Below are 57,671 nucleotides of genomic sequence, written 5' to 3' on the forward strand. Positions count from 1 at the left end.
CGATTAGAGCATACAATTACACTAGCATATCGTATCTGCCTTTTTATTTGTGGATCAACATTGTACCTACTATCAATGCTATCAAATGGTGATGTACTTGGTACCGAATAATCTCTCACATTATATTTGGTTCTATCTAATAAAGCACTTATCTCCTCATAATCATTATAATTCCATCTGTGTGGTATAAATACATTAATTCTCATAATAATCTCCTTTATTTATATAGTGTTTTTCTTTACAAGGTTCCAATAATGCTGTCCCTGTGTAGTCAGCTTACATGCCTTATGATGTATTGCAGCATAATACATATGTTCCTCTCCAACAGGTACAACTAAATTTAATTTTACATACTTCTGCAATGTTGAAAAAATCGCCTCATGATCCTTATTTACCTCTTTTATATCTGCCTCATGTTTATCCGGTTCATATGTAGGATCAAGATGATACTCATCATATTTTGATTTAAATATTTCTGTTATCTTCTGCAATTCAAATATTGAAATCGGAGGTGTATTCTTTCTTAATGATACAAAACCATTGATATTTGCTTTAAATACTGGTCGTGGTTCCCATCCTCCCAAGGATCTATCTATATACGAATAAATACTTCCCGGAGAGACTTCTCCCAACAAATTCATTGCACCTCCATATAACGCCTCAACTAATAATGATGTATATACTCCATGACCATCTTTCTCCGTAGAATACTCTGTCGTTCCACAGGCAGCCAATAATGTCGTTCCATTATGTATGACTGAAAAATTTGGCATTTCGGTCTTATTAGCAATATCTCCACTAAAGCAACTATCAAGAATTACTACCTTATTGTGAGCCCGCGAAGTTGCAACAAACCCCATAATGTCATTTAACGAAAGTCCATCATCTGGTCTATTGACCTCACTGGTACATAAATACCCTCCAAGACTATCAATAGATCCATGTCCTGAAAAATAAAAAACTGCTATTTCCGAATCGCTCTTAAATAATTCCTCCACCGCATCACGTAATTCTCCCCTATTAATATATGAATTTTCACTTGTTGAACACATAATCTTTACATCAAAGTTTAATGTTCCATCACCATTACGCTCTAGAGCTGCTTTGACCGCATTAGCATCATTCACACATCCATGCAAATCATCTATATTTTGATAGCTATCAATTCCTACACATAATGCTTTTCTCATTTATTCTTCCTTTACTTCTTATCATTTTCTTTTTTAGGTTCCTTAACTGGTGGCATTGGTGGTTTTACAGATGTTGTTGGTAATGAAAATCCTCTCTTTTGTGTTTCTGGTGACTGATTTGTTTTATCTGCCATTCTATCTACCTCCTAAAAATTATTTTTAAAATATTCTTCTGTTTTTATGTCAGCTTTATTTTTATATTTAACATTTTCAACTAAGATTTCTTCTTTTAAATATTTACTTTCAATGCCTGAGTATTCCTTTTTATATGAATATAACAATCCATTAATTTCAGTTTCTGATAATTCACCTGCTGCAACCTTATACCAATCATACTCCATTTTTAAATAAAGCAACTTCATATCTTCAATAAATGGTTGCAGATATTTTAACCTTCTTCCAAATGGCAAATATTGTTTTATTGCAGTAAGCACTTGCGATATTGCTATAATTGCTGCCCATATAAATGACCAACTTCGCCATATTGTCCATGCCGCTATGCTCGATGATGACGCAATTGCTCCATATATATTAATTCTTCTATCCCATTTATACGAATCCTCTGCATATATATCCAAATAAAAAGTCCACGCTTTTATTTGAACCATATAATTCCAATATTTTTCTTGCATTTTATTTTTTATCACCTCGCACTTTTAACATCTTCTGATAATATGCAATCATTCTTTTTGTTTCTTCTTCGCATGTAATACCATTTGCACTAGCTTGACTAAGCAATTCGTTATACAAATGCATATCTTTATCATTAAAAATCACATTAACTCTTTTCTCTAATTTTCCAGCAATATGACTGTAATTTTCCGGATATGCATAATAACACTTCTTACACATACTTATATCTTTCTTAATCCAGTTCTCACAATGCTCACATGCCCAAGATTTATCTCTATTTGCTGAAGGCGATAACAACATAAATCGATCTAAATCCATCATATTCTCTGGATCTCCACCTATTTCATATGGAATGCGATGATCTGGTTGAAGTAACCTTGCAGGATATTCTTCACCATATAAATTACACTTAGCACCATAATATTCCAATAATGCATTTTTTAATTTTTCTGTAAGCTGCGTTCTTCCGGATGTTTTAGATAACTGATTTTTTCTCTTTGCTTCTTCCCAATCACCAAATCTATAAGCTGCAATACTTTTCCCTGTAGAATCTTTTATTTTGTAAGTTTCCAATGGAATACCCAATTCTCTTACATCTCGTGCAGCTCTTGGAGCATGTTCATATCCACCATTTTTTAAATCCTCCGTACTACAATATCCCTTTTCCAGAATCGTATCTATTACAAACCTTGCCCTCTTATTTGTTACTGCATTTAAAACACTTATAAAATCCTGTGATAAATCCATATTTTTTCTCCTTATGCAAAACACAATTTCATTTGTTCATATTTTTCTTGCCTTTTTATTAAATTTTTGCTAGCGTATAATGACTCATATGTAATTTCATTTTTGCCATTAAGTGTTGCCTGTGTTGATAACCCAGCATTTATATAAACATGTGTTAATTCTAATGATTTAGGTAAAGTTTTTCCAATAAATTTATCACCTGTTTTACCATCATAACTAACTATATAATCTATATCTCTATCATTCAATTCTCTTAGCTGTTCTACAAACTCATCAAATTCTACGCCCTGAATATATCTATTATCTCTAGTATTGTCTCTTTTTGAAGTTCCCTGATAAGGAGGATCCATATAAACCAAGTCTCCTTTTTGTGCTCTAGATAATACATCTTTATAATCTAAATTCGAAAATGATGCCTTATCTTTTAACAATCCAGATATTGCTAATGCATTATTGGCAATAACATTCGGTTTTGTTCCATAGCGTCTTTTATCACATGACTGATTTAATTCTCCATTTGAATTATATCTCACCGCACCCTTTACTACCCTTGCTAATAAAAAAAGCATCCTAGCTGAATCTTTTTTACCCTTATTAAATTCTTCTCTAATTTTATAGAAATAATCTATATTATTTTCTCCTTCAGCAAATTGTCCATTCCATATATTTTCATATTCATCAATTAATTTTAAAGGATTGTTTATACATTCTTCCATAAGATTTACAAGAGGTTGATTAATATCATTAATCCAAAATTCATCGCATAGTCCTTGTGCAGCGGATAAAATTGTAATGGCACATGTACCTGCGAATGGCTCAATGAGTCTATCAAATGTTGTTGGAAAAAATTTAACTATTTCTGGGGCTATAATTCTCTTACTTCCCTGATATTGTACTAAATGAGGTGTTTTCATGACCATTCTCCTTTATTCATCAACAACAATTTCTAATATATCACTTATTTCACATTTTAAAGCAACACAAATGCGAAGCAAAATATCTGTATTCACATTTTCATTTCTTCCTAATTTAGCAATTGAGGCTGTGCTTATCCCAGCCTCCTTTGCTAAATCTTTTTTCATCATATCTCGATCAATTAATAACTTCCATAATTTCTTATAGCTTATTTTCATTTTCGTTTCTTCCTCGAACATATTTTCGCATTTCATAATAATATTATCACACTTTTCTTTTTCTATCAAGCTCTTTTCTTAATTAATTATGAGTTCTCTTAATTTATATCATATTATATCAAAGATTATCTTATCTTTCCAATCACCTTCCCCACACTCTCCAGGAACCTCTCCAACAGATTAACCCCATCGATCACAAACTGCTTCATAAACTCATACGCCTTTCCCAGCAGTTCCTTTAATGTCGTATTTTCCTCTCTAATCTTCTGATTCTCATACATCACATCAATAAGCTTATCCCTGACATCATCATTTCCACCCTGTCGGAACAGATCATATACACTCTCTGCAATTTTCGTTTTCTCTATCAGTTCACGTTCCTTAGAAGAAAGAAGTTCCAGATTATTCTTTTTATCCGTAATCATATCTTCATATTTTGCATATTCCGTTTCTGCTGCATTAATACTACTCCTGACTGTCTCCAGCCTGTCCTCATCAGCAGCTATAACATCCAGATTTCTGCTATGGCGTTGTTCCTGTGTAGCAATCTGATATGATATGCTTGCATTATTGCTTCTCAGTTTAGTGTTTTTCTCCTGTTCTTCATTGTTCTGCTGCTTTATATCAGCAAGCTTCCTACTCTCCTGTGCTACCTTATATTCCGTCACAGACAAGTCATGGTTGCGACCTTTTTTCTTTTCTGCCAGCTGTTCCTTGAAATAACATTCAAATCCATAACTTGCCTCCGCTCTCAATTTATCTTGAAGAATCACAGATAATGTTTGTGGTGTAAATACATTTCTTTTTGATACTTTCTTAGATAAGCCACGCTTTGCTCCTTCCCATACTGGAACGCCTACCACATGCATATGCGGGCTGGCTTCATCAAAGTGTATGACCGCATTTGCAATCTTGAACTCCGGCAGTAGCTTTTGCAAGCATTCAAGAATATAATCAAATACCTCAGACATATAATTTTTGTTTTTCCAATGCTCGTCCCAATATTTCTTGTCCCCGCATTGAAAAATAATCTCTACCGCCATATCCTGATTAAGACCTGCAACATGTTCAAAATAATCCTTTATCTTTCGGTCTTCTCTTTTCTGTCTACTGTTATATTCTTTTACCACATCATCAAATTCTCTGTGATATACCCTCTTAACATCTTGAAACAAATCTGTTGTTCCATAAATCAGCCTAATATTATCTGAGCTGTAATCTGCGGATTTATATTTACGCAGGTTATGCTTTGCAACTCCTGCAAGTGCTTTTTTACTTGTTATCGCACTCTTGCCATTGCTTATATGAGCAGAGTATGATACATTTCCCATAGGCATTTTGTCCTTTCTTATTCGTATTTTTCTGTCGGAGAGATACAATTATCATCTTGGCTCTGCCATAGATGATAACCCCCTAGCAGTTTCGTCATACTGACAAAACTGCGGGGGCTCTCCGAGGGTTTTGGCATCAGCCTTTTAAAGCCTATCTGCACTTAAACACAATCTCATTTATCACTATTTCCTCTGCCATCGCTCTCGCCTGATTCAGCAAATGCAGCTGCTCCATAAATGTTTTCTTTTTACCTGTCATGTGCTTTTTCAACCACGCCGCTTCAATATTATCCAATCGTTCATAAGCTTCTTCATTTACTGCTTCTGCCTGCTTTCTAAGCTGTCCTGTTCTTGCCATATGACGATACTCAGAAGGTTCATTTTCTTCCATATACCTAAGCCACATCCAACCATATTTTCCAATATCCGCAAGCTTGTATTCTGCTTCATCAACAGATAAAATAGGATATAAAATGCCATCCACTTCTTTATACTCAACACCAAGTTCTTCAAATAATGTCATAGTAATTGTCCTTTCTTTTCAAGACCGCAACATCGCAAGGTCTATATATTTTGCAACCTTGCAAGCTTCAAGATTGCAAAACCTGACACTTTGCAATGTTGCGATGTTAGATTTTTATGCTCGCAAATTCCAGTACCAGTTATTATTGCAACGCTCAGCCTTTATCTTAAGTTCCTTCTTTGCTGTCTCAAGTGTTCTTTTCGATATTCCTTCCTGTGCTGCAAGTTCTATAATCTCTGTACTTAAAATTTTCTGTGTTCTTTCTGCCTGTTCTCTTAAAAATTGCTTTGCCATCTCAAGTTTACTTGCCTTTGGCACCATACCGCCCAGTACTTCATCAGCAGTAATTTCATAATCACCTAACCAATGAAATCCGTCCTCTGCCAATTCAAACGCTTTTGGATGACCAAATGCTGCAAGATTATTCTTTATCTGTATCATTGCCCTGAGATTACTCTGCCCTTCTATTCTGCCGACAAGCATTACACTCCTTGCCACAGCAAAGAAATCAATGGAACCCATTCCCCTGTAAGCAGCCTTTCCTCCTGAGCCTTTATTCATATGACCGATAAGAACAATGGCACAGCCAGTTCTTTCAGCAATACTTCCCAGCTTCTTCGTCATTTCTCTGGCTTCATTTGCCCGGTTCATATCAGTATCACCGCCAAGATAAGCCTGTATCGGATCAAAGATGCACAACTTCGCATTTTCTCTTTTTATAGCTTCCTCTATCCTGTCATCCGTCATACTAACACTCTTATCAGACTCATCTATGATTGATATTCTGCTACAGTCTGCATTTGCTGCTTCAAGTCTTGGCTTGACTGTATCTGCAAGTCCGTCTTCTGCCGTTTGATATATTACATTTACAGGCTCAGTAATATTCATATTTTCATCTATACATTCTCCCATTGACAGCTTTGCTGCAATATTAAGTATCAGCGTAGATTTCCCATCACCGGGGTCTCCCTGCACTATTGACAGCTTTCCATAAGGGATAAATGGATACCACAGCCATTTAATCTGTTGTGATTCAACCTCAGAGAGGTGTATCATTTTTAATTCTGTATTTGTTTCCACTGTCTGCCTCACTTTCGTAAATAATCATTGTCTCAAAAGTGGGCTGCTGTTATACTTTAATTGGTGTTTTGGTAACAGAAGCCCGCTTTTGTTATCTGCCGTGGCTTTCCCGATTGCCGTCAGGAAAGCCACTATTTCTGCCAGAGGTATTTTGCTCCATCCAGCATATCCACAACTGTTTTTATCATAGCAAGATAGTCATGCTGCAATTCTTCAATATCTGTATAAGCTTCACCATCAACCGGTGATTCTTTTTCTTTTATCTGTCCTGTTTCTATGATTTCATCATACATTTTGTGAATATCTGCCTGCATCTTCTCAAGCGTCTGCACAAGCATATATACAGTTTCTTTCTTACCTACAACACAGATTCGACCATAGATACAGCATCTTGTAAAAAATGTTTTCTTCATCATTCCACTTGCCTTGATTCTTGCTTCAATTTCACGCCTTTCATAGTCTGATATGCGAAAACTGATTGTCGGATTTTTATGAACTCCACTCACTGAACATCACCTCCATTCCCTGTACCCGGCACAAATTCTTCATTAAGCTTATCAGCCATCTCAATCTGCTCTGTCGGAAACATATGTGCATAATGAAATGTTATTGTCTGGCTCTCATGTCCAACCCTGTTTCCAATGGCTACCGCTGAAAAACCCAGGCGAATAAGTAAAGAAATGTGCGAATGCCTGAGATCATGAATTCTTATTCTCTTTACTCCAGCCGCTTTAGCTCCTCTGCTCATCTCGTGATGCAAATAAGATTTTGTAATCTGAAATATTCTGTCATCTCTGCCATATCCATACAACATTCCGATAAACTGTCTTAACTCTTCTACCAGAAAATCAGGTATTACAACATCCCTTCTGCTCTTTTCCGTCTTAGGATCTGTGATGATATCTTCACCATTGATATACTGATAAGACTTTGTGATATGAAGTTTCTTATTCTCAAAATCAATATCTGCTGGTGTCAGGGCAAGCAGTTCACCTTCCCTTATTCCGCACCAGTAAAGAATCTGGAATGCATAATAAGATATTGGCTTGTCTTTTACACATTCTATGAACTTGAGATATTCTTCTTTTGTCCAGAAATCCATCTCATCAGCTTTGCCTTTACCTATCGTCCCAGCCTTCTTTACAGGATTTTCTCTTAGATTGTAAAAGCGTACCGCATGATTAAATATGGCTGACAGCTCTGACTGCATTGTTTTCAGATAAGTCGGCTTATAGGGCTTACCGTCTGCCTGTCTCTTCTTGATCATCTCATTCTGCCATTTGATAATATCCGCAGGACTGATTTCATTCATCTTCTTGTCCTTGAAATATGGAATCAGCTTCTTCTGAAAAATGACATCCTTTGTACGCCACGTGTTAAGCTTCAGCTTAGGCTTTAAATCTTCCTCATACAGCTTGTAGAAACCTTCAAACCTCATATCCAGATTTGTTGCCTGCTGCAGCAGAAACTTCTGCTCGTATTCCAATGCCTCCTTTCTCGTCCGAAAGCCACGCTTTAGCTTTCTTTTGTTTTTACCTGTCCAATCGTTGTAGTGGAAGGAGACATACCATGTCCCCCTCGCCTCATCCTTGTATGCTGCCATACAACTGCTCCTTTCCCTTATGCTGTCTTATCACATAAGTCATATACTTTACTGTCAAGATACTTACGGCTGACTCTGCCGGCTCTGACATAGAAGCCTTTAGAAGATAATTCCCTGTTAGCTTCTCTTATTACTTTGTATGCATGAGATACCGATACATCAAGCATCTCAGCAACCTCTTTTGCTGTGTAATATAACTTTTCCATGGTGCATTCACCTCCTCTCCCCGGCAATTACCGGTATGTATCAAGCACTTGTATTGGCAGCTACTTATATATAACTCGTTGCAACTATTGTATTTTCTTGTCTTAAATTTTAAAAGGGACAAACCCGCCCCTTTTTCTCTGATAAGGGTACAATAGCGGTTTTTTTTACAAACATAGCAGCATCCCTGTCTCTTGATTACATCACTTATTCTAATTCAAAGCATGAATTTGCTAAATATTCTCTCATGGACTTTTTTCGTCAAAACATATTCTCTGACGGACTTTTTTATCTTTAAGTACAATTAATCCATACTTAAACCTATAAAGATGTCTCTACAAACATTGTCGGAGTCATCAGGTAACATTGTGGCAATACTGGCACATTGTGTGTTAAAAACTTTCTGTGAGATAAATTCTATAACCAACCCACAAATTACGGAAGTGACACCACTGGTGTATTTTCACTAATTTGCACCAGTTTTTGGTGCTTCATATAATTGGGATAATTTTTGAAAATAAAAAGAAATGTGATAATAGATAATACCTATGACACTTCTGTTTAGTACTCATTAATATCTGTGGTACTATCAAAACAGGTATCATATAGGTATCACGATAAAAGAAAAAGCCCCATAAATGGCTTGTTTTCGCCATTTATGAAGCTCTGTTTACTATTCAAACTCAATCGTTCCAGGTGGCTTACTCGTCAAATCATAGAATACACGGTTTACCCCGCGTACCTCGTTGATGATTCGGCTCATTACTGTTTGCAGTACTGCAAATGGAATCTCTGCGCTTTCGGCGGTCATGAAATCGACGGTATTTACGGCACGCAGTGCAACTGCGTAGTCGTAGGTTCTCTCGTCGCCCATTACTCCAACGGAACGCATATTGGTCAGGGCTGCGAAATACTGGTTCGGCATCCAGGATGGAGCTTTGCCATTTTCTTTCTTGTAAGCGGCTACTGCCTTGTCCACTTCTTCACGGTAGATGGCATCGGCATCCTGTACGATGCGGACTTTCTCAGCATTGACTTCACCGATGATTCGGATACCAAGACCCGGGCCCGGGAATGGCTGACGGAATACCAGATGCTCCGGAATTCCAAGTTCAAGACCGGCTTTACGAACCTCATCTTTGAAGAGGTTACGCAATGGCTCGATGATTTCCTTGAAATCAACATATTCCGGAAGACCACCTACGTTATGGTGGGATTTGATGACAGCGGATTCTCCGCCAAGACCACTTTCTACCACATCTGGATAAATGGTTCCCTGTGCCAGGAAATCAACGGCTCCGATTTTCTTTGCTTCTTCTTCAAAGACACGGATAAATTCTTCACCGATAATTTTACGTTTTGCTTCCGGCTCTGTTACTCCGGCAAGCTTGTTATAGTAACGCTCCTGGGCATTTACACGGATGAAGTTTAAGTCAAACTGACCGTTCGGTCCGAATACATTTTCCACTTCATCTCCCTCGTCTTTACGAAGAAGGCCATGATCAACAAATACGCAGGTAAGCTGCTTTCCGATTGCTCTGGATAAAAGACCTGCTGCCACAGAAGAATCCACTCCACCGGACAATGCCAGAAGCACTCTTCCGTTACCGACTTTTTCACGGATTTCCTTGATGGTATTTTCCACAAAGGAATCCATTCTCCATGTTCCGGCACAGCCACAGACACCACGCACGAAGTTGTGGAGCATCTTGGTTCCCTCTTTGGTATGGAGTACCTCCGGGTGAAACTGGATGGCATAGAGATTTTTTTCACGGTTTTCTGCGGCTGCCACCGGGCAGTCTGCAGTATGTGCTACGATTTCAAAACCAGGTGCTGTCTTTGAAATATAATCAAAATGGCTCATCCAGCAAATGGTCTTTTCTTCTACATTCTGGAATAATGGTGAATTCTTATCTACCATTACTTCTGTCTTACCATATTCACGAACCGGTGCTTTTTCTACCTTGCCGCCCAACACATGCATCATGAGCTGTGCGCCGTAGCAAAGTCCCAGAACCGGAATACCAAGTTCAAAAAGCTCTTTGCTGTAAGTCGGTGAATCTGCCTCATAACAACTGTTTGGACCTCCGGTCAGGATAATTCCCTTCGGGTTCATCGCTTTGATTGTCTCGATATCCGTGCGGTAAGAATATATTTCACAATATACATTGCATTCACGGACACGTCTTGCAACCAGCTGGTTGTACTGTCCGCCAAAATCAATGACAATAACTTTTTCCTTATCCATGGACGTTTTTCCTCCTAATTTTTGCTGAGACTCGCCCAGCGTCTAAATTTTATTATAGTTGAGCCACCCTGGAAAGACAAGCCCTATTTTGTTTTCGCAAGATATTCTGAGTTGTTATTTGGGGCAGCACATAATTCTTTATTATATGGAAATACTCCCTGTATGCGTAAAGATTATCTGATTAAATCCATCACACAATATATTTTCTTTTTCTTTCTGGGATCATTTCTTGGATACCTGTGGGAAGTGCTGCTTTTTTATGTGCAGGATGGGGTTTTCTGTAACCGTGGCTTTCTCTATGGTCCATGGCTTCCGGTCTATGGTGTGGGGGCTGTCCTGATGCTGCTTATTTTAAGACGCTTTCAGAAGCATCCGGTCAAAGTCTTTTTTCTTGCAGCGCTTCTCGGCTCTTTCGTAGAACTTTTTATCGGATGGTTCCTCGCCCAAGTTTTCCACCTGCGTTACTGGGATTATCACGATTATCCACTGCAGCTTGGCGGTTATATCTGTCTTTATTCTGCATTGGGATTTGGCATTGCCGGTGTGCTCTGGGTCTGTGTGTTTGCGCGGATTGCCTCCCATTTATGGAAAAAAATGCCAGTACCACTGCAACGCATTTTTCTTACGCTGCTGATACTGGCATTTCTTTTTGATTGCGCCGCCGCACTGATTTTTCCCAACGCCGGGCACAATATTACGTTTTCTTTGTTTCAAACATATCAACCCGTCACATGTTGATGAAGATATTTTTCTCTCGTTGCCAGTCCCCCACGGATATGACGCTCCGACTTATTGACATCCAGCACTTTCCTTGCTTCCCGCGCCAGGGTCGGATTCACCTGGGATAAACGTTCTGTTACGTCCTTATGTACCGTGCTCTTACTGATTCCAAACTGCTTTGCGGTCTGACGCACTGTCGCATTGTTATCTATAATGTATTTGGCTATTTCTACGGCTCTTTCTTCTATATAGCTTTTCAAAGAAAATCCCCTGCAATACTTGTTTTTACATTGTATGCAGAGGATTTGCTTTTATGAAAAACTCTCTTCTTTTTTTGTTATATCTGCATCATTTTTCCGGCAAATACTTCAACAATTCTTCCACCAGCCCATATGCTTTTTTCCTGGTACTATTTTTGTTGGTGTTTTACCTATAATCCCTTTACTATATCTTATGTACACTATTTTTCCAGATACACTGTAAAAATACACATTTTTTATCTAATTACAATTTCAATGTTGCCAATATAATTTTTCTAATTTTCCAAACATTATCTTTAGTTATTGCAATACTGTATCACCCAAATAATTCTCACTTAATTCCTTTATTAATAATAGAAATATTTGTTTTTTATATCCTATACACTATTCTTTAGCAAATCATACAAATTCAATATTGTGCCTTCTTAATTATATATATTTTGATATACTCTAACCTTTATGATACAATTATCTCAAAATATATGTAGGGGGATTCAAATGATATATACTATTAATACTCGCAGTTCCATATTATATCCACTAATCAAATCATATTTTAAACTATCTGAAACTAAAATCTATAATATATTAAATCAAGAATTTGAAGCTATGAAAAAACATCTAAAAAATAAAGGAATAAATTACGAAGATTTAAAGCGAGCATTAATTCCTAATCAAGATAAAGATAATAATGAAGTTTGCTTTGTTTTTGACTCTACTTTAATAGAAAATTCTATGTATGGATATGAAATTTTTAACAAAATTATCCAATTACAAGATCAACAAAGTACCTATAGTATTTTAGCCGGCGATTACACAGATATTCTTAACGAAATTCCAAATTCTCAATTAATTCTTCGCGAAACTTTATTAAATTCATTAACAAAATGTAATAATTCATTTTATCAGAATAGTAGTCAATACTATCTAGTATATATTAATAGTATTACTGCCTCTCAAATGGATACTATAATCAATGGATTACAAAAATATAATTGGTTTTATGGATACGCCATTATAAACTATCATTCAAAATTCAAATCCTATTTATCTCATATCCTTATGAATATTTGTATAAAGGCAAAAAACACCATAATTTTAAGTCATCCCACTGATTATGAAGATTCAGAAAATATTAATATACTTGGATATCCTTTTGAACAGAATTTATTTAATATAATCAGTATCAATGAAGAAAGTTTTTCCACCTTTCTAAGTTATAAAATAGAATCCCTCATTCCTGATAAGGATGATATAGGCTTTTCTTTTAATGCTTTATTTCCAAAATTTGATTCATTAGAGAAACTCTCTTTAAATATTTCAGATGGCAAATGGGGCTACTTAAGCAACAATACCACTGGCAAAGGCGGCATCCTAAACTCATTATCTTTTGATACCATCAGCAAATGTGATTTTACAAAAGAAATTTATAAATTAATATGTAGCAATTATATTTATAAAATAAATAAAAATGAATACAATGATTATATGTTCAATGTATGTATTGAACTCCCAACAAAGAAAAATAACCTCAGAAAAACAACCGTTAGTTTAAAGTATCATCCTGATTCCGGAATAATTGATATTATAACTATAACCTAATGGTCAAAAACTATCATTCTTTCTGGTTTAGAATTTATTTTTATAACATCTGTCCCTCTACCCTTGAAAATCTTTTTTACAGATATCAGATGCTAAAAAGATGCATATAAAAGATCCCAGATTATATCTGTCATCCCTTATATGCATCGTAATTTTCATCTATATTCTATTTCATATAACCCTTTTTCCCTGTGAATACTACTGCCGCTCCGCATAATGCCAAGAGTGCAAGCAGATATCCAACCGGTGATTCATCGCCCGTTTTCAATGCTTTTGTTTTCTGTGCTGTGGTCTGCTCAGTATTTGGAGTGCTATTTCCACTTGTTGCATCAGCTTTCTTCGCAACGGTAAATTCGGCGGTTGCTTTCTTTTCTTCTCCACTGATAGAAGACACAATCGCAACCGTATGCTTTCCGGTAGCAAGGCTTTCTAAGTATTCTGCAGTAAAGGTGACAATGGTAGAGCCTTCTGTTACCGTATAATTTTTCGCATCTACTACGGTGCCATCCACTTCTACACGAACAAAACTGCTGATACCGGCGTCACTGCGGAAGCGAAGCGTTGCACCGCTGTCCTTTGTCCATTCTCCACCGGCGCCTTCAATAATGACCGGTGCTGCCGGTTTATAATCTGGATTCTTCTCGTTACAGCCTTCTCTTCTGCAGGTTTCTGCGTTGTTACTAAAATCATGTCCTAACGGATTTCCGCTGGTAAATGTCTCCGTTCCCTTTGCCCCACACAGCTTGCAGGATTTGTAGTAAACTGCCGGTGCCGTACAGGTTGCTGCTGTTTTCAGATAGGAATCTGATACTGTTTCCACCCATTCACCATGCTTGCATGTAATTGTAAATTCTTTTGTTGCTTTCGTATCTGTTCCAACTGTAATCTGTGCCTTATAACTGCCCGGTAACTTTGGTGCACCTCCAACGGCTTCTGCTCCGCTGTTGTCACTGTTGGTCTTTGTGTCTGTTCCACTCAGATAATATACGATTTCCGGAACCGGAAGATTAAGTCTCTTCCAGTCTTCGGATGTTGTTATATTGGCAGCTTTTGCTGTTCCATCATAGTCTGTATTCTCAGCTGATAAGGATAACCATAAAGATGCATCTTTCTCATTGCAATCTCCCAATCCACTACAGGTGGCAAGAATACGGCTTCCATCTTTGCCTTCATCCACTGCATAACTCCATGTGTGACTGTGTTTCCACTCACCAATCAGGAGTGTTTTGGCAGATTTTTGACCTACTCCAATATAACCTCTCCAAACTTGTGGCGTATCTGTCAATTCCGAAATATCTGCCATCATAGCTGTAGAACCTTTCATTGACATAGCATCTCCAACTGTAATGCATGCATCACTTTTTCCATATCCATCTGATGTAAAAATGGCACCCCAGCCAAGTCCATCTGCAGTCGCATAAAGGGAACCATTTGGACTATTCTCAATACTTACACTTCCACATCCAAAAATTGCAAAATCACCATAGGTTCTAGATTCTTCTTTTATGCTGACCAGCTCATTGTTTCCAACCAGTGTAATATGAATGTTATCTACATAGCTTAATACATTATAAGAATAAGATTTTAATTTTAAATTAGAAAATGTCACCTTTGAAAAACTGTCAAGTGGGGGTTCATTATATTCTCCCAGCTCAATAATATCTGATGTGGGCTCCGCATTTTCATCCATTGCAATCGTAATGTCATCCGTCAGAATGATAAGCGAATTTCTATTTCCAAATCCATATTTTCCATAGGTATAATCGACTCCTTCTACAATCGTCCCCGAATCCCTTGACAACGTAAATGGTCCTGCCTGTACTGAATTTGTAGCTGCCTTTGTCTCAATTGTCATTCCCTGCATAAGACCTGCCATCATCATCAACGCAAGTAACAAGGAAAATAAACTTTTCTTCTTTTGTTTCATGTACATCCTTCCCTTCTTAAAATCACCTTTTTTTCTTTCTTTTTTCACTTTTCACACTCTCAATGCTGTGTTACAATTACACTGTTATTTTACACCGCACATCAATGTACGATGCAATCATTTTACAAATTTTGCCGATATTTGAGAAAAGAAATATGATATGGAAATTTTTGAAGAGTTAAAGAGTGTTGCTTTGTCTTAAAATACCACAGTTCTAAAATACATGTTTTGCTTTTCTTTATGAAAGCCCGTCTTTCCAATGTTTGACAGTCTGCACCGGCTGTCCGCCTGCATACAGATACATAAACAAGCCTGTTAGGAGGTCTTGGCATTCTGTTATGCAACCGGCAATGCAGGCACAGGGATGTGCCTGCAAGGCGCAGTTGAATATGGATATGAATTTGCGCCGGTTGCCGGAATCATAAACTTATTTGCCAGAATGTCTAGACCTCCTTACGGGTTTGTGGAAGTATCTGTCGCAGACGGACAACCGGTGCAGCCGGTCAAAGCAACGGAAAGACAGCTTATGACCAAGCAAAACATGCACTTAAGAACTGTTGGCATTTTAAGGCAATAAGCAAACCGACTTTATTTCTTCAAAAATTTCTAAATCCATTCTTTTCACAATCACCGAATAAATAAAAAGGGGGAAACATTTTGAAAGAACTGTTTTCAATTGGAGATGCCGCAGACTTTGTGGGCATCACAAGAAGAATTATTTTAAATTATGAAGCTCATGGACTGGTTTTTCCGGATGTAAAAGAAGACCCATCCGGCAATCGTTACTATACCATTGATACACTGACGAAGATTCGAACCATCCGCTCGCTGCAGAATCTTGGCCTGTCACTGGATGAAATCCATGGCTACTTCGACAACTCCAACGACCTTTTATCCATGGTTCGAAGGCTGGAAGCTTTGCGGGATGAATTAAATGCCAATATCAAAGCCTTATACGAAAGAATCAATCAGGGATTTGAATCAATGGAAATCATTACAATTCCACCACAGACGGTGTACTGCCGCAAAATAGAAAGTGACAGCATCGCAGAAAAGACGAATCTTTTAAGAGAGGTTGCATTGGAAGCACTGCAGAACTATGGGCCGGCACATACCGGGCAGATTTATTTTACGGAAGCTCCCATTACGGATGCAAAGGATATGTCCTTTTTTGCTGTTGTCCCGGCAGGAAGCAAGGGTGAGCACATTTTAAATCTCCCTGCCCAGAAAGCAGTCTGCCTCTATCATCATGGAGCGTATGAAGAATTTCCATCGGTTCATGATACCCTGCTTTCCTATGCCAGAGAACAAAAACTTACACCGGTTGGTATCTTCCGTCACTGTTACTTAGAGGGACCGCCACAACATAAAGATAAAAGTAAATTTATTACCCAGGTACTGCTTCCGCTAGCATGTTCTAAATGACATGTATCCGGCTCCACCTGCCGCTTAGATACCGGACGCTGAATGCGATAGCACGAAGCGTCCAATCGGCAAACATGCCAATCCACACCGCCATTGGTCCGAAACCACAGCTGCGGATCAGATATACACACAGTGCCACACGGCAGAACCACATGGTAAGGCTGGATAAAATCATGGAGAATTTCACATCTCCGGCAGCACGCATGCCATAAGCCGGGATAAACGCCAGCACCCATACAATCGGTTTTACAATCGTAATTGCTATTATCATTTCCATGCAGAGGGAGGCACTTTCTGCTTCCATTCCAGCTAAAAATGTAACCGGCTTTGTCAATAAAAATACCACTGCACAGGAAATCAGAATAACAATTTCTGCATAGCCGCAGAGTTTCACCATATAATAACGCGCCTCTTCCACTTTTCCGGCTCCAATACATTGTCCTACTACTGTCATCAGGCCGATTCCGATTCCAATGGCTCCGATTCCATTTAAATTTTCCAGAATAATGGTCATTGCCTGCGCGGCAATGGCTGCCGTTCCAAGGGTTGATACGCTGGACTGGATTGCCAGCTTTCCAAACTGGAACATTCCGTTTTCAATTCCGGATGGAATTCCGATAGAAAGAATTTTTCCAATCAATGGGAAATTGGGACGGATCTTAAGATAATGATTTACCACAATCACCTGATCCGGTTTCCGCAGATTCCAGAAAATGACTACTGCACAAAAGATTCTGGAAAATAAGGTAGAAAGGGCTGCTCCTTCCACCCCCATCTGAAATCCAAAGATAAGCACTGCATTTCCGGCAATGTTGAGTCCATTGGAAAGGACAGAAATCATCATTGGAAAACGACTGTTTCCTGCTGCCCGGTAAAAAGCTCCACCGGCATCAAAAAGTGCAATGAACGGAAATGAAATTGCAGTCAGCAGGAAGTAAATCATGGAATTATCCATAACAGCCTCTTCTACCTGGCCAAAAATCAGATGCAGCAGTGGTCCACGAAATATAATGCAAAATATAGACAATACCGTAGAAATCGTCAGTACGCTTAAAGTTACCTGTCTTGCAGCCTCATTGCTGGACTCCCGGTCTCCCCTTCCAAGATACTGGGAACAGATAATTGCTGCTCCTGCTCCTAATGCCGTAAATACCTGTATGACCAGTACATTGATGGAATCCACCAGTGATACCGCAGAGATTGCCGCACTTCCCACATTGCTTACCATCATGGTATCCGCCATTCCCATAAAGGAATTCAAAAGCTGCTCTACCATAATCGGCAGAAGCAGCGTAATAAGTTGCTTATTGGAAAACATCATATGTTCCCGGTCTAATTTTGTTGCATCATATAATCTTATCTTTTGCATTTTATTTCACTTCTTACTCTTTTACTACCGGTGTAAAATCCTCTGTATCACCGCAGAAGAAGCCTCCTGCACCGGCGATGATTTTCTGCATGATTTTTTGCATAAATGCATAGTTTTCTGTGTCAATTGTGACAGCAAAAAGAGCATGAATGTCATGCTCTTTTAAATAAGCATTGGCATATTCATCCTTTAAATCAACTGCAATCTCCTCGATATCCATGGAATGATGCTCCGGAACCTCCACCTCTAATACTCCCGCCTCTTTCCAGATTTCTGTTTCGATGCCATCCATTCCCTCTAATGCAGCTTCAATCTCTGCTACTGTGATGGAATTTGGATTCATATAAAGCCACTCTTTGGTAACGGTGGCTGTGCCTGCTTTCTTTTCTCTTATTTTCTTTAACTTTGATTTATTCTTCATATCCGCTCCTGTTTGTGTTTATGGATATGTTCATCTTAGCACAAACATGGACTTCTGTCTCCCTACTTTTTTACTTCTCCATCCATAAAATATAAGCGGGATGCAAAATCCGGGTAGTGCCTTACCTTATCATTGTATCCGGTTCCGCCAAATGCCGGACTGACATGAACGCCGCCATACATTAAGGTATCTCCATATGCATGGAAGTCTTCCGTCTCGCCATCCATTTTTACCAATTTCGAAAGCACCTGATGGGTCAGGGAATCCTGTTTGATATGAACCGGCGAAACCGTATTTACCAGATCACCGAATTCTTTGATATTATATTTTAATTTCCGGTTGTAGAAATGGTAACGGACATCCGGCAGCAATCCCTTCGGATAATAGGTCTGCTGCTGCATATTCGGCACCACCAATTTCTGCATCAGCATACCCACTGCCTTCGTGCCATTTTCTGATACGCAGGTCCATTCCATCTGATTACCGGCTTCATCCGCTAAAACGCTGCCGCCCATTCCACTCTGTGTTCCGTCATAAAAGCTTCTGCCCCGGTAAAAAGTTCCCTGCTGCAACACCTTCCGCCATTTCTTATATAATGCAATCTGCTCTTTAATGGCTTCCTTTTCTTCTTTTTTCATATCGCAGAGATTGCATTCATAGCCAAAGCTTCCAAAGCATGCCACCTGGAATCGTGTCTCTAACGGTGTATTCCGCAGTGTCTGGTGATTCGGACAGGCGGACACATGAGCACTGACCGCCGACAATGGATAACCGTAACTATAATTTTCTTCTATCTCCGCCCGGCACAATGCATCCGTATCATCACTGCCCCAGATCTGCGGAAAATAACATAAAATTCCAAGGTCAAAACGGTTGCCGCCTGCCGCACAGCCTTCAAATAAAATCTCCGGAAACCGTTCCGTCAGTTCCTTCATACACCGGTATAATCCTAACACATAACGGTGTGCCACTTCTCCCTGCCGTTCCGGTGGAAGTGCTGTGGAATAATAATCACTGAAGGTCCGGTTCATGTCCCATTTCACATAGGAAATGTCTGCTGAAGAAAAGACTTTGCTCATGCTCTCAATAATATAATCCTGTACCTCTCTTCTTCCCAAATCTAAAATCCGCTGGTTTCTTCCTTCCGAATGAGGCTGCCCCGGAATCTCAATCGTCCAGTCCGGATGAGCCACATAAAGTTTGCTTTTCACATTGACCATTTCCGGCTCCACCCAGATTCCAAACTGCAGTCCCAGTCCATGAATCTTATCAGATAAGCCCTTAAGACCGCCCGGCAGTTTCTTCGTATTTGCTTCCCAGTCTCCTAAGGAACTGCTGTCATCCATCCGCTCGCCAAACCAGCCGTCATCCATTACAAATAATTCTATGCCAACTTCTTTTGCTTCCTTTGCCAGCTTCAGTAACTTCTTCTCACTGATGTCAAAATAGGAAGCCTCCCAACTGTTAAGCAGTATCGGCCGCTCCTTCTTCTGCCAGGTTCCACGGATAATATGCTCCCGGATAAAATGATGCAGCCTCTGGCTCATCTGGTTAAATCCGTTTTCTGCATATGCCATCACTGCCTCCGGTGCCTGAAAGCTTTCTTCCGGCACCACTTCATAGGAAAATGCCTGTGGATTGATTCCTGTCACCAGACGCATTTTGCCAAAGCTGTTTACTTCTGTTGCTTCATAGTGATTACCGGAATAGATAAGGTGAAAACCAAAGCATTCCCCGGCATCCTCTGTAGTCTTCGGCCGGCTTAGCATCACAAAGGAATTGGCCCGGCTGGAGGTTGTTCCGGTATAGGAAGCATTTACTAATTTTCCTGCTATTACCGGCATATCACTCCGCTTCATTTCTCTTGCCCAGGCTCCATGAAATGTAGTAAATGCATAATCATGCCCATCAAAGTCAAGCTGCAGGCTCATCAGCCGTTTCAACTGCACAGCTTTCTTTCCGTTATTATAGAATTTCGCACTGCGGCTGATGATGTCACAGGATGGATAGACATAATAATACAATTCCAGTGCCAGCTCATTTCCTTCGTCCGCAAGCCGGATACAAAGCTGTTCCACTTCCTCTTCGCTGCCATAGGAACCCGGCAGTTCCGCAAAGGCTTCCTTACCTTTGGTTATCTCTGCTTCCCTGTATACAAAATCTACCGTATTGCTTCCATTGGCATTCACCACTTCCACAAAAGGCTCTCTTATATCTCCTTTTCCATAGGAGGACATTTCAAGGCGCATATCCTCTAAGGAATATGCTTTCTGCTCTTCGTTATACAGATTCACATTACCCGGTGCAAAGACATGCTTTTCCACCAGCGGCTGCATATCTGCTTCGTCCTCGATATGAAGCTTTCTGCCATAATAAAGATGTTCCAGTTGTCCGGTAGGAAGTACCCGGAAGCAATAGGTGGTATGGTCGGTATCCAGAATAAAATACTTCTTTTCCTTACGAATCATTGATAATTTTCCTTCCCTTTCATCCTGCTTTTTCTGTTTGCTATTTTTACATGCTGTCTGTTTAAACTTCCTTCGCCTTAATCTGCTCTGTGATTTCCTGTACTTTTTCTTCTGTCAGGATAAATTTCTTACGGAATACCAGCACTGCAATCAGTAAGCCGATAATCGGAATTCCTGCCATTGTCATGCGGAGTCCTAAAAGGGAGCTGCCGGATGCGACAGCTGCGGCTGCTGTTTCTGCAGTATCATTACTTAAGTGGCAGAGATTTAAGCAGATAGAAGCTGCCAGTGCGGCTACTCCGGATGCCAGTTTTACTACAAAGGTCTGCATGGAGAAGATAACGCTCTCGTCTCTCCGGTTATTTTTCAGTTCGCCATAGTCCACGGTATTTGCAAGAAATACGGTGGTAAGTACCGTCAGCATTCCAAAGGCTGTAAAGATAAAGAATGACGGAATAAATAATAACAATAAGTTTGACATATTTGTCAGTGTCAGTATAAATAATACACCATAACCTGCGATTGCCATAACAAAGCTTACATAAAATACCTTCAAGACACTTAAGAATTTACGCAGCAGTGGGAAGAATATCATCATGGAAATAATCTGGATTCCACCACCAAAGGTATTGAATAAAGTATAGCTGTTATACCACGCGTCCCCGCCAAAATCATATTTGAAAAAATAAATCAAAAGGTTTGAAGTAATATAAAGAGAGCAGTTAATCAGCACTATCGTAATAACAACGGTCATTGCCTGGTCATTCTGTAACAATGCCTTAAACATCTGTCCCACTGACGGAGAGTCCACATTTACGGTGGATTTTTCTTTGATGCTCATACAGGTAATGGTGATAAAAATCACAAATAACACTGCAATGATTAATGCAAACCATTTGAAACCGGCACGTTCATTGCCCTGCCCTAATAAAACCACACATTTTACCGTGATAATCGTAATCAGTGCAGAGCCCACGCCTGCACAGGATCGGGCAAGGGTAGAAAGTCCCTCTCTTTCTTTGCCGCCTTCGGTAAATGCCGGAATCATGGACCAGAATGGAATATCCATCATGGTATAAGTAACACCCCACAGCACATAGGTTACTGCTGCATAGGCAACCAGTCCACCGCCATCTAATGCAGGTGGTGCCGCAAACATCAGATATAAAATTACTGCATTGGTTATGGTTCCAATCAGAAGCCACGGACGGAACTTACCCCAGCGGGTTCTCGTCTTGGCTACGATAATTCCCATAACCGGGTCATTGAATGCGTCAAATACTCTTGCTGCCATCAGGATAATTCCCATTGCAATGGCACTGACACCCAAAATATCCTGATAGTAATATAAAATGTAACTTGCAGAAAGCATGTATACCATGTCTTTGCCAACTGCACCAAGGCCATATGCTACTTTTTCTTTTGTTGTTAATCTCATTGTCCTTCTCCTCCTTTTCGTAAGCCCATTGCCAGTTCCACTACCCTGTATGCGCCATCGTAAATCCCCTGTTTCTTATTTTCCATAATTGCTTCACACATATCGGTAAGCAGATGGTCTGAGCTTTGGAATAATTCCAGCATCTGCAAGGTATGTGGAATATCACGGCATTCCAGGGTACCGTCCCCAATCTCTGCGGAATGGATGGCACCCCACTGTTCATGTCCACCCACTCTTTTGATAAAGAGCTTCGGCACCGGATAAAATGCCAGCTCGCTAGGCTTTGTCACCAGTACATCGCAGCTTCGCATCAAAAGATTCGTGCAGTACACTGCTTCAAAAATATTCTTATGGTAGAAGCCATGGACTCCGGTTACTTCCCCATCCAGTGCTGCTTCGGCAAACTGCTTTGTATTCTCCCAGTCATCAAAATGCTCCGTTGCCGCATTTTTAAGTCCCGGAATTTCCTGTAATAATTCTTCCCAGACATTCCGGTAATCTCCCACATTGACATAAAGTGCTGCCCTGCCTTCCCGGATTGCCGGCAGCAGATATCTGATAATAGCTGCAAAAATTTCTCTCTGGGCTCCTGCTCCGCCGATGGTTAATAAGAAACGCATCGGTTTCTTCTCCTGCTTTCTTTTAATTCTCGCTTCGCAGTCTGCTTCAATATTGCTTACCAGCTCATGGTCAATATAATGTCCCGTGTATATAAGATCTTTTTCCGGCATAGGATTTAAGACATCTTTTCCCTGCATGCCATTTAAAATCCGATAGCCCTGATACGCATAATGAGTCTGAACTGTATGAAGGCTTCCTTCGGATAAATGCAATGCCATCGGCCAGTTATCCGGAATCGCATTGACTACATATTTCATGCCGGCATGTATAGCTGCCTGTGCCGGCCACACATGGGTTGCTACCACCGGAATTTCCTTTGGTACATTCCGGTAAACCGGAGCCATAAGCTCTGCATTTTTCTGGTCGGAGGCATTATAGGAAAGCTTCCGGAACCCTTCATAATTCATTGGCTCCCATACCAGTTTATTAAAAAGCTTACTCTTTCCGGAAAGTCTTGAGCCCAGAGAATACAAATCATTCTGTGCGCCGATTACTTTGGTGCAGGTCGTCTGCTTATAGGAATTCAAGTCCATCCAGTATGGGATATAACCCATGGATTTTGCTGCTGATGCGATTGCCATGGAAATACGGTAATGTCCAAATCCCATACGGATATTTCCTACAATAATGCCTTTTTCTTTGTCAAAATCCAGTTTTGAAGCCTCTTTCTGCTCTGGCAGCAGCACATCCACAACGCCAAGTGCATCACCGATATGTGCATTTTCTTTTAACACTACCGGATAATCTGTCTTACTGTCATCCCCAAATTTCTTTTGAAATTTCTTCTTACTCTTTACCGCCTTCCGGTACACCTTCTGCGGCATTTTGTTTCCGAAGATTTCCCTTGATTTCTCCTTCATAGATACCCTCCTTATCGTTATACTCCCTTATGCTGTTTCAAATGTAATTTCTCTGGTTCCTGCCTGGCGGTTGCTTATCATAAGTTTTCCGCTTCCGGTCTTTCCTATGGTCTTTACATAAGTGCCACCCATACCGCCCTGCAGGCTGATGATGTCCGGTCCGATGAGTTCTAATGCTCCCTCACATTTTAGCTGCACCGGCTCCTGAAAATATGGCAACAGATTTCCATTTTCATCCACTGCCTGTATTCTTACCGCAGCCACATCATAGGTATGTGTTTCTTTTAATTTCTGACTGCTGACCGTAATCTGATACTGCACCTTCTGTACCGGTTCTCTTACTAAAGTTTTGACCACCTTACCATCCTTTATGGCTTCTAACTTATATACCATGGATTGTCCGCCCCAGTCCCCGACATACCTGTTATAAAGTGCAACCGCATCCTCCATCTTCATATGATAAAAAAGCATCAGCTTTGCTGCCAGATAATATGCTCTTTTCGGCAGATGGTTCATGCCATATCGTGCTGCCAGATTCAAAACCTCTTTTACCATTGCCGCCTGTTTCGGTGCGAAATTCTCTCCCTCTTCGATGGCATTTCCAATGTAATCATCAATTGGAACCGGACCATGTTTCAGATTCTTATATGGAGAATCCGTTTTCTTATATTCCTTGATAAACCGGTCATTTTTGTACATTTTAACACTGTCTGCATTGGTAAAAATATAAGTCTCGCCCCGGTTGCAGGCTGGATGTTCTCCAATATCCATCGTTGAACTTAAGGCTAATACCGGTCTTTCTTCCTGCTGGCAGGCATACACATCTGCCGCCATTTTCGGATTACGGAACATGTCTAAGACTCCGTGATAGCAAATTCTGTCTCCACTACCGAAATCTTTATGTGTATTATAATCTGCCATACACCATCCGAAGCTTCCGGCAATGTCCTCTTCTCCTGCTACTGCATCCAGTACACTGGCGTGGCGGAGAGCATGCCACATGCGATGTTCTTCCCAGTCGAAGGATTTGGTGGAATACATATGTCCGTTATATTCCGTGATAAGATACGGTTTTTCTACATCGGATGTCACATCCTTCTTATGCTCACAGCCTTTGTTCAGACCATTGTGTACAAAATCATTATAGGTATATACATCCTCTAAAAGACTGCTCTTTTTATGCGCCCGCACGCCACCAGTCTGTCTGGTATCATCTAACTTATGTGCTATTGCATTGGTGCGGCGGTAAAATTCATCGTCATCCTGCGATTCATTAATCCGCACTCCCCAGAGAATAATGGATGGATGGTTGCGGTACTGCATCACCATGTCTTTTACATTTTCCACAGCCTGCGCTTTCCATGCTTCATCGCCGATATGCTGCCAGCCCGGAATCTCGGTAAATACCATAAGCCCCAGCTCATCGCACCGGTTTATAAATTCCTGGGACTGCGGATAATGGGATGTCCGCACTGCATTCAGCCCTAACTCTTTCTTTAATACTTCCGCATCCATCCTCTGTATGGAAGCCGGCATGGCATAACCCACATAAGGATAACTTTGGTGACGGTTCAGTCCACGGATTTTAAGCTTCTGCCCATTTAAGTAAAAGCCATCTTTTTGGAATACTGCCCGGCGGAAGCCCACCGTTGTTACGGTCTCATCGATTATAATCCGCCCGGTTTCCATGCCTCCGCCTGCTGCTTCTTTGTCCGTTGCTCCTGCTGCGTCCTTATTTGCCGGATTCCCAGTTACAAGCTGGGTCTTTACTTCATATAACGCCGGATTCTCTACCTCCCATAGGGATACAATTCCTGCCGGAAATACAAGTGTTTTCTTTCCCTCCTGTGCAGGAATTTCAGCAAGCGTTTCCTCTCCAATCAGCCGGTATTCCTCTTCACCTTTTTTCCGGATGTACTGCCGCAGCAACAGGTTTTCTTCGTTTCCTGCCAGCGTGATTTCCGATAGCAATGTTCCCTTCTTCGTTTCCAGTTCCACCTGTGGTTTTAAAAATACATCTGCAAGATAGCTTTCCTCATTTATCTCAAGGTACACATCCCGGTAAATTCCACCGTAAGTCATATAATCAATGACAAATCCAAAGGGCGGAACATTCAGATTCTCATTGCTGTCTACCCGCACCGCAATGATATTATCTTCCCCATAATGAAGCAGTGCTGAAATATCAATGGTAAATGCCGTATATCCGCAGTGGTGTGCCCCTGCTTTCTTTCCATTTACATAGACTTCACTGTCATGGGCAGCTCCTTCAAAGGTCAGCCGCACTACTTTCCCTTCCCACTCTTTCTTCGCCAAAAGGTGTCTGCGGTAGCCGCTTACCATCTGATACGCATGCTCATCAAAATAGTGAAAGGGCAGTTCCTTTACCGTATGGGGAATCCGCACGCTCTGCATCGCTGCTTCGTCATATTCTGCGTTGCTTTGTGCTGCTTCCCATTTTTCACTAAAATACCAGTCATTGTCCAAATAGTATTTTTCTCTCATACCTTTTCCTCGCTCTTTCTACCGGTGTATTTCTATTCATACATCTCTATTCGCGCATATCTATTGCCTCGTGATAATTCCATCCACCAGAATATTCACTACTTCCTCTAATGCCTCACCATAGGAAAGCTTGCTCTGAATCAGGATGTCTCTCTGGAAGAACTGCTCTAAGGAGGCTTCCAGCATCATCTTTAAAACCGGTATGTTGATGCGGCGGATTACGCCTTCCTCCATGCCCTGTTCCAATAACGCAATGGTGGTCTCCCAGCCGGTCTCTAACCGAAGTTCCACCTGATGATAAATTTCCGGAAATTTATCTTTTAATAAATACATCTGTCGGAAATCGATTTCCTTATAGCTCTCCGGCATTACCCCTAGGATTTTCCGTATTTTTTCTAAAGTGCCAAGGCTTTCGTCTGCCATAACTTCCCGTTCACTTTCCTTGATGCAGTCAAACAGATAATCCACCATGGCAAGAAATAACGCCTCTTTATCTGCAAATACCTGATAAATTGTTTTCTTGCTGATACCAAGAATGCGGGCGATATCATCCATGGTAAATTTCAATCCCTTCTGGTTAAATGCCTGCATCGTGCCCTGCAATATTTTCTCTCTCAATTCCATTTTCACTACCCCTGTTCTCTGTGGAAACTACTTTTTGTTTTTCGGTTTCCTTAATTGTAACACCTTGGGATTTCCGTTACAAGAAACTGAATTACCAAAATTGGTTTCCTGAATTTGTGGATTTTGACGAGAAGGGGATTTCAACTATGCAAAATACCATTTATATTTTTTCAATTACAACATAACTCACTTCATTTTGCCCCCATCCTGATATCTTAACACTCAAATATTAGTAAAAGAGCCAGATACCTTAAAACAAAGATATCTGGCTCTTCATAATTATTTTATTTAATTTTGAATCTCCTCTTACAGGAAGATATACTTACAAATAAATAATACTGCAAGAATATACATCAGTGGAGTAATCTTCTTAGCTTTACCACAGATTAAGTTGATGATAACGTAAGAGATAACACCGATTGCGATACCTTCTGCAATGCTGTACATAAGAGGCATAGCGATTAAGCAAAGGTATGCAGGAGCTGCTTCTGTAATATCGTTGAAGTCAATCTTAACAATTGCAGATACCATAAGGAATCCAACGAAGATTAATGCAGGAGCGGTAGCAAATCCTGGGATTGCTGTAAAGATTGGTGCAAATAAGATTGCAATCAGGAACATGAATCCGGTTACAACAGATGCAAAACCGGTTCTGGCACCTGCACCTACACCAGCAGAACTCTCTACAAAAGTTGTGGTTGTAGAAGTACCAAGAACAGCACCAGCAGATGTTGCGATAGCGTCAGCTAATAATGCATTTTTAACTCTAGGAAGTTTTCCTTCTTTGTCTAACATGCCTGCCTTATCAGAAACACCGATTAAGGTTCCGATGGTATCAAACATATCTACAAATAAGAAGGATAATAATACTACGATAAAGTTAACAATACCTACACCGGTAAAGTCAGCTTTGAAACACTGTCCAAAGGTTTCTCCGATTTTGGTGAAGTCTGTCATTGCAAATGTAGGATATAAAGAATAGAATCCAGCTTCTGCATCAATCTGATAGATGCCTGCCGCCTGGCAGATCATACCAAGGATCCATGTAGCAAGGATTCCGATAAGGATGGAACCTTTTACATTCTTTACATATAAGATAATGGTAAGAAGTAAACCAATCAGTGCAAGTAAAGCACAGATTCCTTCTGTATGCCAGTTCTCTGTAAATTTAACATAAGATAATAAAGTAGAGCTGTTGTCAACAACAATGTGAGCACCCTGTAAACCAATGAAAGCGATAAACAGACCAATACCGGCACTTACACCTTTTTTCAGTGTAGCAGGAATGGCATTGAAAATTGCCTCACGTACGTTGGTCAGTGAAAGCACGATAAAGATGATACCTTCAATGAACACTGCCATTAATGCGACTCTCCAGTCATAACCCATATTTCCACATACTGTAAATGCGAAATATGCATTCAATCCCATACCAGGAGCTAATGCGAATGGATAATTAGCCATCAAAGCCATTGCAAGTGTTCCGATAAAGGATGCAAGACAGGTTGCAATCAGAACTGCAGTAGGATCCATGCCAGCAGCAGATAACAGGTTCGGGTTAACTGCCAGGATGTAAGCCATTGTCATAAATGTGGTAAGACCTGCAATTACTTCTGTCTTGACGTTAGTGTTGTTCTCTTTGAATTTGAACATTTTCTCTAACATTTTTCTTCCTCCAAATTGTTTTTTATACCTAAAGCCAGCCTCTCTGGCAATAAGTCATGGTAAACTTCTCTTCTGTAAATTATTTTCCTTCATATGTAATTACAGAAGCAACATCATAACCCTTCAAACGTTCTCTTCCCTTTAATCCAGCCAGTTCCATTAAGAAAATGACTTTGACTACTTCACCGCCAAGCTGCTCTACTAATTTGATAGCAGCTTCAATGGTTCCGCCGGTTGCGATTAAGTCATCTACTAAAACAACCTTCTGCCCCGGTTTGATGGAATCCTTGTGCATCTCAATGGTAGCCTGTCCATACTCTAAATCATAAGACTGTGAAATGGTCTCACATGGTAATTTTCCTTTTTTACGAACCGGTACAAACGGTTTATGCATTTCGTAAGCAATTGGTACTCCGAAAATGAATCCTCTGGATTCTGTACCGGCAACTACATCATATTCCACACCATCTAAAAGCTTGATCATGGAATCTATTGCAAGCTGAAGTCCGTCTGCATCCTGCAATACGGAAGTAATATCCCTGAAAATAATTCCCGGCTCTGGAAAATCCGGTATACTTCTTACATATTCTTCTATTTTTTTCATCTTAATACCCTTCTTTCTATTTACTGCCCTCTGTTTTAAAAAACACCTTTTTATTATAAATTTATACTGCCAGAAATACAAGCAATTTTTTATAAAATGTTAAGTTTTATCGTTACAATTTTTTATGAAAAGTTGCTATTTTATTGCAAATATATTAAGATGTTCTATACGAAAGAAAAGTTCGGAAAGGGGATTTTTTGTGAAAATTCTGATTTTATCCTGCAACACAGGAGAAGGACATAACGCCGCCGGTCATGCCGTGGAAGAAGCCGCTCTGGCAAGGGGACACGAAGTAAATTTTGTCGATGCCATGCAGCTTGGCAAAAGACATACTTCACGCCTTATCAGCGGACTTTATATTGGGATTGTAAAACATCTTCCGTGGTTTTTCGGTTTCATTTATAAGCTGGGAAGGCTTATCAGTAACCGCCATTTCAAATCTCCGGTTTACTGGGCAAATGCAAGGCTGGCGAAACCGCTTGCATCCCTCATCGAAGAAGGAAATTATGACATTGTGGTGATGCCGCACCTTTACCCGTCAGAGACCATTACTTATATGAAGAAACACAACATGCTGCCGGTAAAAGCAGTCGCTATCGGAACCGATTATACCTGCATCCCTTTCTGGGAGGAAACCAACTGCGACTACTACATTATTCCCCATGAGGATTTAGCAGACGAATATATAAAACGCGGTGTTCCAAAGGAAAAATTACTGCCTTACGGTATTCCGGTGCGACGTTCTTTTACCAAACATACGCCAAAGGATATTGCCCGCCGCAAATGCCACCTAGATGCTGATGCCCCGACCTTTCTCATTATGAGTGGAAGTATGGGATTTGGAAAGCTTGCAGTCTTTGCCATGGCACTTTATAAGCAGTGTAAAAATGACGAACATATCGTAATTATCTGCGGAAACAATAAGAAATTACAGTCTGTTCTCACCAAAGAATTCCGGCATTGCCCGCGGGTTCATGTCTTAGGCTACACCAGACATGTTTCCCTTTATATGGATGCCTGTGATGTCATCTTTACCAAGCCGGGCGGACTTACTTCCACTGAAACTTTAGTAAAGGGAATCCCAACTATCCATACCGCACCGATTCCAGGCTGCGAAACCGCAAACAGTGCATTTTTCGTAGACCGTGGTATTTCCTATGCCTCTAAATACATGATAGAACAGATTCGCCTTGGAATGCTGCTGATGCGAAGCCATGATTTACAGGAGGAAATGCATACCGCACAGCTCCGGGAGCAGAAATCCGATGCAGCAGAACGCATTGTGGACCTGTTAGAATCACTGTCTGAAAAATAACGACCGTAACTTTTGACCGAACAAGCGATTGTGAAAGCGTGAGGAGACGATTTGCCCCATAATATTACGCTGATTCACAGGAGGTTATCTTTCTCTACGAAATACCACAGTTCTAATATGCGTGTTTTTCTTTTTGTGATTAAAACAGTCTTTCCAATGTTTGTCAGAATAGCGGCACGGTTCGCCGAAGTGCAGATGCCTGATAAGGGCTGTTAGGGGCACTGGGAATTTCGTCTGGCAACAGGCAACGCTGGTACATGGATGTACCAGCGAGGCACAATTGAACAAGGATGTGAATTTGTGCCGGTTGCCAGATGAACTTGGCATTATATCGAAATTCCCAGTGCCCCTTGCAGGCATTATGCGGCATCTGCCCTCGACGGACAGTACCGCTATTCAGCCAAAGCAACCGGAAAGACAGTTTACATGCAAGAAAAACACGCATTCTAAGAACTGTTGGCATTTCATAGTGCACAAAGATAACTCCCCTGCGAATCCCGTAATATTTTCCAGCAAAATCTATCTCCTTCCGCAATCACCTGTTTATCGAAAAGAAAAGGAGCCTTTATATGAACCAGTCAATTATCACCTGCATCTTTTTTTCCATCGCCGGCTATCTCAGCGGCAGCATACTCTATGCCTACTGGATTCCAAAGATATTATTCCAGAAAGATATCTGTGCATTAAGTCCGGATGGAAATCCCGGCACTGCCAATGCCTTTGTGTACGGCGGATTCCGGGCTGGTATTCTTGCGCTCCTTTTGGAGCTTTTCAAGGGCTTTTTCCCGGTTGTACTCGCCCTACGGACATTGGATATTGACACTCCATACATGATTCCGATTCTGATAGCACCGGTTCTCGGACATGCGTTCCCATTGCAGTTTCATCCGAAAAACAGTAACAAAAAAGGCGGCAAAGCCATTGCCGTCTCCTTTGGTGTACTGCTTGGAATCTTTCCGGTTGTTCTGCCGGTTCTTTTCCTTGCAGCTGCTTATATTCTTTTTTCTGTGGTCTTAATTATCCGGCCACATCTTTTCCGGTCCATTATTACCTTTGGCGTATTCTGCCTTCTGGTCTTTCTCTTTGTGCCGGTTCTCTCCATTGACTTTGCCTGCCTTGGAATTGCACTGCTTGTTATCTATAAGCATCTTTGCGCTTACCAGAATGAGAAACTTTCCATCCGGTTTTTCTTTCAAAAATAGCTTTTTTAAGAGATACCTACCAGGAAATAACTTCGGTTCCCTCTTCGGTTACCAGAACCTGAATCTCCCACTGAGCACTTGGAAGTCCGTCTTCTGTATACACGGTCCAGTTATTTTCATCATCTATGTAGATAGCTTCTTTTCCCATATTTACCATTGGCTCAATCGTAAACATCATGCCCGGAACTAAGAGCATCTCGGTTCCTCTCTTGCTGTGATAGCCAACCCATGGCTCTTCGTGGAATTCTTTTCCAACACCATGTCCACCGATTTCTCTTACGATAGTATAGCCATTTTCATAAGCATGGTCATGCACTGCCTGACCCATATCTCCTAAAAAGCCCCATGGTTTTACCGCTTTTAAGCCTTCTTCCACACATTCTTTCGTTACCTGGACAAGACGCTTCTTTTCTTCACTGACATCTCCAATCAGAAACATTCTGGAGGAATCAGAAAAATATCCATCTAATATTGTGGAAACATCCACATTAATGATATCGCCATCCTTTAAAATAATATCCTCCGATGGAATACCATGGCATACCTCTTCATTAATTGACGTACAGACGCTCTTCGGAAATCCCTGATAATTAAGTGGTGCCGGGATTCCACCCATAGCTGTTGTTTTCTCATATACCATACGGTCAATTTCTTCTGTACTCATGCCGGCTTTGATATGCTCAGCCACATAATCCAGTACTGCCACATTAATTTTGGCACTTTCCCTGATACCTTCGATATCCTTCGGTGTCTTAATCAAATCATGGGTTGGCACAATACAGCCTGCCTCACGATACTTTTCAATCTTTTCATCAAATGACTGATGGCATGTCTTATACTTTCTTCCACTGCCACACCAGCAGGGATCATTTCTACCTATTTTTACAGACATTTCTATTTCCTTCCATTCTAATGATTCAATATGATATTCCCAAAATCCACTCTGTCCCAGAGCTTCTCATTCAGTTTATACTTATGTTCTTTTAAAATCTGCTCATATGGCTCTGCCCCGGCACTGTAACCGTCAAAATCACTGTTATTCTCTGCTGCTATCTGATTCTGATATTTCTGTGCCAATGCAGCTTTCTCTAACTGACGATCTATCTCTGCTTTATCAACGCCCAATCTTTCCTGCTGTTCCTCTGTCATATCCGTCCAGAAATCCTCCTGACGGCTACGAAGCTGTTCTTCTTCTTTTTCATCCAGCGTCAGTTTCTCTGCCATTGCCTGCCTGTAAAAGATTTCATCATGTACTGCCATTTCGATGACATGGGTCTTTGCTACTTCTTTTACAAACCTTCCACTGGTATGAAGATTCCAATACTTATTCGTATCATAATAATCATAGGCTGCTGCCTCATCTTCTACCTTCAGTTCCTCATAAGCGATATACATTGCCAGATCCCCCAGCTGCAGTTTTTCTCCATCTACTGTCAGGATATCTTCGGAAAGATACTCCCTGTATACAATCTTCCCCCTTCGTTCGGAAGCAAAGAGACTGATTAATAACAGTACCAGTAGAATCAGTATTGTAATGAACCATATGCGCTTCTTCTGTGATTTATTTTCACTCATACACTATCCTATTTGCAAAGCTCTGCTACAACCTGTCCGATTAATTTTCCATCTGCCTTGCCTTTTAACTCCGGCATAACTGTTTTCATAATCTGACCTTTATTTTTGGTTGCAATGACATCTGCAAATTTTTCTGTCAGAATCTTACGTACTTCTTCCTCAGAAAGCATTGCCGGTGCATATTCGCTCATAATGTCATAACGCTGCTGATATTCCGCAAGTAAATCTGTTCTTTCTGCCGGACAGGAATCAATCTGTTCTTTTACGGTCTTCATTTCTTTTAAAATCACACGGTTTACTAATTCTTCTTTTATGTCATCACGACAGCCTTCATCAATTGCTGTTTTCTTCACTGCAGAAACCAGCGAAGAAATTGCATCTTTTCTTGGTTTATCTTTTGCCTTCATTGCTGCTATCATTTCTTTTTGTAACTGTTCTATCTGCATTTCTTATTCCTCCTAAAATATTTTCTACTTTTTCATTATACGCAACTTGAAAGATTTTACAAGTTCTTAAAACCCCGCAGTAGTTTGCTTACTGCGGGGAATTTTTATCATTTTTCTTCTTTATGGATAACTTTTTACAATACACGCCGGACAGATATAATGCTTCGATAAGTTGCTGAGCCTGTCTTAATGCCGGTAGACGGTGAACTTGCATGGACAATCTGTCCTCCGCCCATATAAATTGCCACATGACCGGCATAGCAGACAATGTCACCTGGCTGGGCATTCTCATAGCTTACTTCACTTCCTGCCCGTTGTAATGCTACCGAACTATGAGGCAGGCTGATTCCAAAGTTTGCATAGACACTTTTAATGAATCCGGAACAATCTGCTCCATCAGTCAGGCTCTCGCCGCCCCATACATACGGGTTTCCAATAAACTGACAGGCATAAGATACTACATCACTTCCACTTACTGATGTACTAAAAGGAGGATTCAATCCACCTCCCCCTGTACTGCCACCAGTAGTGCTGTCACCTCCGGTATTGCTGCCATTATTATTTCCCGTTGTATTTCCATTATTATTGTTAGCAGTTGTTGTATTATTACCTTTATTATTATTCTGAGCAGCGGCAGCTGCTGCAGCTGCCTGCTCCTGTCTTATGATTTCATTCTGCTCATCAACAGTAGCTTTATACTGGGCTGCAAGACTCTGGGCTGATGCAAGCTGGGTATCAAAATCAGACATCTGAGACTGTTTCTCTGCAATCATGCTTTCATAAGAAGCCTGCTGTTCCTGATAAGACTGCTGCACTTCCTCTAACTCTGCCTTCTCTGTCTCCACCTGACTCTTAAGGTCAGCTACCTGCTGCACTGTCTCCTGATACTGCGTCAGAAGATTTCTGTCATAATCATAAATCTGCTGGGCATATTCCAGACGATTCAGTAAATCGGAGAAATCTGTTGCGCCCACCAGTGCCTCAATATAACTGTCATCCCCATTCTCATACATATATACGATACGCTTTTTCATAGCATCGTACTGGTTCTGTTCATCTTCCTGTGCCTGTGCAAGCTGTGCTGTCACATTATCCAGTTCAGTCTGCTTATCCGAAAGTTCCCCTTCCAGAATATCTAAGTTCATAATAATATTTACCAGATCTGCATCCAGTGCATCAATCTGGGACTGCAGTTCCTGCTGCTGGCTCTGTATATTCTCTATATCTGCATTGGCATTATCCAATGCGGTCTGTGCTTCACTCTTCTTGTTTTTAGCTTTTGAAAGAGCGCTTGCTGACGCACTTTGAAAACATGAAATTCCAAGAATTGCTACCAGTCCTGCTGCAACCAACCGCATTTTCCACATATGTTTTTTTCTGTGCATATTTCTGCTCCTTCCACTTTTGTGTATTTCCTATCATCTTAGTATAACATCATGATACCATCTTTACAATTAACAATTTATCGCCTTTTTGAATTTCTTCACTCTTTAAGTCGTTGGTTTCCATTAACTGGGAAATAGTCGTATGATTTGCCTTGGCAATTTTCCAGAGACTGTCCCCCTCTCTTACAATATATCCAGTAATTCCTGGCTGTCTCTGTAATTCTTCCATATCCCGTTCTGTAATTCTAATTTCATCCATTTTCTGGATGTTCTCCTGTGAAAATGCAATCAGATTCAGATTCAGTACTGCCTTTACCTCAATCTGGGTATTGTCTAAAAGAATCGCTGACAACTGCTCGATTCCCGCTTCCAGTTCATAGTTCATATCGTCTGTCATTTCCGGGACTTCAATCAACTGTTCAAAAGGAAATGTCTCCCGGCAGGTTCCAATCGGCATGGCATCGTCCGTGGTTACATAAAGGATTTCCACATTCAGGCTTCCTTCCACTTTAAGACCGTCTGCCTGTGGCTCCACATGGTCAATAAATGCCATTCCTTCGCAGGAACAAATCTGCAGGATATTCTCCTGATTCTTCTTTAAATTCATGTGGTCTGTCAACCGGCATTTTGCATAATTCTTTGCCAGCAGCCTGCTCATGGTAACTTCTTCATAAGCTGGTGTCATCTCTTCCCGCAGCGAATATACGTCCTCTACCACATCTGCCTCTGTTTCCTTCCAGATACAGATATCTAATTCTAACGTCATATCCAGACTGATTTTCCGGTCTTCTCCATCATAATCCGGTCTGACCTCTACTTCCACACTGGCAGGTGTTACCTGAATCCGATAGATTTTTTCCTCACTGCATCCCTCGCAGGCAAGTTCTCCGTTCAGTGGTATCGTCTCTTCTAACCATTCTAACCGGCGTTCTTCTTTCTGGGCATAATAAAGCAAAAACAGCCTTATTTCTCCGGTAAGCTGGATTTTTTCTTCTCGTAACCTCGTTTCCACACCCCGAAGCTGCACACTTTTCCATAAAATCTGTTCTACATCTGGCTTGCTCTGGGGCAACTCTATTTCCTGTTTCAACCGGTAATTATCTTTCTTACAGGTTTCCAATTCCAGAATATTATGCCTGTTCTGAAGGATTTCCAACGGATGTTCCATGGCTACTCCCGTAATCAGTTCCGTCTCCTTGCGCATCCGCATTTCTGCCTTCAGCATCACCAGTGCACGAACACTTAATTTTCTGGAATTAATAATCCCGATATTAATGTCTTCCAGTTCTGCTGTGACGTCCACCGGATCTAATTCATTCACTCCATCCATACTGATGGTTTCTTCAAATGGAATCTGTCCCCGCAGGCAGTCTAATTTATGCTCCTCCATATCGCTGCGGTAGAGCACATGAAAGATAAGATTCCCCTTCACATAAATACGTCCTTCTTTTACCTGTATCTCATCAAAGCGGATTTCACCTTTTTCTTTCAGTACTTTTACAATATCCGGCCGATAATCCGGTAGATTGTAATCATCATCCAGAGTAATCTGACTCATGGCACTGGCTTTTTCATAATTCATATGTATGTTCTGTTTCTTTATTTCCACTAAAAAAATCCCCTTCCTGAATGTTATTTCATTTTATTCAGGAAAAAGGGACTTTATTCTTCTAACATAATTTCATTCGGATATCTCTTGTGATGATATCTGTATAACTGAAAGATAATAACTGTGGCGGATTGCCTTCTCTTTCATCATCTACAAGAATCGTGAATACACTCGGATAAGCATTCTGTATTACACCACGCTGTACATCTACTTTATTACGACCTCTGTCCAGTTGAATCATTACACTGCTACCGCACTGCTGATGCACGGATGCCCGGACTCTGTTAATATCTGCTCTCTGCATATACCAGTTCCTCCTTTTTTATCCACGCTCTTTAGTATATCACCGTGTTAAAATGCTGTCAAAGGGAAAAAAGTACCATTTTTTCACTCAAACAACACGTTCTTGTCACATTTTGTCACCTCAACCACAATATATGGGAAACTTGGTGCCTTTGCCACCGTCTCATTCTCCCCCGGGCCAATCAGCGTTGTAACAAAACAGAGGGCATTCTGAGTCAGATAAACATCTTTTACGGAAATGCTGTAGCCTCCCGTTTCCTTCTCTCCATAGCCCCTTGCAATATAGAGTTTTCCGTTATCTTCATAAGTCAACTTGAAATCCATTTCCTTTCGTTCTTCAATTTCCTGCTTCAATTCTTCCGGCACTGCTTCCTCTTCTAACACGGTAAATTCCACGTCTTCTATTTTACTGCCATTGGTATCTTCGATACCGCAGCCTGCTGCTGCCAGTCCAATCCATGCTACCGCAAGCAGACCGATGACACTCCGGACAGCTTTCCTTGCTTCTATTGTTTTCCGTTTCACTTTCTTCTCCCTGTTTTTATTCTTTTCATTCTATTCCAAAATCCGGATTATCATGTTGTAATTCTTAAGTTTTACCGCTATAATAGGGAAAGAAATCAGTATTTTGTTTTTGAAATTTATATCCAGAAAGGAATTCTATCTCTATGATACGAGCAATTCTTGCACTTTTATTTGCTGTTCTTTACCTGATTCTTGGTATTCCAGTTCTCTTTGTAGAATGGATTATCCGTAAATGCAACCGCCATGCCGCCGATATCAGCAGTCTTCGCATGGTGCAGTGGGCATTCCGTGTGATTATGTTTATCTGTGGCGTTAAGCTGACTGTAATCGGGGAAGAAAATGTTCCAAAAGATGTTCCGGTTCTTTATATCGGAAATCATAGAAGTTATTTTGACATTATTATCACTTATTCCAGATGTCCGAGACTCACCGGTTACATTGCCAAAGACACCATGGGAAAAGTTCCTCTTTTAAACATCTGGATGAAGCGGCTCTACTGCCTCTTCTTAGACCGTACCGATATGAAGAAGGGCTTAAAAACCATCCTGACCGGTATCGACCAGATTAAAGCCGGCATTTCCATGTGTATCTTCCCGGAAGGTACCAGAAACAAGACTGAGGACGAAATGCTTCCTTTCAAAGCCGGAAGCCTAAAGCTCTCTGAGAAAACCAGATGTCCGATTGTTCCTATGGCAATCACCAATTCTGCTGATATTCTGGAAAATCATTTTCCAAAGGTAAAACCTACCCATGTTATCCTGCAGTATGGTACTCCGATTTATTTAGATCAGCTTTCTGCTGATGACCGCAAACATCTTGCTACCTATACACAGAATACGGTGCATGAGCTGCTGGCAGATAACCGGAAATATCTTTAAACCGCAAATATTGACGAAAAAAGGAACTGTAGCTTTGATGACTATACTTCAAAGTTACAGTTTCTTTTTTCATTTTTCTATATTATTATCAGACACTTCCTGTATTTACCATTTTAAAAAACATTTTCTTATGCTTCGGTTAATGCTGCCACCACTTTCGGGAATTCCATAAAATGTGATGCCTTGACTAAAACAGCATCTCCTTCTTTTACGGTAGCAAGAAGTTCTTCTGTCATCTCCTCACGGGTTGCATAATGTTTTACGGTCAGAGCCGGATTCTGTTTCTTCGCTCCTTCTGCCAGTTTCCCGGATAATGTTCCAACACAGAATAACAAATCAATCGGCAGTGTTCCGGCATAGGTTCCCACTTCATAATGAAGCTGTTTTTCATCCTCGCCTAATTCACCCATATCTCCAAGAACCGCTATCTTTCGTCCCCCTGCCTTAGACAGGACATCCAAAGATGCCTTCATGGAAACCGGATTCGCATTGTAGCAGTCATCAATAACCGTCATGCCCTTTGTGTGAATCAGATTAGTTCTTCCGCTGATGGTGGAAGCGGCTGCAATTCCACATTTAATTTCATCCATGGAAAGGCCTAACTGTTCTGCCACGCAGGTTGCTGCCAGTGCATTATATACATTATGTTCTCCCGGAATTGGAATAAATACTTCCATGTCTCCCTGTGGAGTGTGGAATTCTGCTGTCATTCCTTCTAAGCCATGCTCTGTAACTGCATCTGCACAGACAGAAGTCTCGCAGAGATTCCTTCCCTTGATTCCATAAAATACAGGCTTTCTTCCTGCCACCTGCTCTACAGTTGAAAGTTTGTCATCATCTCCATTTAATATCACAACACCATCCGGTTTCAAATGGGCAAAGCTTTCTGTCTTTGCTTTTAAGATTCCATCTCTGGTTTTCAAATTCTCCAGATGACATAAACCGATATTGGTAATAACCATAATATCCGGCTGCGCCATATCTGCCAGTTCATGCATCTCGCCAAATTCAGAAATTCCCATTTCCAGAACTGCAACCTGATGCTCTTTTTCAATCTGAAAAATAGTCAGTGGCAGACCAATTCCATTATTAAAATTTCCCTGTGTCTTATGTACCCGGAATTTTGTGCCCAGTACAGATGCAATCATTTCTTTGGTACTGGTCTTTCCAACACTTCCGGTAATTCCCACTACTTTAACGTCAAGAGTACTCCGATAGAAACGTGCCAGACGCTTCATGGCAGTTACGGTATCTTCCACCAGAATATAAGCTCCATCTACATCAAGACTCTGCTGGGACAGTGCATATGCTCCTTTTTTTAATACATCCGGAATAAATTTGTGACCATCGACCTTTTCTCCCGGAATGGCAACAAATAAATTTCCTGCCTTTACTCTCCGGCTGTCAATCTCTACTCCGGTTACGGTATATTCTTTTGCTTCATTCCCACCTATTAATGTTCCACCGCAGGCTTCTGCAATCTGTGCTAATGTCAGTTCCTTCATATCTGCCTTCTCTGCCCTTTCTTATGCTCCGTATTTCTCCATGGAAATATCAACCAGCTGCTGGCATAACTCTTCGAAGTTTACTCCTTCTACCTTGGCTTCCTGCGGCAGTAAGCTGGTTGCTGTCATACCAGGCAATGTATTTGCCTCTAAGCAGTATACTTCATCTTTTGCATTGACTAAGAAGTCGATTCTGGAATAGGTGTCCAGGCCTAACGCTTCCGCAACTTTTACTGCATGCTTCTGCATCTCTTTTGCCACACTGTCTTTAATATCTGCCGGACAGGTTTCCACTGTGCTTCCAGCCTTATACTTATTTTTATAATCGTAAAATCCTTCTTTTGGTGCAATCTCGATAACCGGCAATGCTCTTCCTTTGATGACACCTACTGAAAATTCTCTTCCCTCTACATACTCTTCAATTAAGATTTCATCTTCCCAGAAAAATGCATCCTCCAATGCTTTTGTAAAATTGCTTTCTTCTTTTACAATGGAAACCCCAATACTGGAACCACCGCAACATGGCTTTACCACGCAAGGCAACGTAATTCCGATTTCAGCCAGGCTGTCTTTTCTGTCCTTTTTCTTCATATAAATGCCCTTCGGACATGGGATTCCATTGGCTTCAAAAAACTGCTTTGCCATATTTTTATTCATGGCAATCGCACTGCTTAAATAGCCGCTTCCGGTATAACGGATTCCAAACAAATCAAAGGCTGCCTGAATCTTACCATTCTCTCCATTTTCTCCATGTAATGCCATAAATACAATATCTGCCATACGGCACATTGCGATTACATTTGGTCCAAAGAAGCAGGCAGACTGGTCTTTTCTACTCTTTCTTACCTTATCAAGATCCGGAGCCGTCTCCGGTATATCCGTTACTTTTACACTTGCTTCTTCTGAATGTTCAAAAATTCCAGTAATATCCTGTTCTTCTTCTCCATATCCCATAAACACATCCAGAAGAATAACCTGATGTCCATTCTTCCGCAATGCCTTTGTTACCATATCTCCTGTTTTAAAAGACACATCACGCTCTGTGCTCAAGCCGCCTGCCAAAACTACGATATTCATTCTCTAATGTCCTTCTTTCTTTCAGATTCAAATATGTATATTACATCTCTTTTTTCAATATGTATATTATACCTTTTTTTCTTAGAATGACAAGAGAATCTCACAAAGCAATCAAGATTGGTTCTCCGGGCTTTGCATTATGATTTTCAAACACCTGAAAAAGATGCTCTGCACACTGCTGTATATCCATGGCTTCTTCCGGCTGCTCCATCCATTTTAAAATTCCGGACTTGCAGAGCAAAAGATATGGCAATACCATATATTTATTGCTCCTTGTGCAATAATCGATACCCTTATTGCATAATTCCAGCGCCTCTCTGTAAATTTCCATCTCATACAAAAGATTAGCTTCATTGTAAAGTATCATCGGATATACCTTTTCTTTTTCTTCATCATCTACTTTTCTTACTTCCAGATAATCAGATAACTGCATCCAGATGCGGAGTGCCTGCTTTCTTTCACCAAGCCGCTGTTTCTGTACCGCCATACTGTTGATAATGTTGATTTCCTCAAAGGTAAACATCCGCTTCTGCACCAGATTTGCCAGCCCCGCCGGATGCGTCAGATGTAACGCTTCTTCCAGCTTTGCATATACAAGTTCCGGACAGACTCCTTCCTTACTGTCCAGCACCGCCTTTATGTATGAAAAGAACTGTCTGGTCAGTTTATCCTCTTGTTTATGTTCCGGTTGTCTCTGCCAGAGTTCCCTGCAGCCTTCCATATCATTATTTGCTACTGCATGCACCAGCTGTCGCATATAGGCATATAATTCCATTTCTTCCGCCGTTGCATGAATATTGCATATACCCATTGTCTTTCCAAGACGCTGCATAATAGCTTCATAATTTTTCCGCTTTGGTACCACAAATCCGTTTTCAATTTTTGATAAAGTTCCAGTTGAACAGATGCCAAAAGCAAGTTCTTCCTGTGTAATGCCAAGCTGTTTGCGGGATTCACATATATAATCCCCAAGATTGTAACAAGCCAATTCCTAACCTCCCTTTTCTCATAACCCATCGTATTGACTGTTCCATAGAAATGTCTTATCGATATATTATAACTACTGTAGCATAAAAATAGCGGTACCGCTATTGGCGTTTTGTCAAGACTGTTGTCAAAACGTTAACTGCGATACCGCTGTCTGCTACCAGTTATCCATAAGGAACTACCGGTGATAGTCTTTTTCGTTATATATCTAGAATTCCGGTTCAATCAGACCGTAGGTGTTACCTTTTCTCTTATATACAACGTTTACATTGTCATCCTCTGCATTTACGAATACAAAGAAATCATGTCCTAATAATTCCATCTGAACACATGCATCTTCCGGATACATTGGTTTCATATCGAATTTCTTGGTACGGATGATTTTAATTTCATCATCTGCTTCCACTTCTTTTTCAATATATTCCTTACGGAAATTGCTGTTGCTCTGCTGTTTTGTAATAATCTTATTCTTATACTTTTTAAGCTGTCTCTCAATAATCTCTTCTACAAGATCAATCGATACATACATATCATTGCTTACCTGCTCTGAACGGATAATGTGTCCAGGTACAGGAATCGTAACCTCGATTTTCTGTCTCTCCTTTTCTACACTCAAAGTTACAAATACGTCTGTGTCCGGAGTAAAGTACTTCTCCAGTTTTCCAATTTTGTCCTCAACTGCTGCCTTAAGACCGTCTGTCAATTCGATGTTTCTTCCTGAAATAGTAATACGCATGATGTCCAACCCCTTTGCCATTTATTTGATACAGACTGATATCATGGTTTTATTATACTATTTTGTACGAATATTTACAAGTTTTTTGTGCAATATTTACTGTATTTTTAGAGAATTTTTCGAATATCTTTCTGAAATCAGGAAATCTGCAGGATTTTTCAAAAGGGATTGCCTGTATTCTAAAATAAGTCTAAAATATAACTGTATTTTTTAACGCTTTCATCTGTGCTATCATTTTTCTAAGGCAGATAAAAACCAGAAAGGATTTGTTTCTTATGAATACTGTTTTAATTACCGGAGCTTCCCGGGGCATCGGTGCTGCTATCGCAGAAGTATTTGCCCGCCACGGTTATCAGCTCATTTTAAATTGCTGTCATTCCGAAACTGCTCTTAAGGCTTTGTCTGATGAACTTTCGGACAAATATCATGTCACGGTTCTTCCGGTTATCGGAGATGTCAGTGATCCGGATTTTATTGCCAATATGTTTGCCATGATTCACCAGCAGTCCCTTTCGGTTGATGTTCTGATCAACAATGCCGGAATCTCCCACATCGGTCTGTTGCAGGATATGACTTATGAACAATGGCAGCACGTTATAAACACCAATCTTTCTTCTGTTTTTTCCTGCTGCAAATATGCTCTGCCAGATATGCTGCACAAAAAATCAGGCCGGATTCTTAACATTTCTTCTGTCTGGGGAAATGTAGGTGCCTCCTGTGAGGTTGCTTATTCCGCCAGCAAGGGAGCTGTTAATTCCTTTACAAAGGCACTTGCCAAAGAGGTTGCACCCAGTGGAATCTCTGTCAATGCCATTGCCTGCGGCACCATTGATACTTCCATGAACGCCTGTTTTTCTGCCGAAGAGCGTGCTGACTTAGAATCCGAAATTCCCTGCGGCAGATATGGTACACCTGTGGAAACAGCTGAACTTGCTTATGCTATCGTATCACAAAGTCCATATCTCACCGGTCAGATTATTACCTTAGATGGTGGTTGGTGCTAATTTACATATGTGAATAGTTTGTGCTCCGTTGATATAATTTATCTTTCGTTTATTTTTGTCACTGGTTTTTTAACATGTTTTAAAATAGAGGTATTATTTACGAAAGATGAGGTTTGTATATGAATATCGGTTCTAAGTTACGATACCTGATTGAAGAAGCTAACATTACCCAGCGGCAGCTTGCAGATGCACTACATATCTCTCCCTCTGCTCTGAATGGATATATCAATCAGGGGAAAGAACCTGACTATGCAACCTTAGTAAGAATAGCCGACTATTTTCATACTTCCACCGACTATCTGCTCGGTCACAGTAACATCCGCAATGCCAGTCTGACGCATCTCAACAGCTGTGAGGGTGAACTGCTAAGTATCTATCATACTCTTTCCAGTTATAACCAGCAGCTTTTCTTAGAAGAATTGAAGGCTGTTGACCGGATGGTTTCCCGGGCAACAGCCTCGCCATTAAAATAGTTAATCTTCATCAAAGTAGCCGATGTATTTTACATCATGCTTTCCTTTCGGGAACATTTCATGGTACAAATCTACAAAATAGTCATCCGTCATGCTTGCGATGTAATCCACCACAAGCTGGTTCGGTTCTGTCTCCATGTATTGTTCCTTCGAAAAGGTTCTGCTGAACCGATTGTTTTCTGCCACATATGCAATATGGTGGCGGTAGAGCCAGGATTTTTCATTCTTATCCTTTGCATCTTTCAATAACTGATAGTACATCTCTTCAAACATCGGATTCAGATTTTCCCGGATGACTTTTTCGATTTTCTCATTGTGATAGATATACTCATAATTTTCAGTCTTTGCAAGCTTCAACTGTTGAAAATATGCTTCATCCATGGAAAGATATGGTTTTCCATAGCTGTTTTCAATGATGTTAACTACCATATTATTGATGATTTCCGCATTGCTGCTGCCTATAGTATCTCCGTTAAAACCTCTGTCATCCGGCAGAAGATGCAGGCGTACAGCATCCTGTCTGTCCTTGCCAAGATAGGCTATAATATCACAAATCCGCATTACACAGGCTTCCAGTGTTCCCGGCACAAGATGTTTAATTCCATCTTCCTTCTGATAGCACATTTCTACTTCTGTATCCAGATCTGCAAAGGTCTTCGCCTTTTTCGGCTGATACTCCTGCTGCTCCATTTCTCCATTATGGCATAGGACTCCATCCAGAGTCTGCAGGCTGATATTTCTCTGTCCCAGTACATCCAGTACACGCACACTGTGCACATTATGGTTAAAATATCGTCCCGTCTCTCCCCGCAAAAGTGCACTTAAAATTCTCTCACCAGCATGTCCGAATGGTGCATGTCCGATGTCATGCCCCAGGGAAATTGCTTCTATTAAATCCTGATTGAGATTTAATACATTTCCAATATTCCTTGCAATCCTTGAAACGAGCTGCACATGTTGCGCCCGTCTTGAAATGTCATCATTTCTGTAAAGGGAAAATACCTGCGTCTTGTCTCCATAACGGTTATAATAAGGCAGATGCATGATTTTCTCAATGTCCCGGACAAAGGGAGGCCTCCAGAGATTCGCCCTGTCATGATTCATCTCCCGGCGCAAAACCTGTTCTTCGGAAAAAGCATATGGATTTGCCCTATGCTCTTTTCTGTCTTCTATGATCCTTTGTTGTAATTTTTCTGAAAGATTATGATATGCTCCCATTTTCTGCTCCCTGCTCATATAATAAATATCTTTACTGCTGAAGCTGATGCGTCAGTTCAATTAAATTTTCAGTCTCTGCCATCAGATGTTCTACGCTCTTCTGGTTCTTCTCGCAGGTTGTCAGTGTACTATTTGTATGAGCTGCTACTTCTTCTGAAATAGCGGAAATTGTCTGGATACTATCCATGATACCTGCATTGGCACTTTCTAATTCTTTCACAATACCGGACAATGCATCCGACTGGCTCTGTACACGGTCCGAATTATCCTCTATTGTACGGAAGCTGCCGGCAGTTTCATTGACTGTTACATTCTGATGTTCAACCTGTGAAATCATGCTTTCGATGATGGTCACTACTTTTTCCAGTTCTTCCGATACATTTCTTATCAGTTCTTCAATACTGACCGTTGCTTCCTGTGTCTGGGTTGCCAGACCGGAAATCTCAGATGCTACTACAGCAAAACCTCTTCCTGCTTCACCTGCACGGGCTGCTTCAATTGACGCATTTAATGAAAGCAGGCTGGTTTCTGAAGTAATATTATTGATAATCTCAATGATGGAATACATTTTATCCATATACTCTTTTAAAGAAGTAAGTTCTGCTGCCACCTGACTGTTCGTCTGCTCAGTCACACTCACCTGCGATACCAGCTGTTCAATATTTTTCTTACCCGCGTTCAATGCTTCTGCTGTAACTGTCATGCTCTCAGCAATGCTGTCAGAAGCCTGGGTTACCTGCATTACTTTTTCCTGGATTGCTTCTGTCTGGCTTAACTGATTCTGCACCGCCTCCGCTGTATCTGTTGTTCCACCGGTCAACTCTTCCATTGCATTTCTGGTATCGCTGACACCACTGCCAAGTAACTCTACTTCATCCGACATTCCATTAATTTTCTTTGTCATGGCATCAGATACTTCTAAAATTTTCTGAAGCATGGTATCAGACTGTCCCTTTGCCTGATTCATTTCACCCAGCCGTGATAAAAACGATTTCTGCAAAACAGCAGAACTGCAATAAGAAAATGCTGTTGTCAAAATCAGTATAATAATCTCTGTTCCATAGAAAGCAGGTCCCTCACCTTGGCCTTTCATGGTATGTACTACAATAGAAATAAGATTTACGATAATTGCTCCAATTCCAAGTTCCAATGCATATTTCGAATCTGAAAATACAGAAATCAAAATAAACATCGGTATTACATATACAAAAACCAACTGATTGCCGGCACCTATCAGTGCCACCGTATAATATACTGCAAATCCAATCCCCAAAAGATGCTTGATTGCTTTTGTCTCCTGATCTTTCCTATAGCAAATCCATTCTGCCACCACCGGTCCAAGTGCCAGCACAATAAGCACCGCCACATAAACTACATTCTTGGAAGTTTTGAAAATTTCCAAAAAATTAACCAGTGCCAATAAGATTCCCATAATTGTATGCCCTGTCATTGCAGTCTTATTTACTCTTCCTTGTTCTGTCAATTCTTTCATCCTCCCATATATAACATATATAAACTGTAATTTTTGAACTTTACCAGCAATTTTATTATACCTTTCTCTACATAAATTGAAAAGACTTTTATTTATACGCCTTACCATATGCCTTTCCATTGGACTCTTTTATTATTACGTTCATAAAAAACTTGCTCTTCATCTTTAAACTGGCATGGTCATTTTTATCAAAATTGGATGTTTTTATAATGCCATTTCTGTTTTATGATAAACCGCAACAAAGAGAAAGAAAAGAGGACTTTATAATGAAAAACGAAAGAATCTACAAACTTGTACTGACTGCTCTTATGGCAGCACTTTCCTATGTGGTATTCACATTCTTACAGATTAAAATCGCACTTCCTGGCGGAGATGCTACATCTATCCACCTTGGAAACGCGGTATGTGTATTAGGTGCATTACTGTTAGGCGGTGTCTATGGCGGAATCGGCGGTGCCATCGGTATGACAATCGGCGACCTTTTAGACCCGATTTACATTGTATACGCACCAAAGACTTTTATCTTAAAATTCTGCATCGGCCTGATTACCGGTCTGGTTGCTCACAAAATCGGTAAAATTTCCACTTCCCAAGATAGCAGGCACGTTTTCAAATGGGTTGTCATCGCAAGTATCTGCGGACTGTTATTCAACGTTGTTTTTGACCCACTGTTCGGCTACTTCTACAAACTGGTTATCTTAGGAAAACCTGCAGCAGAAGTTACACTTTCTATTAACATTGCAGCAACCAGCATCAATGCAGTATTATCCGTTATCGTAGCGACTGCTGTATACATGGCACTGCGTCCGGTACTGGCAAAATCTAATATGCTGCCACGTCTTGGAAAGGAAAACGCATGTGCATGAAATTAAATACTTTACCACCAAAGCTTCTGATCATCAATGATATATCCGGTGTGGGACGCTGCTCCATGAGCGTGTCCCTCCCGGTGGTAAGTGCATGTAAGGTACAGGGAATCCCTGTGCCTACTTCTGTTTTCAGCAATCATACTGGTTTCCCTACCCACTTGAAAATTGATTTAACCGGACAGCTTAAGGATTATTTTGCTGCACTGAATATTCTTTCCATGAACTGGGACGGCATCTACTGCGGCTACCTTGGTGCAAAAGAACAGCTTCATGCCATTTCCGATTACTATGATTCTCTCACCGAAAAACCTCTTTTTATTATAGACCCGGTAATGGGTGACCACGGCAGAGCCTATCAGCATATTACGCCGGAATTCTGCAATCACATGAAAGACTTTGTATCCCGGGGTGATATTATCACACCAAATCTGACGGAAGCCTGCCTTTTAACAGATACGCCTTATCCGGAGCATGACTGCACCGATTCGGAGCTTTCTGCCATTTCCAAAAAGCTTCATGCACTGGGTGCGAAAAAATGTATTATTACCGGCTGTCCAAAAGGCGACACTTTCCTTAACTATATTTCCGATAGCAGCGGAAATGTGGATACTGTTTCCACGAAAAAAGCCGGTCCGGGGTATCCCGGAACCGGCGACATCTTCGTCAGTATTGTATCTGCACTTACCTTACGGGGCTTCTCCTTACAAGAATGTACCACACAGGCAGCTCATTTTATTGCTTCCTGTATTTCCTATTCGCAGTCGCTTTCGGATGATACTTTGCAGGGTGTTATTTTTGAACCGCTTCTTTCTGACTTAGTGACACTTTAATCTCAAGAAAGAGAGTCTAAGTAACTGCCTATCAGATTTGCCATCTGGACATATTCTGCGGATGTACCACCTGCTGTATAGTTGGCACAACTGTCCACATACTGGTCAGCCGCAGCATTTGCTCCGATGTAAATGCTTTTATCAGCAACTTTTCCTGCAACGGAATTTTCTCCCTGAAACAGGTCTTTTAATTCCTTCTTATCTGCATTTTTCAGAGTTTCCTCATCTATTACAAGTTTTCCATTACTGTCTACGGTAATGCCGACCTTCTGTAACGCTTCACTCTGACCGGAAACAATGCTTTTTAATTCCTTGCTGTAATTTGTAGATTTGTCTGTATCAAGGTCTGACAGGCTTTCTAAAAGACTGTTATAATCTCCGGTAAAACGCTCTATCAGTGAAATCAAACCGGAATAATCTCCGCTTTCTTCTGCCTTGGCAAAAATGGAATCCTCTCCTGTTTCACTTAATACTGCTGCACTTGCTTTGAGTGAGGATGCAGACTTCTTGACACTGTCATATTCTTCACTCTTTTTCCCGGTTGTTTTGCTGCTCTTCTCTGTCTCACTGCTCTTTTTTAACAAGTCCACCACTTTTGTATCATTGTCTGTGTCCGTATTCAGCGAACTCATCAAAAGGCTGTTATTTCCTGTTACACGAATCATGTTTCTCCTCCTAATTTTAAGACAAAATTGCCTCCATGCCGTCTTATACCTGATATATCGTTCTTTTTTCCGAAAATCTTAACCTTTAAGCTAAGCCTTTCTTGCCGCTTTTAACATGGCAATCTCTCTGGCATAGCCTTCTAAATCATTCGGTGTTTCAAGGTAAAACGGCAGTTTTTTCAATGCCGGATGGTTGATTATCCGCACAATGGCATCCATGGTCAGATTGCCTGCACCCAGACATTCATGACGGTCTTTATGGCTGCCCAGTACATTTTTCGAATCATTCAAATGAATGGCACACAGTTTATCCAGTCCGATAATGCGGTCAAATTCTTCTAATACTTCCTCTAAATGTCCGCTGATATCATAGCCGCCATCAAAAACATGGCAGGTATCCAGACAGACTCCCATTTTCTCCGGATATTTTACCCTGCTTAAAATCTCCTGCAGTTCTTCAAAGTTTCTTCCTACTTCTGTTCCTTTTCCAGCCATGGTCTCAAGCAGCACTGTTGTTTTCTGCTCCTGCCACATGATTTCATTTAAGACTCCTGCAATCTTTTCAATTCCAACTTCCGCTCCCTGCTGCACATGGCTGCCAGGATGAAAATTATATTTGCAGTCCGGTATCTCCTCTAAACGCCGCAAATCATCCGCCATGGTTTCTCTGGCAAACTCCTGTACCCGCTCATCTTTGCCGCAGGCATTTATTGTATAGGGTGCATGGGCAAGAATCTGCCCGATGCCATGCTCCGCAGCATACTGCTGATATGCAGCTATATCTTTCACATCTAAATCCTTTGCTTTGCCACCTCTTGGATTTCTGGTAAAAAACTGAAATGTATTGGCTCCGATTTCCTCTGCCTGCTTTGCCATAGCAAGGAAGCCTTTTGATGATGATAAATGGCAACCGATTCGAAACATATTTTTCTCCTTTTTCCTTTTCCTACGTTCAATCAATTTTGGGTTATAAAACTATTGTTATTTCATCCGTGTCAGCCTGTCCATTGAAGCCAGATGCGATACAACGTCTGCAAGTGACACTAAGAATTTTGTTCTACTTATTGACTTTTCCGGCAACCGGTGCATATTCGCATCCATGCTCAGATGCACCTCGCTGGCACATCCCTGTGCCAGCGTTGCCAGATTTTCTCCAAAATTCCAAGTGCCACTAACAGACTTTTGTTATGCATCTTCCTTCAATGGACAGGCTGACACGGATTTTTAAATTATAATAGTTTTAATAATTGCATTAATAAGTCTATGGTTTATGAGGTTCGGTGATTGGGAAATGGGAAAACTATTTTCCGTTGCTTTGACAAAAGGGCTGAACAGTTCGTCGGAATGCGGATGCCTTATGAGGATCGTTAGGGGCTCTTAGAATTTCGTCCTGCAACAGGCAATGCCGGCACAGGGACGTGCTGGCAAGGCACAATTGAGCAAGGATGCGAATTTGCGCCGGTTGCCAGATAAAAAGATTATCTACTTCGAAATTCTTAGTGCCCCTTTCAAGCATCAAGTAGTATCCGTCTCCGACGGACAGTGCAGTACTTCCGCAAAACAATGATATGTCTTTTCCCCTCTCCCAATCACCGAACACTTGTTATTTCATTATAACCGTTATAAAATGAAAAAGTAACCCCAAACCAGCAATCCGCCCCGACAACTCAACAGGGCACAAACAGAAACGAGAATTTATGAAAATTGGAATTTTATCAGATACACATGGTGTATTAAAGGATACATTTTTAGAAGAGCTGCAAAGCTGTGATTATCTTCTGCACGCAGGAGATATTGGAAGTCTCAAATGTTATGAGACTTTAAAAAATCTGCATGTTCCGCTTTATATCATCAAGGGGAACTGTGACAAAGGCGAATGGACGAAATATCTGCCGGAGACTCTGGCAGCACCCATTGGTGGGAAGATTTTCTATCTCATCCATAAGAAAAGCGATTTGCCTTATCCACAACCGGTAGCAGATTTTATTATTACCGGGCATACCCACCATTATGAAGTAAGTAAAAGGGGAACCACTACTTTCATCAATCCGGGCAGTGCCGGTCGAAGCCGCAGTGGTTCCTCCTGTACTATCGCTATTCTGACTTTGGATGGGGACGATGTTTCTATTTCACCCATTTATACCGAATAGCAATTTATATCGTGTGATAATTTTTATTGCATATCAATTGATATTACATCATGATTCTATGTCATTTGACTCTTTCGGTTATTTTCCAGCACCAGTTGAAAATATCTCTGAAACAGCAGCCTGGTATTCTATCAGGCTGTTTGCTTTCTTTATCTTCTTCAACGGTTTTTCAATTCCGGTAAACTGTGTGCCAAGATAAAACCACAATTCTTTCATTTTAAACAGGACATTTTTCTCCCCGGACATTTCTTTCTGATAGCCGGCAACCAGCTTATTGTGAAATGTATAAAGCCGTTTTAATTCAGCAGCCCTGTCTATTGTGCTGCCGGAGCGGATTTTCTCTATGAGTGCCGGGTCTCTTATAACACCACGCCCTAACATAATGGCATCTATCGTTGGAAAACGTTCTGTAAACCGCTCATAATCTTCCACTGTAAAAATATCTCCATTGTAAACCAGCGGATTCCTGCTGTACTCCAGTGCATACTCTACCATCGTCCAATCCGGCTTATTTTTATAATAATCTTCTCTGACACGGGGATGTAAAATCAGCTCCTTTATCGGGAAACGATTGTATATTTTTAAAATGCCTTCAAATTCATCCGGATATTCCATGCCAAGTCTTGTCTTAATGGAAATCTCTGCATCCGTCTTTTCAAACATTTCATCCAGGAAATGAAGCAAGGCTCTTTCATCATCTAAAAGTCCGGCACCTCTTCCCTTCGATACTACCGTTCCGGAAGGGCATCCGGCGTTGATATTAATTTCCTGATAACCAAATGCTTTCAGCTCTTCTGCAATTGCTGCCACATCTTCTCCACTCTTTGACAGCACCTGTGGCACGGTATACATGCCGGCATTATGCTCCGGGCTTAAATCATTTCTTTCTCTGGCATTGAAGCTTCGCTTCGTATGTAGAGCTAAAAATGGTGTAAAATATTTGTCGGCATCTTCATAGCATGCATGGTAAGCCTGCCGGTATACATATCCTGTAATTCCCTCTAAGGGAGCTAAATATAGTTTCATTGGTACATCCTGTTTTTTATTTCATTTCTCAATTCTGTTTTCAAATTCTGCTTTTTATCTTACCCTTCGATTTCAAGCATGCTTGTACAATGTGGACAGCGTGTTGCTTCCAGTGCAATAAACCAGTTACTGAAATCCAGTCTTCCAACTACAAGACTAAGAATCGGCATAATTACATTGTCTACCAGCGAGCTTACAAGTGAATTAAAAGCACCACCGATAATCACACCGACTGCAAGGTCTAACATATTTCCTCTTACTGCAAACTTCTTAAACTCTTTCCACATCTTCATTCTCCTTTGTTCTAAGCACTCTATTTAGCAGTTCTTCCTTCTGCTTTTCCATTGGTCATATAATGCATATAGTAACTCTTCAAATCATTTCCAAAGGCTGCCTTTATATCACCATTGTTACTAATATAATAATTATAATCAAAAACCATACTATAGTCTACTCCATTATGTAAACTTCTGATTTTTGATATCCTCTTTTGCCATCGTTATAAAAGTTTCCATCTCATGCATTGCTCTTCCTCCTTTCACTTGCTAGACGGATGAAAAATGGATGAGGTTTTAAAATTTCCAAAAAAATTTTATTTTTTCAAATTTGTTGACCAAATGGCTGAAAATTGGATTTTGTCATTGAAATAAGACTATAAGAGTGCTAAATTTTTGAATTGCGTGTTTAGTGGGGGAAGGTGAAGTTTTCGCTGTATTCTGGAATATCTGTGCAGATATCCTGACAAAACAGAAATTTCATCTTCCACCATAAACAAAGGAACAAATGAGGAGATTTTATTATGAACGAACTACGACCAAAGCTCTTTGATGTGATGAAGAGCTACACGAAGGAGCAGCTGATGAAGGATATCATTTCCGGTATCATTGTTGCCATCATCGCTCTGCCACTATCGATTGCCCTTGCGATTGCATCCGGTGTTGGTCCGGAACAGGGGCTTTATACTGCAATTATCGCAGGATTTTTTATTTCATTCTTTGGCGGAAGCCGTGTACAGATTGGCGGTCCGACTGCCGCTTTCGTTGTTATCATCTATGGCATCGTTGCAGAGTATGGAACCGACGGTCTGATTGTTGCTACCATTCTTGCCGGTATTATCTTAGTAATTATGGGAATCTGCCGTTTTGGCTCCCTGATTAAATACATTCCCTATACCATTACCACCGGATTTACCTGTGGAATCGCAGTTACTTTATTTGTAGGACAGTTAAAGGATTTCTTCGGTATGGATATTGCCTCTGTTCCTTCTGAATTCTTAGATAAAGTAATTGTATATGCAAAAAATATCCGCTCCATCAACCTGACTGCAACCCTGATTGGCATTGCGGCTGTTGCAATTATGCTGCTCTGGCCGAAGATTACCGATAAGATTCCGGGGTCTCTGATTGCGATTATCGTAACAACAGCAGTGGTTTATTTTGCCAAGCTTCCGGTCAATACCATCGGAAGTGTTTACGGGGAATTAAATTCTACATTTCCAGGTTTTCATGTTCCATCCCTTTCCATGAAGCTGGTACAGGAAATGTTGTCCCCGGCATTTACCATTGCAATCTTAGCTGGAATTGAGTCCTTACTGTCTGCTGTTGTTTCCGATGGTATGATTGGCGATACCCATAAATCCAATGCTGAGTTAGTGGGACAGGGGCTTGGAAATATTTTCTCCGGTCTCTTCGGCGGAATTCCTGCCACCGGAGCCATTGCCAGAACTGCTGCCAATGTCCGAAACGGTGGACGTACTCCGATTGCCGGAATCACCCACTGCATCACTTTAACCATTATTCTTCTGGTGTTGATGCCGCTGGCTGCACTGATTCCTATGACAACACTGGCTGCCGTACTTTTAGTAGTTGCCGCTAACATGGCAGACTGGTCCTCTTTCTTCCGCCTTTGTAAGATGGCACCTAAGAGTGACATTATCGTTCTGGTTGCAACCTTTTTCTTAACGGTATTTTTCGATCTTGTGGTTGCCATCGAAATCGGTGTTGTATTAGCAGCTCTGCTCTTTATGAAACGTATGGCAGAAACAGCTGATATCAAAGCATGGAAATACACAGATTCTCCTGACATTACACCGGGTGAAGCGGAAAAACTGCGTGACATCCCGCATTCCATCAGTGTTTTTGAAATCTGCGGTCCGATGTTTTTCGCCGCAGCAGACCAGATTCTTAATATCAACAGTAACCATCATACGAAGGTTGTTGTCATCCGTATGCGTAGCGTTCCTGCCATTGATGCCAGCGCAATGCGTTCTCTCCATGAGCTTGCCAACCGTGCAAAACGCAAAAATATCACGCTGGTATTCTCCCATGTCAATGAGCAGCCAATGCGCGTGATGGAAAAAGATGGTTTTATTGGATTAGTTGGAAAAGAAAATTTCCATCACAATATTGTGGATGCACTGGATTATGCAGAAGCACTGGTAAAATAAAATTTGAGAATAAAGAATGTGCCCTGGCACATTCTCGCGCCTGCGGCGGTCGCTTGCGACATCTACCTTATACGCCGCAGTGCACACTTTATTTTTAATGATGCAATCGCATATGCTTCCTGCAATTACACACTTTTTCCATTTTTATAATAATCCCTGAATCAAAATAAACAGAATCAGTATCGGAAGGATAAACTGGAAATATGGCTTTAATCTTCTTGCAATCTTAATGCCTTTTCCGGTATTTGCTTCCTCTAAGTAGTTGTCAAATCCCCAGCCCCACTTCGTCACACAGAACAGCAGGTAAACAAGAGAACCGATTGGCAGCAGCAGGTTACTTACAATAAAATCCTCGCTGTCCAGCACATCCCTTCCGCCAATCAGATGGAGATTGCTCCACACATTGTATCCTAAAACACATGGCAGACTGGCAATAAGAATAATGATTCCATTTACCAGTGCCGCTTTGTTGCGTTTCCAGCCAAACATATCCATGCAGAAGGACATGATATTTTCAAATACGGCAATTACCGTAGAAAAGCTTGCAAATGTCATGAACAGGAAGAACAGTGCGCCCCAGATTCTGCCGCCACCCATATTTACAAAGACATTTGGCAGTGTCACAAAGATAAGACTTGGTCCTACGCCTACTTCCACGCCATAGCTGAAGCATGCCGGAAAAATAATCAATCCTGCCATAATCGCCACAAAGGTATCCAGTGCACAGATACGTACTCCTTCTCCTGCCAGCGTATGGTCTTTTCCCATGTAGCTTCCGAAAATCTCCATTGCTGCCACGCCAAGGCTCAAAGTAAAGAATGCCTGATTCATGGCAGAGGTTATTACATTTTTCAAACCGACTTCCCGGACACTGTCCATATTTGGCACCAGATAGAACTTCAATCCCTCGCCTGCTCCGGAAAGTGTCAGGCTATGTACTGCAAGGACAATAATCAGTATCAGCAGTGCACTCATCATAACTTTACTGATTTTTTCCAATCCGTTCTGCAAGCCGCGGCTGCATACAAAGAATCCAACCACAACAGTCAGTATCATCCAGAATGCCATCTGTTTGGGATCTGCTAAAAGATTGCTGAACACAGCTCCGGTCTGCTCGACATCCATTCTTGGGGTAAATTCACCTTTTACAAACTTATAGAAATAAGTTACCATCCAGCCGGAAACCGTTGTATAATACATCATCAGCATATAACAGCCGAAAATTGCCACCCAGCCATGAATATGCCATTTACTCTTTGGCTTCTCCAATGCCTTATATCCTAAAACTGCACTTTTTCTGCTGGCTCTTCCGACTGCTAATTCCATTGTCAGTACCGGAAGCCCCATGGCAATCAGGAATATAAGATAGAACAGTACAAAGATTCCTCCGCCATTCTGTCCTGCCACATACGGAAATCTCCACACATTTCCAATTCCGATTGCGCATCCTGCGCTTACCAGTATAAATCCCAGACGGGACTTAAATGATTCACGACCCATATCTATAAATTTCTCCTTTTGTAGTTTTCTCCCTAGTATAACATGGAATCACCGGTTTTGATAACTACTTCTTTTTTATTACTTTTCTTTTTCTAAAAAGATAATTCCCGGTGCCGGATTTTGATTACTGTCTTTTTCTGTCTTTTTCTCTTTCTCATACTCCGACAGTGCCTTCAATGCCTGTCCCCCCATAAGATACAGCATTCCGATATTAAATATCGTCATCAGTCCGATTCCCACATCGCCTAAATCCCATACGAAGGTATAGGTTGCAATTCCGCCGATAAAAAGCATAATCAGTGCAACGACTTTATAAAGGGTCTGCCAGATCCATTTATCTCCAAATAAATATGCCACATTGCTTCTGGCATAAAACAATATTCCAAGAAATGTGGAAAAGCTGAACAGAAATAAGGTCAGTGCAATAAAGATAACTCCGAATCTGCCCAGATGATACTGCATGGTGGACTGCAGCAAATCCATACCAGCTTTTCCTGCAATTATCTTTTCCGGTGCAATAAGCATAATCATAGCGGTACAACTGCAAATGATAATCGTATCGATAAATACGCCCAATGCCTGTGTCAGTCCCGCACGTACCGGATTATCGCATTCCGCTGCTGCCGCTGCACAAGGTGCAGAACCGGAACCTGCTTCATTAGAAAACAGTCCTCTCTTAACTCCATTCATAAGCACTGCTCCAAATCCACCGGATACTACCTGCCGGATACCAAATGCCTCTTCAAAAATCCTGCCAAATACGCCCGGAATACTGCGGAAATTTACGATAATAATAAATAATGTAATAAAGAAATAACACACTGCCATAATCGGTACTATCATATCCAGTACTTTTACAGTTGCATTTTTCCGCAATACAATCACCGCCGCAACTGCCACCAGTACAATTGTTGTATACAAGGGTGGAATATGAAATGCATTTTCAAAAGAAGATACCACTGAATTACTGATTACCTGGCTGATTCCACACCAGCAAATCAGACCGGATATGGCAAATAACACTGCCACCAGCACATGTTTTTTCTTCTTTCCTGACTTTTCTTCAAAAAAATGATGGATATAATATGCCGGACCACCGCGGTAACCGCCATACAGCGGATCTTTTTCCTTATGCAGCTGTGCCAGAGTTGCTTCAATAAACGCTGTAGCAGAACCGATCAGCGCTGTAATCCACATCCAGAATACCGCTCCGGCTCCACCTGCCGACACTGCTGCAACTACACCTACCAGATT

58 protein-coding genes (2 of these 58 cut by a window edge) are annotated in these 57,671 nt (G+C 40.8%); 13 read left to right on the plus strand and 45 right to left on the minus strand.

The window, feature by feature from the left end:
- The 14 genes from DWX65_RS06045 to guaA all read right to left on the minus strand — a co-directional run.
- On the minus strand, nucleotides 1–206 hold the 5' portion of the coding sequence (locus DWX65_RS06045; RefSeq protein WP_109216372.1) for a TIR domain-containing protein. It extends 178 nt beyond the left edge of the window; only the first 206 of its 384 coding nucleotides appear in the window; its start codon is at nucleotides 204–206; its stop codon lies off the left edge, out of view.
- A 15-nt stretch (nucleotides 207–221) separates the two neighbouring features.
- Nucleotides 222–1,190 carry a caspase family protein gene (locus DWX65_RS06050; protein ID WP_118173063.1) on the minus strand — a complete coding sequence of 323 codons (969 nt, stop codon included), beginning with the start codon at nucleotides 1,188–1,190 and terminating at the stop codon, nucleotides 222–224.
- A gap of 11 nt (nucleotides 1,191–1,201) precedes the next feature.
- Nucleotides 1,202–1,324, minus strand: a complete 123-nt coding sequence (locus DWX65_RS15500) for a hypothetical protein (protein WP_278286493.1) — start codon at nucleotides 1,322–1,324, stop codon at nucleotides 1,202–1,204.
- A gap of 12 nt (nucleotides 1,325–1,336) precedes the next feature.
- Nucleotides 1,337–1,798: a hypothetical protein gene (locus DWX65_RS06055; RefSeq protein WP_147339143.1), complete on the minus strand. Its 462-nt coding sequence runs from the start codon at nucleotides 1,796–1,798 to the stop codon at nucleotides 1,337–1,339.
- Nucleotides 1,799–1,823: 25 nt separating this feature from the next.
- A complete protein-coding gene (locus DWX65_RS06060) occupies nucleotides 1,824–2,570 on the minus strand; it encodes an HNH endonuclease (RefSeq protein ID WP_109216369.1) in 747 nt (248 codons plus the stop codon).
- An 11-nt stretch (nucleotides 2,571–2,581) separates the two neighbouring features.
- Entirely contained in the window at nucleotides 2,582–3,484 is a 903-nt protein-coding gene (locus tag DWX65_RS06065) for a Dam family site-specific DNA-(adenine-N6)-methyltransferase (RefSeq protein ID WP_158564707.1), read from the minus strand.
- A 12-nt stretch (nucleotides 3,485–3,496) separates the two neighbouring features.
- A complete protein-coding gene (locus DWX65_RS06070; protein ID WP_109216367.1) occupies nucleotides 3,497–3,703 on the minus strand; it encodes a helix-turn-helix domain-containing protein in 207 nt (68 codons plus the stop codon).
- 125 nt (nucleotides 3,704–3,828) lie between these two features.
- The gene (locus tag DWX65_RS06075) at nucleotides 3,829–5,034 is read right to left on the minus strand and encodes a plasmid recombination protein (RefSeq protein ID WP_109216366.1); all 1,206 of its coding nucleotides are present in this window, start codon (nucleotides 5,032–5,034) and stop codon (nucleotides 3,829–3,831) included.
- Between the two features lie 151 nt (nucleotides 5,035–5,185).
- Nucleotides 5,186–5,557 (minus strand): TnpV protein, encoded by a 372-nt coding sequence (locus DWX65_RS06080; RefSeq protein ID WP_118173064.1) that lies wholly within the window; start codon nucleotides 5,555–5,557, stop codon nucleotides 5,186–5,188.
- A 114-nt stretch (nucleotides 5,558–5,671) separates the two neighbouring features.
- The gene (locus DWX65_RS06085) at nucleotides 5,672–6,613 is read right to left on the minus strand and encodes an AAA family ATPase (RefSeq protein WP_109216390.1); all 942 of its coding nucleotides are present in this window, start codon (nucleotides 6,611–6,613) and stop codon (nucleotides 5,672–5,674) included.
- A gap of 155 nt (nucleotides 6,614–6,768) precedes the next feature.
- Complete coding sequence (locus DWX65_RS06090; protein ID WP_022112943.1) at nucleotides 6,769–7,143, minus strand: plasmid mobilization protein; 375 nt, start codon at nucleotides 7,141–7,143, stop codon at nucleotides 6,769–6,771.
- On the minus strand, nucleotides 7,140–8,240 hold the full coding sequence (locus DWX65_RS06095; protein ID WP_109216364.1) for a site-specific integrase: 1,101 nt from the start codon (nucleotides 8,238–8,240) through the stop codon (nucleotides 7,140–7,142). The genes DWX65_RS06090 and DWX65_RS06095 overlap by 4 nt, the downstream gene beginning before the upstream one ends.
- 17 nt (nucleotides 8,241–8,257) lie before the next feature.
- Nucleotides 8,258–8,446 carry a helix-turn-helix domain-containing protein gene (locus DWX65_RS06100; RefSeq protein ID WP_021923573.1) on the minus strand — a complete coding sequence of 63 codons (189 nt, stop codon included), beginning with the start codon at nucleotides 8,444–8,446 and terminating at the stop codon, nucleotides 8,258–8,260.
- Nucleotides 8,447–9,117: 671 nt separating this feature from the next.
- Nucleotides 9,118–10,692 (minus strand): glutamine-hydrolyzing GMP synthase, encoded by a 1,575-nt coding sequence (gene guaA / locus DWX65_RS06105; protein ID WP_118056559.1) that lies wholly within the window; start codon nucleotides 10,690–10,692, stop codon nucleotides 9,118–9,120.
- Between the two features lie 162 nt (nucleotides 10,693–10,854).
- Between guaA and DWX65_RS06110 the strand changes: the two genes are divergently transcribed.
- Nucleotides 10,855–11,430 carry a putative ABC transporter permease gene (locus DWX65_RS06110; protein WP_118173065.1) on the plus strand — a complete coding sequence of 192 codons (576 nt, stop codon included), beginning with the start codon at nucleotides 10,855–10,857 and terminating at the stop codon, nucleotides 11,428–11,430.
- Here the strand turns inward: DWX65_RS06110 and spoIIID are convergent.
- Complete coding sequence (gene spoIIID / locus DWX65_RS06115) at nucleotides 11,412–11,672, minus strand: sporulation transcriptional regulator SpoIIID (protein ID WP_022242357.1); 261 nt, start codon at nucleotides 11,670–11,672, stop codon at nucleotides 11,412–11,414. The genes DWX65_RS06110 and spoIIID overlap by 19 nt on opposite strands.
- 498 nt (nucleotides 11,673–12,170) lie before the next feature.
- On the opposite strand from spoIIID, the gene DWX65_RS06120 reads away from it, so the two are divergent.
- Entirely contained in the window at nucleotides 12,171–13,274 is a 1,104-nt protein-coding gene (locus tag DWX65_RS06120) for a hypothetical protein (protein ID WP_118173066.1), read from the plus strand.
- A 166-nt stretch (nucleotides 13,275–13,440) separates the two neighbouring features.
- Here the strand turns inward: DWX65_RS06120 and DWX65_RS06125 are convergent, their stop codons facing one another.
- Nucleotides 13,441–15,201, minus strand: coding sequence for a hypothetical protein (locus DWX65_RS06125; RefSeq protein ID WP_147339144.1), 1,761 nt, complete (start codon nucleotides 15,199–15,201; stop codon nucleotides 13,441–13,443).
- 325 nt (nucleotides 15,202–15,526) lie between these two features.
- Here DWX65_RS06125 and DWX65_RS06130 point away from each other — a divergent pair, with 325 nt between their 5' ends.
- The gene (locus DWX65_RS06130) at nucleotides 15,527–15,778 is read left to right on the plus strand and encodes a hypothetical protein (protein ID WP_117698839.1); all 252 of its coding nucleotides are present in this window, start codon (nucleotides 15,527–15,529) and stop codon (nucleotides 15,776–15,778) included.
- Nucleotides 15,779–15,858: 80 nt separating this feature from the next.
- Nucleotides 15,859–16,626, plus strand: a complete 768-nt coding sequence (locus DWX65_RS06135; protein WP_158564708.1) for a MerR family transcriptional regulator — start codon at nucleotides 15,859–15,861, stop codon at nucleotides 16,624–16,626.
- Here DWX65_RS06135 and DWX65_RS06140 read toward each other — a convergent pair.
- From DWX65_RS06140 to DWX65_RS06180, 9 genes are all read right to left on the minus strand, one after another.
- A complete protein-coding gene (locus DWX65_RS06140; RefSeq protein WP_242997825.1) occupies nucleotides 16,619–17,995 on the minus strand; it encodes an MATE family efflux transporter in 1,377 nt (458 codons plus the stop codon). The genes DWX65_RS06135 and DWX65_RS06140 overlap by 8 nt on opposite strands.
- Before the next feature lie 13 nt (nucleotides 17,996–18,008).
- Nucleotides 18,009–18,416 carry a hypothetical protein gene (locus DWX65_RS06145; RefSeq protein WP_117841317.1) on the minus strand — a complete coding sequence of 136 codons (408 nt, stop codon included), beginning with the start codon at nucleotides 18,414–18,416 and terminating at the stop codon, nucleotides 18,009–18,011.
- Between the two features lie 62 nt (nucleotides 18,417–18,478).
- On the minus strand, nucleotides 18,479–20,884 hold the full coding sequence (locus tag DWX65_RS06150; RefSeq protein WP_118173069.1) for an alpha-galactosidase: 2,406 nt from the start codon (nucleotides 20,882–20,884) through the stop codon (nucleotides 18,479–18,481).
- A 61-nt stretch (nucleotides 20,885–20,945) separates the two neighbouring features.
- Entirely contained in the window at nucleotides 20,946–22,322 is a 1,377-nt protein-coding gene (locus tag DWX65_RS06155) for a glycoside-pentoside-hexuronide (GPH):cation symporter (RefSeq protein WP_118173070.1), read from the minus strand.
- Entirely contained in the window at nucleotides 22,319–23,803 is a 1,485-nt protein-coding gene (locus DWX65_RS06160) for a DUF6937 domain-containing protein (protein WP_118173071.1), read from the minus strand. Before DWX65_RS06160 ends, DWX65_RS06155 begins: the two co-directional genes overlap by 4 nt.
- Before the next feature lie 27 nt (nucleotides 23,804–23,830).
- Nucleotides 23,831–26,308: a glycoside hydrolase family 2 protein gene (locus tag DWX65_RS06165; protein ID WP_118173072.1), complete on the minus strand. Its 2,478-nt coding sequence runs from the start codon at nucleotides 26,306–26,308 to the stop codon at nucleotides 23,831–23,833.
- Nucleotides 26,309–26,368: 60 nt separating this feature from the next.
- Nucleotides 26,369–26,932 (minus strand): TetR/AcrR family transcriptional regulator, encoded by a 564-nt coding sequence (locus tag DWX65_RS06170; RefSeq protein WP_117841322.1) that lies wholly within the window; start codon nucleotides 26,930–26,932, stop codon nucleotides 26,369–26,371.
- Nucleotides 26,933–27,238: 306 nt separating this feature from the next.
- Nucleotides 27,239–28,597, minus strand: coding sequence for an NCS2 family permease (locus tag DWX65_RS06175; protein ID WP_117841323.1), 1,359 nt, complete (start codon nucleotides 28,595–28,597; stop codon nucleotides 27,239–27,241).
- A gap of 79 nt (nucleotides 28,598–28,676) precedes the next feature.
- Nucleotides 28,677–29,201, minus strand: a complete 525-nt coding sequence (locus DWX65_RS06180; RefSeq protein WP_117841324.1) for an adenine phosphoribosyltransferase — start codon at nucleotides 29,199–29,201, stop codon at nucleotides 28,677–28,679.
- Between the two features lie 199 nt (nucleotides 29,202–29,400).
- Between DWX65_RS06180 and DWX65_RS06185 the strand changes: the two genes are divergently transcribed.
- Both DWX65_RS06185 and DWX65_RS06190 read left to right on the plus strand, forming a co-directional pair.
- Nucleotides 29,401–30,516 carry an MGDG synthase family glycosyltransferase gene (locus DWX65_RS06185; protein WP_118173073.1) on the plus strand — a complete coding sequence of 372 codons (1,116 nt, stop codon included), beginning with the start codon at nucleotides 29,401–29,403 and terminating at the stop codon, nucleotides 30,514–30,516.
- A gap of 569 nt (nucleotides 30,517–31,085) precedes the next feature.
- Nucleotides 31,086–31,718: a glycerol-3-phosphate acyltransferase gene (locus DWX65_RS06190; protein WP_117841326.1), complete on the plus strand. Its 633-nt coding sequence runs from the start codon at nucleotides 31,086–31,088 to the stop codon at nucleotides 31,716–31,718.
- 16 nt (nucleotides 31,719–31,734) lie between these two features.
- Here DWX65_RS06190 and DWX65_RS06195 read toward each other — a convergent pair whose 3' ends face one another.
- The 7 genes from DWX65_RS06195 to DWX65_RS06225 form a co-directional block, all read right to left on the minus strand.
- Nucleotides 31,735–32,610 (minus strand): methionyl aminopeptidase, encoded by an 876-nt coding sequence (locus tag DWX65_RS06195; protein ID WP_022244192.1) that lies wholly within the window; start codon nucleotides 32,608–32,610, stop codon nucleotides 31,735–31,737.
- A gap of 17 nt (nucleotides 32,611–32,627) precedes the next feature.
- Nucleotides 32,628–33,293, minus strand: a complete 666-nt coding sequence (locus DWX65_RS06200) for a hypothetical protein (protein WP_118173074.1) — start codon at nucleotides 33,291–33,293, stop codon at nucleotides 32,628–32,630.
- Between the two features lie 8 nt (nucleotides 33,294–33,301).
- Nucleotides 33,302–33,739 (minus strand): GatB/YqeY domain-containing protein, encoded by a 438-nt coding sequence (locus DWX65_RS06205; RefSeq protein WP_022244194.1) that lies wholly within the window; start codon nucleotides 33,737–33,739, stop codon nucleotides 33,302–33,304.
- A 134-nt stretch (nucleotides 33,740–33,873) separates the two neighbouring features.
- Complete coding sequence (locus tag DWX65_RS06210; protein ID WP_118173075.1) at nucleotides 33,874–35,124, minus strand: C40 family peptidase; 1,251 nt, start codon at nucleotides 35,122–35,124, stop codon at nucleotides 33,874–33,876.
- Between the two features lie 49 nt (nucleotides 35,125–35,173).
- The gene (locus tag DWX65_RS06215) at nucleotides 35,174–36,706 is read right to left on the minus strand and encodes a DUF3794 and LysM peptidoglycan-binding domain-containing protein (protein WP_147339145.1); all 1,533 of its coding nucleotides are present in this window, start codon (nucleotides 36,704–36,706) and stop codon (nucleotides 35,174–35,176) included.
- Nucleotides 36,707–36,794: 88 nt separating this feature from the next.
- The gene (locus DWX65_RS06220) at nucleotides 36,795–37,037 is read right to left on the minus strand and encodes a Veg family protein (protein WP_022244197.1); all 243 of its coding nucleotides are present in this window, start codon (nucleotides 37,035–37,037) and stop codon (nucleotides 36,795–36,797) included.
- Between the two features lie 83 nt (nucleotides 37,038–37,120).
- Nucleotides 37,121–37,561 carry a protease complex subunit PrcB family protein gene (locus tag DWX65_RS06225; protein WP_242995111.1) on the minus strand — a complete coding sequence of 147 codons (441 nt, stop codon included), beginning with the start codon at nucleotides 37,559–37,561 and terminating at the stop codon, nucleotides 37,121–37,123.
- Nucleotides 37,562–37,704: 143 nt separating this feature from the next.
- Here DWX65_RS06225 and DWX65_RS06230 point away from each other — a divergent pair, with 143 nt between their 5' ends.
- On the plus strand, nucleotides 37,705–38,439 hold the full coding sequence (locus tag DWX65_RS06230; protein WP_118173076.1) for a lysophospholipid acyltransferase family protein: 735 nt from the start codon (nucleotides 37,705–37,707) through the stop codon (nucleotides 38,437–38,439).
- A 128-nt stretch (nucleotides 38,440–38,567) separates the two neighbouring features.
- On the opposite strand, the gene DWX65_RS06235 is transcribed toward DWX65_RS06230, so the two are convergent.
- From DWX65_RS06235 to hpf, 4 genes are all read right to left on the minus strand, one after another.
- Nucleotides 38,568–39,944, minus strand: coding sequence for a UDP-N-acetylmuramoyl-tripeptide--D-alanyl-D-alanine ligase (locus DWX65_RS06235; protein WP_118173077.1), 1,377 nt, complete (start codon nucleotides 39,942–39,944; stop codon nucleotides 38,568–38,570).
- Between the two features lie 21 nt (nucleotides 39,945–39,965).
- A complete protein-coding gene (locus DWX65_RS06240) occupies nucleotides 39,966–41,021 on the minus strand; it encodes a D-alanine--D-alanine ligase family protein (RefSeq protein WP_118173078.1) in 1,056 nt (351 codons plus the stop codon).
- A 100-nt stretch (nucleotides 41,022–41,121) separates the two neighbouring features.
- Nucleotides 41,122–42,009: a helix-turn-helix domain-containing protein gene (locus tag DWX65_RS06245; protein WP_118173079.1), complete on the minus strand. Its 888-nt coding sequence runs from the start codon at nucleotides 42,007–42,009 to the stop codon at nucleotides 41,122–41,124.
- Between the two features lie 207 nt (nucleotides 42,010–42,216).
- Nucleotides 42,217–42,744: a ribosome hibernation-promoting factor, HPF/YfiA family gene (hpf, locus tag DWX65_RS06250; RefSeq protein WP_117698857.1), complete on the minus strand. Its 528-nt coding sequence runs from the start codon at nucleotides 42,742–42,744 to the stop codon at nucleotides 42,217–42,219.
- Nucleotides 42,745–43,019: 275 nt separating this feature from the next.
- Between hpf and ymfI the strand changes: the two genes are divergently transcribed.
- Both ymfI and DWX65_RS06260 read left to right on the plus strand, forming a co-directional pair.
- On the plus strand, nucleotides 43,020–43,748 hold the full coding sequence (gene ymfI, locus DWX65_RS06255; RefSeq protein ID WP_117946201.1) for an elongation factor P 5-aminopentanone reductase: 729 nt from the start codon (nucleotides 43,020–43,022) through the stop codon (nucleotides 43,746–43,748).
- A gap of 119 nt (nucleotides 43,749–43,867) precedes the next feature.
- On the plus strand, nucleotides 43,868–44,221 hold the full coding sequence (locus DWX65_RS06260) for a helix-turn-helix domain-containing protein (protein WP_022244205.1): 354 nt from the start codon (nucleotides 43,868–43,870) through the stop codon (nucleotides 44,219–44,221).
- Here DWX65_RS06260 and DWX65_RS06265 read toward each other — a convergent pair whose 3' ends face one another.
- The gene (locus tag DWX65_RS06265) at nucleotides 44,222–45,457 is read right to left on the minus strand and encodes a deoxyguanosinetriphosphate triphosphohydrolase family protein (protein WP_242997826.1); all 1,236 of its coding nucleotides are present in this window, start codon (nucleotides 45,455–45,457) and stop codon (nucleotides 44,222–44,224) included.
- Between the two features lie 13 nt (nucleotides 45,458–45,470).
- Entirely contained in the window at nucleotides 45,471–46,922 is a 1,452-nt protein-coding gene (locus DWX65_RS06270; RefSeq protein WP_158564709.1) for a methyl-accepting chemotaxis protein, read from the minus strand.
- Between the two features lie 275 nt (nucleotides 46,923–47,197).
- Here DWX65_RS06270 and DWX65_RS06275 point away from each other — a divergent pair, with 275 nt between their 5' ends.
- Nucleotides 47,198–47,797 carry an ECF transporter S component gene (locus DWX65_RS06275; RefSeq protein ID WP_118173081.1) on the plus strand — a complete coding sequence of 200 codons (600 nt, stop codon included), beginning with the start codon at nucleotides 47,198–47,200 and terminating at the stop codon, nucleotides 47,795–47,797.
- The gene (locus tag DWX65_RS06280) at nucleotides 47,794–48,630 is read left to right on the plus strand and encodes a pyridoxamine kinase (protein ID WP_158561561.1); all 837 of its coding nucleotides are present in this window, start codon (nucleotides 47,794–47,796) and stop codon (nucleotides 48,628–48,630) included. Before DWX65_RS06275 ends, DWX65_RS06280 begins: the two co-directional genes overlap by 4 nt.
- Nucleotides 48,631–48,632: 2 nt before the next feature.
- Here DWX65_RS06280 and DWX65_RS06285 read toward each other — a convergent pair whose 3' ends face one another.
- Both DWX65_RS06285 and DWX65_RS06290 read right to left on the minus strand, forming a co-directional pair.
- Nucleotides 48,633–49,295 carry a flagellar filament capping protein FliD gene (locus tag DWX65_RS06285; RefSeq protein ID WP_118173082.1) on the minus strand — a complete coding sequence of 221 codons (663 nt, stop codon included), beginning with the start codon at nucleotides 49,293–49,295 and terminating at the stop codon, nucleotides 48,633–48,635.
- Nucleotides 49,296–49,385: 90 nt separating this feature from the next.
- Nucleotides 49,386–50,219, minus strand: coding sequence for a deoxyribonuclease IV (locus tag DWX65_RS06290; RefSeq protein ID WP_117699058.1), 834 nt, complete (start codon nucleotides 50,217–50,219; stop codon nucleotides 49,386–49,388).
- 773 nt (nucleotides 50,220–50,992) lie between these two features.
- Here DWX65_RS06290 and DWX65_RS06295 point away from each other — a divergent pair.
- Entirely contained in the window at nucleotides 50,993–51,445 is a 453-nt protein-coding gene (locus DWX65_RS06295; protein ID WP_118173083.1) for a metallophosphoesterase family protein, read from the plus strand.
- A gap of 78 nt (nucleotides 51,446–51,523) precedes the next feature.
- On the opposite strand, the gene DWX65_RS06300 is transcribed toward DWX65_RS06295, so the two are convergent.
- Genes DWX65_RS06300 through DWX65_RS15505 form a run of 3 tightly spaced genes read right to left on the minus strand, consistent with a single transcriptional unit; the run spans nucleotide 51,524 to nucleotide 52,913 of the window.
- Nucleotides 51,524–52,471: a tRNA dihydrouridine synthase gene (locus tag DWX65_RS06300; protein ID WP_118173084.1), complete on the minus strand. Its 948-nt coding sequence runs from the start codon at nucleotides 52,469–52,471 to the stop codon at nucleotides 51,524–51,526.
- Nucleotides 52,472–52,530: 59 nt separating this feature from the next.
- A complete protein-coding gene (gene mscL / locus DWX65_RS06305) occupies nucleotides 52,531–52,758 on the minus strand; it encodes a large conductance mechanosensitive channel protein MscL (RefSeq protein ID WP_118173085.1) in 228 nt (75 codons plus the stop codon).
- Between the two features lie 26 nt (nucleotides 52,759–52,784).
- The gene (locus DWX65_RS15505; protein ID WP_278336298.1) at nucleotides 52,785–52,913 is read right to left on the minus strand and encodes a hypothetical protein; all 129 of its coding nucleotides are present in this window, start codon (nucleotides 52,911–52,913) and stop codon (nucleotides 52,785–52,787) included.
- 357 nt (nucleotides 52,914–53,270) lie between these two features.
- On the opposite strand from DWX65_RS15505, the gene DWX65_RS06310 reads away from it, so the two are divergent.
- A complete protein-coding gene (locus DWX65_RS06310; RefSeq protein ID WP_118173086.1) occupies nucleotides 53,271–54,917 on the plus strand; it encodes a SulP family inorganic anion transporter in 1,647 nt (548 codons plus the stop codon).
- A gap of 144 nt (nucleotides 54,918–55,061) precedes the next feature.
- On the opposite strand, the gene DWX65_RS06315 is transcribed toward DWX65_RS06310, so the two are convergent.
- Complete coding sequence (locus DWX65_RS06315) at nucleotides 55,062–56,417, minus strand: sodium-dependent transporter (RefSeq protein WP_118173087.1); 1,356 nt, start codon at nucleotides 56,415–56,417, stop codon at nucleotides 55,062–55,064.
- A 78-nt stretch (nucleotides 56,418–56,495) separates the two neighbouring features.
- A protein-coding gene (locus DWX65_RS06320; protein WP_117841346.1) for an alanine/glycine:cation symporter family protein crosses the window boundary here: on the minus strand, nucleotides 56,496–57,671 show its 3' portion. 270 nt of this gene lie beyond the right edge of the window; 1,176 of the gene's 1,446 nt are visible here — the last part of the coding sequence; its start codon lies off the right edge, out of view; it ends in the stop codon at nucleotides 56,496–56,498.

Source organism: Roseburia sp. AF20-18LB (assembly GCF_003461185.1).
In the GTDB taxonomy this organism is placed as follows: Bacteria; Bacillota; Clostridia; order Lachnospirales; family Lachnospiraceae; genus Roseburia_C; species Roseburia_C amylophila.

What these genes read in the sequence shown, in the direction of transcription:
- DWX65_RS06050 (WP_118173063.1), bottom strand. Translation starts at nt 1,190, where the DNA reads ATGAGAAAAGCATTATGTGTAGGAATTGATAGCTATCAAAATATAGAT.
- DWX65_RS15500 (WP_278286493.1), bottom strand. Translation starts at nt 1,324, where the DNA reads ATGGCAGATAAAACAAATCAGTCACCAGAAACACAAAAGAGAGGATTT.
- DWX65_RS06055 (WP_147339143.1), bottom strand. Translation starts at nt 1,798, where the DNA reads ATGGTTCAAATAAAAGCGTGGACTTTTTATTTGGATATATATGCAGAG.
- DWX65_RS06060 (WP_109216369.1), bottom strand. Translation starts at nt 2,570, where the DNA reads ATGGATTTATCACAGGATTTTATAAGTGTTTTAAATGCAGTAACAAAT.
- DWX65_RS06065 (WP_158564707.1), bottom strand. Translation starts at nt 3,484, where the DNA reads ATGAAAACACCTCATTTAGTACAATATCAGGGAAGTAAGAGAATTATA.
- DWX65_RS06070 (WP_109216367.1), bottom strand. Translation starts at nt 3,703, where the DNA reads ATGAAAATAAGCTATAAGAAATTATGGAAGTTATTAATTGATCGAGAT.
- DWX65_RS06075 (WP_109216366.1), bottom strand. Translation starts at nt 5,034, where the DNA reads ATGGGAAATGTATCATACTCTGCTCATATAAGCAATGGCAAGAGTGCG.
- DWX65_RS06080 (WP_118173064.1), bottom strand. Translation starts at nt 5,557, where the DNA reads ATGACATTATTTGAAGAACTTGGTGTTGAGTATAAAGAAGTGGATGGC.
- DWX65_RS06085 (WP_109216390.1), bottom strand. Translation starts at nt 6,613, where the DNA reads ATGATACACCTCTCTGAGGTTGAATCACAACAGATTAAATGGCTGTGG.
- DWX65_RS06095 (WP_109216364.1), bottom strand. Translation starts at nt 8,240, where the DNA reads ATGGCAGCATACAAGGATGAGGCGAGGGGGACATGGTATGTCTCCTTC.
- DWX65_RS06100 (WP_021923573.1), bottom strand. Translation starts at nt 8,446, where the DNA reads ATGGAAAAGTTATATTACACAGCAAAAGAGGTTGCTGAGATGCTTGAT.
- guaA (WP_118056559.1), bottom strand. Translation starts at nt 10,692, where the DNA reads ATGGATAAGGAAAAAGTTATTGTCATTGATTTTGGCGGACAGTACAAC.
- DWX65_RS06110 (WP_118173065.1), top strand. Translation starts at nt 10,855, where the DNA reads ATGCGTAAAGATTATCTGATTAAATCCATCACACAATATATTTTCTTT.
- DWX65_RS06120 (WP_118173066.1), top strand. Translation starts at nt 12,171, where the DNA reads ATGATATATACTATTAATACTCGCAGTTCCATATTATATCCACTAATC.
- DWX65_RS06125 (WP_147339144.1), bottom strand. Translation starts at nt 15,201, where the DNA reads ATGAAACAAAAGAAGAAAAGTTTATTTTCCTTGTTACTTGCGTTGATG.
- DWX65_RS06140 (WP_242997825.1), bottom strand. Translation starts at nt 17,995, where the DNA reads ATGCAAAAGATAAGATTATATGATGCAACAAAATTAGACCGGGAACAT.
- DWX65_RS06145 (WP_117841317.1), bottom strand. Translation starts at nt 18,416, where the DNA reads ATGAAGAATAAATCAAAGTTAAAGAAAATAAGAGAAAAGAAAGCAGGC.
- DWX65_RS06150 (WP_118173069.1), bottom strand. Translation starts at nt 20,884, where the DNA reads ATGATTCGTAAGGAAAAGAAGTATTTTATTCTGGATACCGACCATACC.
- DWX65_RS06155 (WP_118173070.1), bottom strand. Translation starts at nt 22,322, where the DNA reads ATGAGATTAACAACAAAAGAAAAAGTAGCATATGGCCTTGGTGCAGTT.
- DWX65_RS06160 (WP_118173071.1), bottom strand. Translation starts at nt 23,803, where the DNA reads ATGAAGGAGAAATCAAGGGAAATCTTCGGAAACAAAATGCCGCAGAAG.
- DWX65_RS06165 (WP_118173072.1), bottom strand. Translation starts at nt 26,308, where the DNA reads ATGAGAGAAAAATACTATTTGGACAATGACTGGTATTTTAGTGAAAAA.
- DWX65_RS06170 (WP_117841322.1), bottom strand. Translation starts at nt 26,932, where the DNA reads ATGGAATTGAGAGAGAAAATATTGCAGGGCACGATGCAGGCATTTAAC.
- DWX65_RS06175 (WP_117841323.1), bottom strand. Translation starts at nt 28,597, where the DNA reads ATGTTAGAGAAAATGTTCAAATTCAAAGAGAACAACACTAACGTCAAG.
- DWX65_RS06180 (WP_117841324.1), bottom strand. Translation starts at nt 29,201, where the DNA reads ATGAAAAAAATAGAAGAATATGTAAGAAGTATACCGGATTTTCCAGAG.
- DWX65_RS06190 (WP_117841326.1), top strand. Translation starts at nt 31,086, where the DNA reads ATGAACCAGTCAATTATCACCTGCATCTTTTTTTCCATCGCCGGCTAT.
- DWX65_RS06195 (WP_022244192.1), bottom strand. Translation starts at nt 32,610, where the DNA reads ATGTCTGTAAAAATAGGTAGAAATGATCCCTGCTGGTGTGGCAGTGGA.
- DWX65_RS06200 (WP_118173074.1), bottom strand. Translation starts at nt 33,293, where the DNA reads ATGAGTGAAAATAAATCACAGAAGAAGCGCATATGGTTCATTACAATA.
- DWX65_RS06205 (WP_022244194.1), bottom strand. Translation starts at nt 33,739, where the DNA reads ATGCAGATAGAACAGTTACAAAAAGAAATGATAGCAGCAATGAAGGCA.
- DWX65_RS06210 (WP_118173075.1), bottom strand. Translation starts at nt 35,124, where the DNA reads ATGCACAGAAAAAAACATATGTGGAAAATGCGGTTGGTTGCAGCAGGA.
- DWX65_RS06215 (WP_147339145.1), bottom strand. Translation starts at nt 36,706, where the DNA reads ATGAATTATGAAAAAGCCAGTGCCATGAGTCAGATTACTCTGGATGAT.
- DWX65_RS06220 (WP_022244197.1), bottom strand. Translation starts at nt 37,037, where the DNA reads ATGCAGAGAGCAGATATTAACAGAGTCCGGGCATCCGTGCATCAGCAG.
- DWX65_RS06230 (WP_118173076.1), top strand. Translation starts at nt 37,705, where the DNA reads ATGATACGAGCAATTCTTGCACTTTTATTTGCTGTTCTTTACCTGATT.
- DWX65_RS06235 (WP_118173077.1), bottom strand. Translation starts at nt 39,944, where the DNA reads ATGAAGGAACTGACATTAGCACAGATTGCAGAAGCCTGCGGTGGAACA.
- DWX65_RS06240 (WP_118173078.1), bottom strand. Translation starts at nt 41,021, where the DNA reads ATGAATATCGTAGTTTTGGCAGGCGGCTTGAGCACAGAGCGTGATGTG.
- hpf (WP_117698857.1), bottom strand. Translation starts at nt 42,744, where the DNA reads ATGCGTATTACTATTTCAGGAAGAAACATCGAATTGACAGACGGTCTT.
- ymfI (WP_117946201.1), top strand. Translation starts at nt 43,020, where the DNA reads ATGAATACTGTTTTAATTACCGGAGCTTCCCGGGGCATCGGTGCTGCT.
- DWX65_RS06260 (WP_022244205.1), top strand. Translation starts at nt 43,868, where the DNA reads ATGAATATCGGTTCTAAGTTACGATACCTGATTGAAGAAGCTAACATT.
- DWX65_RS06265 (WP_242997826.1), bottom strand. Translation starts at nt 45,457, where the DNA reads ATGAGCAGGGAGCAGAAAATGGGAGCATATCATAATCTTTCAGAAAAA.
- DWX65_RS06275 (WP_118173081.1), top strand. Translation starts at nt 47,198, where the DNA reads ATGAAAAACGAAAGAATCTACAAACTTGTACTGACTGCTCTTATGGCA.
- DWX65_RS06280 (WP_158561561.1), top strand. Translation starts at nt 47,794, where the DNA reads ATGAAATTAAATACTTTACCACCAAAGCTTCTGATCATCAATGATATA.
- DWX65_RS06285 (WP_118173082.1), bottom strand. Translation starts at nt 49,295, where the DNA reads ATGATTCGTGTAACAGGAAATAACAGCCTTTTGATGAGTTCGCTGAAT.
- DWX65_RS06290 (WP_117699058.1), bottom strand. Translation starts at nt 50,219, where the DNA reads ATGTTTCGAATCGGTTGCCATTTATCATCATCAAAAGGCTTCCTTGCT.
- DWX65_RS06295 (WP_118173083.1), top strand. Translation starts at nt 50,993, where the DNA reads ATGAAAATTGGAATTTTATCAGATACACATGGTGTATTAAAGGATACA.
- DWX65_RS06300 (WP_118173084.1), bottom strand. Translation starts at nt 52,471, where the DNA reads ATGAAACTATATTTAGCTCCCTTAGAGGGAATTACAGGATATGTATAC.
- mscL (WP_118173085.1), bottom strand. Translation starts at nt 52,758, where the DNA reads ATGTGGAAAGAGTTTAAGAAGTTTGCAGTAAGAGGAAATATGTTAGAC.
- DWX65_RS15505 (WP_278336298.1), bottom strand. Translation starts at nt 52,913, where the DNA reads ATGGTTTTTGATTATAATTATTATATTAGTAACAATGGTGATATAAAG.
- DWX65_RS06310 (WP_118173086.1), top strand. Translation starts at nt 53,271, where the DNA reads ATGAACGAACTACGACCAAAGCTCTTTGATGTGATGAAGAGCTACACG.
- DWX65_RS06315 (WP_118173087.1), bottom strand. Translation starts at nt 56,417, where the DNA reads ATGGGTCGTGAATCATTTAAGTCCCGTCTGGGATTTATACTGGTAAGC.